The sequence below is a fragment of the Eubacterium sp. AM46-8 genome (assembly GCF_003466705.1).
Taxonomy (GTDB): Bacteria; Bacillota; Clostridia; order Lachnospirales; family Lachnospiraceae; genus Lachnospira.
In genome coordinates this window covers 115344-173014 of sequence record NZ_QSEU01000005.1, presented here as the reverse complement: position 1 = coordinate 173014, position 57671 = coordinate 115344, and the positions used below count along the sequence as shown (strand labels likewise).

Sequence of the window (57671 nt, the reverse complement as noted above, 5' to 3'; positions counted from 1 at the left end):
AACGATAAATATAATTATCTACCATTCGTTTTGTAGTTGGAAATGGTAACATCGCCACATAAGTTTCAATTACAAGTTCCGGATTCAATATACCATTCTGCTCATAAACTGATGGATAACCGGCCCTGTAACAGTTATAATTTCTTCGGCTTCTTGTTGCCTCAAGATTATTAATCGTGAACCCAAACTCCTCCATTGTAGAAACAATATTCTTTTTTAATTGTTTCTTTCTACTTTCTCCCGGCATACCGGATTCTGCCGTATATGACAAATCAATATCTTCAGAAAATCAATTCAACAGTTGATAACACTTAGTAAGCGATGTACCACCTTTAAACACCAGATCTTTTGTCTTTTCCGCCAAGGCTTTCAGTATAATAGTAACATAATAATCTTTTTCGATTACATTCGTTGGAATAGCCAATTCATTTGCCGCACCAGAAATCAGCTCTGCAAACGCTTCTTTGTCATCATGCAAATTCATATATCATCCCCCATTCGATTAATTTTTTTGCTGTTGCGCCTGTTATAACAGATGTGACTTCGGATAACTGTTCTTTAGTAAAACGCTTCTTCTTCACATAGGAGCGCATTGTATCTATCGTATCTTCCATCGTAAGCTCCGTATATTTCTCAGACTGCCCGATACCGTCCAAAAGCTGTAAAAGTTCCGCATTGTTATCCGATACTTCTACTGCTGCTTTTTTAATTCTAACCTTCTGATTACCCACTGTAACCGTTCTGCCATTAGTTGCTTCTCTGTTTGTAACAATCTCAATTATTGCCGGCATCTGCGTTGTTAAGCCAAGTTGATTAACAAATGATATTCCTGTTACATATCCATATGTTTCAGTTTTACTTCTCACATATTTGCGCATAATAATAAGAAATGGATCCAAATAACTTTTCCCTAATAATCCACCTTGTTTCGGTATATAATAGATTCCATTATCATATCTTTCCAGAAATCCATTTGCCACAAGTCTCTTTACAGACTGACGCACTGCATTTTCAGATAATTCTTCTATTTTTAGATCATTCAAAAAAATTGGTTCGTTATATCCATAATTCTCTAACAAGTAAGATTTCAACATGGCCTCACCTCCATATATATGGTATCATTTTTATATCAGTTTAGTGAATATTTATGTCTATTTATAATATTATATGCAGATATGTTAGAATTGTCTAAAAAAATTTATCAACTCTTGTTTTGAGAGGCCAGGGCGCTCTAACGTCCAATCCGCCACGCCTCACCTCTCATTTCAGCCTCCCACCCCACTAAAAAAGCACCCCAACAGGAAATTCCGCCAGAGTGCCATCTTCAAAATGATTCAATTATTCATTTATTCAATATTCAATTATCTCAATTATCCTTTTCTTTCCACCCTTACCCAAATATACTCATCAGATTAGCCACAACCAGTCCGCCGCCGGTTCCGATGACATAGCCGAGCAGCGCCATCATGATACCAACTGGTACGAGGGCATTTGAGTATGCGCCGGCGAGAACCGGTGCTGTTGCTGTTCCACCGATGTTGGCGAGGGAAGCAACACTGCATGTGAAGATGTCGAGTTTCAATATCTTCGCAAGTGCAATCATTATTGCCACATGGATAAGAAGGATTACGAATCCTGCTAGAAGCCATATTGGGGCATTGCCGACTGCTCCAAGGTCTGCTCTTGAAGCGATTAAGGCAATGACTATATAAAGCATTACATTTGAAATCTCCTCAGTTCCCTTAATCTTGCCAAATGGTGTCAGGGCAAATACGATACCAAGCACTGATACGATAAGGACTGTCCATGTTGTGCTGTCAAAGAATGATAAATGTGCATTAATCATGCTGCCAAGTTCCATTGAAACTGCCGATACTAAGAGTCCTGAACCGAGCAGAAGAATGATGTTCTGCCATACGAGAGGCTTTGTGTTGGCTTTTGCTTCCTCTTCAAGTGCAGCTCCAACGCCGTCGATTATGCTTGTGTCTGCCTTTGTCCATTTGTTGAACTTCTCGTGATTTCCGATTGCCCACAGAAGGAACATTACATAAAGTGTCGCGCAGATTGAATCCATAACAAGGGCGTAAGCCATTGTTGCTTCGTCAACATCAAGTGCTGCCTGGATTGCGAGCATATTGCCGCCGCCACCCATCCAGCTTCCGCACAGCGCGCCGAGTGCTTTCCATGAGCCTGCGCCTAAGAGCTGGTGGAATATCGCATATGAAACGAAGAATCCGAGTCCGATTGACAATGTTGCTGCGAAGAAACCGATAAGCATTTTAGGTCCAAGCTTGATGATTTTCTTCAAATCACAGCGAAGCAGCATTATGAAAAGCATCGCATATAATATCGGGTTCTTGACTGATTTGTACACAGCGCTTGTTGCACTAAGGTCCCACACTTTCATTGTGCAAAGGAGCATAAGCCCCAGGTATATAAGTACAATCGGCGGTGCAAAATTAAAGAACACCTGTGCCTTTTTCCCTTTAAAAATCTTAGGCAGATTTACTAATACTGCGGCTGCAAATATAAGTGCCGCAAGGTATAAAAATCCATCTTTTATCATGTATAAATTCTCCTTATGGTTAATCTATAACATATTCTGCCCATTTTTCTGTAGTATATAACTAAATTTGCGGAAGTAAATGTGATGCAATCTGTCGTCACACACTTACTCCCGCAAATTTAATTATAAACTTTTAAGTATCTCCAGCAGATATTCCCAAGTCCGCTCCACTGAAGCCGCGTCCATACACTCATCAGGCGTATGCACACTTTCAAGTGTCGGTCCAAATGATATCATATCTACTCCCGGCATTTTCCCGGCAAGTATGCCACATTCGAGTCCGGCGTGGATTGAGGTCACTTCCGGTTCGTGGCCGTACACATTTGTAAAGCTATCAACGCATATCTTTCTTAACTGCGAATCACTCTTGTATTCCCACGCAGGATAGTCCGACATTGTGACTACTTTTCCTGACAAATGTTTTACAAATGTAGTGACTCTCTCTAGCAATAATTTCTTTCCAGCCGCTGTATTGCTTCTTATAAGATATTTGTACACAAGCTTGTCTGCGTCGAGGTAAGCAGTTCCCAGATTGAGCGAAGTCTGCACCATGCCCTTAATCTCCTGACTCATTTTGTACACACCATCAGGACTTAACCAGAGGGCATATATTACATTTGCAGTGCTATGAGAATTGAGAACCTTGTCTGCTGCAATGTCTGTCTTTTCAAGCTCAATCTTAGCATGTGGCTCTGTCGCGCTGATTTCCTGCATCCACACAGCCGCACTCTCTTTGATGCTTTGTTCAAATGTTGTGGCATCGTAGCTTCTGACACTTACAACTGCCTTTGCTTCTTTTGGAATTGCATTTTCCTTGCCGCCACCTGAAAGCGACACAAGACGGAAATCTGCTGCCCCGCTGGCATGTGAAAGTAATGAAGCAAGCAATCTTATAGCATTAGTGTGCTGTTTGTGAATCTCAACGCCGGAATGACCGCCGGCAAGCCCGCTTATCTTAACTTCGAAGCATACCGAACCATTCTGCACATCAATTGCACCATCTGTCACCCAGCCCGTAGCATTCTCATATTCAACCGGAATATCGCACTCAACCCTCACACCACCAGCACAGCTTACATACAATATTCCCTCACTTTCAGAATCAATATTGATAAGTCTCTTTGCTGTAAGGTCAGAAGTGTCGAGGTCTCTTGCGCCAAGCATTCCAATCTCCTCATCACTTGTAAGCACTGCCTGTATAGGAGGATGCGCAATCGTATCCGAAGCAAGCACTGCCAGTATAAATGCAATTGCAATTCCATCATCAGCGCCAAGCGTCGTGCCATCAGCCCATACCACCTTACCATCGGTGCAGGTCTTAATGCTCTGTACACTCATGTCAATATCGCAATCCGGCTCTTTCTCACACACCATATCAAGATGTCCCTGCAAAATCACAGGCTCACAGTCCTCATATCCAGAAGTCCCCGCCTTAAATATAACAACATTATCAGACGTATCCTTCCTTGCCTTAAGCCCATGTGCCTTAGCAAACTCCAGACAATAATCCGCAATCATCCCGGTATTCCCAGAACCATGCGGAATCGCACAAATCTCCTGAAAATAAGAGAAAACCTCTGATGGTGATAACTCATTTATATCCATAAAAAGCCTCCTAAACCTACTTTTTCATCAATTTTCACAATCTGATAGGTCTTTTTTACATTGTTAGTTGGTTTATTATGCTTCTTTCCCCATTAAATACCTACTAATTCATCATATTTCACACTTTAGTAGGTCTTTTTCTTATATGTTTACAACATTAGACATCTCTTGTCAGCCAAAAAACCTACTATTCTCGCATAAATCATAAATTTAGTAGGCAATTTTCTTTTTTCTTCTCTATTTTCATCATAATTTCTTCTAAATAAACCTACTAATTCATCACATTTAGCAACATTAGTAGGCTTTTCCCTACTTATGCGCTGATTTCATGTGCTATTTGACACTATCCCAAATGAACAAAGCCCCACAACATACACCAATAGCAGCACCTGCAGTGCAACGCCCAGGTGCGTCCGCACACCACCCCTTGAAGGGCAGTCGCCACATACACCCGCCTGAACTTTCCAGATTAGCCAGACACCCTCTGCTGGTGGGAGTGCGAGGCAGATGCTTGAATAATGACGAGCTGTGTAGAAGTTAATGCCGCCAGATGCAAAAGTTCAGTGTGCGAAAGCTCGTTCAAGCGAAGCGCGTTTGCTTTCGCACATTGTAAAAAACTCTGCAGCTGGCGGCATATACTTCTACTAAGCGAGGAATACTGAAAGCAGATGCCCCGCACTCCCCACCCGCAGAGCAGGCTGTCTACACCCTACACATGTAATATTTCATGCGCCCTATGTGACAACGGTTTCTCAAAATACTCCTCGTAGCACTGCTTAACCGATGGATTCTCATGTGAGAATCTAATATTATCGCGCTTATCAAGCCCGTACAGCACATGACGGCGCTCCTCAACCATCGCAGCGTCTTCCTTGTAAGGCTGTCCGCCACCATTGATACAGCCGCCCGGACAGGACATGATTTCAACGAAATCATAGTGAACCTCTCCCTTCTTAATAGCATTCATAAGGTGTCTTGTGTTGCCAAGTCCGCTGGCAACAGCTACATTTACAGTTGTCCCATTAAGGTCAAATGAAGCTTCCTTCCAGCCCTCAAGACCTCTCACTGACTGGAACGCATCCGCATCAGGATTATTTCCTGTCACAAGATAGTAAGCACTTCTGAGTGCCGCCTCCATAACACCGCCTGTTGCACCGAATATAACGCCAGCACCTGTTCCTTCACCTAAAGGATTGTCGAACTCGTCCTCATCAAGTTCTTCCGGCTTTATGAAAAATGCTTTGAACATTCTTTCAACTTCTCTTGTTGTAAGAACTGCGTCAACATCTTTGCCGCCGTCCCATGTACACTCGTCCTTTTTTGCAAGACAAGGCATGATTGACACACAGAATATCTTCTCCGGGTCAACCCCAAGCTTTTCTGCATAATACGACTTTGTTATTGCACCAAACATCTGCTGTGGTGACTTTGCTGTTGAAAGTCTGCCTGCCATCTCAGGGAACTCGCTCTTTACGAATTTCACCCATCCTGGACAGCATGATGTGAACATTGGAAGTCCTGACTCTTTGATTTCCGGAAGTCTTTCAAGGAACTCGCTCCCCTCCTCCATAATTGTCATGTCTGCTGCAAATGTTGTGTCAAATATATAATCAAATCCTATTCTTCTAAGACCTGCAACAAGTCTTTGTGCTGTCGCATATTCCTTAGACATACCAAAATCTTCGCCCCATGCTGTTCTTACTGCTGGTGCAATCTGTACTACTGTAATGATATCCTCATTTTCAATTGCATCAAGCACGATTCCGACATCGTCTCTTTCTGTAAGTGCACCTACAGGGCAGTTGCTTACACACTGACCACAAAGTGTACATGCAGTCTCCGCAATGTTCTTGTTTGCACGCACATTTACAGTTGTACGCGAACCTGTATTTACAACATCCCATATGTGCATTCCCTGAATATTATCACACACCTGCACACAACGCATACATTTGATACATTTCTGGGCATCTCTGATAAGTGGAAATGTTTTATCCCAATTATCTTTTTCTAATATTGAATCATATGGCATCTCTGATATATTAAGTTCATTTGCAATTGACTGTAACGCACAGTTACCACTTCTTATACATGTACCACATTTGTAATCATGCTGTGAAAGTATGAGCTTTACATTAGTCTTTCTTGTTGTACGCACTTTTCTTGAATTAGTGTAGACAATCATGCCTTCTTCTACGAAGTTATTACATGCTGTAACACATCTGTCAGTACCCTCTACTTCAACAACACATACACGACATGCACCAATTGCGTTGACTTCTTTGAGATAGCAGAGTGTAGGTATTGTCTCTCCTATTGTTTTGGCAGCTTCAAGAATGGTAGTTCCTTCTTTTACTGATACAGCTTTACCGTTAATTGTTAAATTTACCATTGTTTCTCTCTGCCTCCTCTGAATGAACCAAATCCAAAATGATCACATCTTAAGCAGCGTCCAGATTCCTGACATGCTTCCTCGCATGAAAATCCATATTCAATAGGTTCAAAGTCTTTCTTTCTGTCTGCGGCATCACGCAGTGCAACCTCAACTCGTCCGCAAGGTACCTTGTCCTCATATCCGGCATAAGGTATCTCTACATCTGAAGTTATCTCGTGATGGTAGCCAAGATATTCATCAATGTTGGCTGCCGCAACCTTTCCGGCTGCTATAGCCCTGATTACTGTTGCAGGTCCTGTTACGCAGTCTCCTCCTGCAAATATTCCTTTACGTTCTTTAATCTCACTTGTATCAAGTGCCTCAATTGTTCCTCTCTTGACTGTAACGCCATGCTCCTCAAAATATCTTGTTTCGATACCCTGTCCGATGGCAACTACAATAAGGTCGCAAGGAATAAGAACCTCGTCCTTAGCTGCAGTCTTAGGTGATGGTCTGCCACCTTTTATCCTGCTTATCATCTGTGGCTGAACCCATAAACCAACTGCTGCGTCATTTTCATCTTTCTCTATTCTAACTGGTGACATAAGTTCAAGAACATCACAACCCTCTGCCTCTGCACCTTCAACCTCTTCCGGAAGTGCCGTCATATCGGCTTTTCTTCTTCTATATACAATGCTTACTTTCTCAGCACCTAATCTTACAGAAGAACGGGCAACATCCATTGCTACATTTCCACCGCCAATAACAACCACTCGCTTGCCGGTATAGTCAGGCATTTCATCATCACCAATTGCACGAAGCATTTCTACTGCTGATGTTACGCCTGTTGTAGCATCCTCACCATCAATTCCAATCTTCTTGTCTGCATGTGCTCCGATAGAAATGTATACTGCATTATATTCTTTATTAATATCCTCAAGCGTAATGTCTGTTCCTACGCTTATATTTTTCTTAACTTCTATTCCTGTAGACAATATAGCGTTAATCTCCGCATCCAGCTTTTTTCTAGGAAGTCTGTAGTTAGGAATTCCATATCTTAACATTCCACCAAGCTGCTTTCTCTGCTCAAATATAGTAACCTTATGTCCCATAAGAGCCAGATAATATGCGGCACTGAGTCCTCCCGGACCACCACCGATTATTGCAACCTTCTTACCTGTTGGCTCATTACATGCCGGAACCGGAACATCACCGGCATTATCAACTGCCATTTTCTTAAGTCCCCTGATGTTGACTGGCGCGTCAATAAGTGTTCTCTTACATCTGTTTTCACATGGATGCTCACAAATGTATGCGCATGTTGTAGGCATTGGATTGTCTCTTCTTATAAGACGAACCGCGTCTGCATATCTGCCTTCATGCACAAGTGCTATGTATCCCGGTATATCTACTCCTGCCGGACATGACTTCACACATGCAACCGGCTGGTTACTGTTACATGAACAAAATCCTCTCTCAATATGTGACCTGAAATCATCCTCGCAACCATCAATACATTTTAGTACAAGCTTTGCTGCCTCATATCCGATTGCACAGTCAGCGGAATAATAGATTCCCTCTGCTGTAAGCCTGATAACATCAAGAGTTTCCTCTGTTGCGTTACCATCAAGCACATCATCAAAAAGTCTCGCAAGCTGTCTAAGTCCCACACGGCATGGGACACATTTACCACATGACTGTGCAAGACACATTTTTATAAATGACCTCGTAAGGTCGATAGTACACAATCCCGGTGGACTTGCTACTATTCTTCTCTCTAAATCCTGATATAAAGACTCCATTGTAACCTGAGCCTTATCCTTAGTAATAATTGTTAATCTGCTCAATTCCCGCTCCATTTCTGCATATTGCGTATGTCGTATTGCTACTTGCCAGTATACCGCTAGGCAGTTCCATGTAACATTTTACACAATAAATGTTAATTTGAAAAGGAAGGTTATTTTTTTCACACAATAACCTTCCTCTCATCCATTACTTATGGTCGCACTTCATGCACTGGCTCGATTCTTTGTCAGTTTCTTTCTTGTAAAATGCGCATGACCAGTCACATATACTTTGCAATATCGGCATTACAGATAAGCCCTTTTCCGTAAGTGAATATTCAACTCTTGGCGGAATCTCATCATATGATTTTCTTGATACAATATCATCCGCAATCAGTGCTTTTAATGTTGTTGAAAGAACTGCATCTGTAATATTCACCAGTTCTGTCCTTAACTCACTATATCTTAATGTCTTCTTATCCGCCAGAACACATATAACTCTTGATTTCCATTTGCCTCCAAAGACTTCCAGGCCGTATTCCAATGGACATCTGATATCTGAATCTAATTTCTTGTGGTACATAAATTCTCCTTATTTCACTTTTTGAATCTGCCACTGGGCATTTCATTATAATATCACGATATCAAGATTTTTCAAAGCTGCTATTGATTTTGTTAGTGACTTATTAAATTAATCTTCTTTCCATACTTCCTTAGCCATGTTGAATACAGCCCATGCCTTTGGCCATCCCGCATAAAATGCTACATGAGTGATAACAGCAGCAATCTCCTTTGCTGTAACACCGTTATTCTTAGCATTTTCAAGATGATACTTAAGTGATGAATCTGTCACTCCTGATGACATCAGCGCAACTACTGTGATTATGCATCTTGTCTTTAAATCAATATCTTCGTTGTTCCAGTTCTCCCCGAAAAGCACATCATCGTTAAAATGTGCAAACTCCGGCGCAAACTCTCCCAACGCATTTTTTCCTGCTGTCTGTACAATCTTAGCCATTGTAATTCTCCATTCATGCCATATAAGACATTATCCTAATCTGTTATATTCTTCATCAGTTACAGGCTCACACCATTCATTACTTGTATTCTCGCCCGGAATCTCTGCAGCAATATGTGAAAACCAGCTGTCCTTCTTAGCTCCATGCCAGTGCTTAACTTCTGGTGGAATTGCGATTACAGTTCCCGGCACAAGGCTTACAGGCTCCTTGCCCTCTTCCTGATACCAGCCCTCTCCAGCTGTACATATAAGCATCTGTCCGCCGCCCTTTGTTGCATGATGGATATGCCAGTTATTACGGCATCCCGGCTCAAAAGTCACATTTGCAAGAAAAAGCCCGCACTTAGGATCTGTCAGCGGATTCAGGAAAGAATCACCAATAAAATACTTAGCATATGCTGTATTTGCCTGACCTGTTCCGAAAACATTCTGCTTTTCAAAATCATCCTTATCCATAAATTTCATGATAATAACACCTCTTCTTTCATAAAAATGTAAATTATTTGATACCTGTATGATACGACTTGAAGTTAGCTTTAGGGCAAGAGGTTTATGGGATTTTATATAAATTTTTGCACAAATGTGATGTCTGGCCTTACGCTCTTGTGCGCCGACTTGCGTTTTGGACTTCCTCGTGCCTCTCCTCCGCTTCAAGGTCCAATTCTCCTCTCCTTCTCACTCCTTTTGGACTTCCGCGTGCCTCCCCTCCGCCTCAAGGTCCAATCCGCCACGCTCCCGCTCCCCTCCACGCAAAAAAGGCGGATTGCAAAGCAATCCGCCAGTCGCAATCCGCCAATTCTAATTCGCCAGTCTCAATCAACCAGTCCAATCCTCCATCAGCCAATTCCACCAAGTAAAGCACCTGCAATAAGTGCAACAAGTGAAAGTGGGACAAGAACATATTTGCCAAGTGGTACAAACCACTTTCCTATAGGCTTATCTGCACCTGCATTAACTGCATCAACAGCAAACTTCTTTCCTGCAACCCAGAAGAACATAATTGCTGCGAGCATTGCGCCAAGTGGGCAGATATAGATAGATACTGCATCCATCCAGCCTGATACAATACCCTGTATTACAAGCGACACAACACAGCCAGCCACTGCGATAATTCCAACAGATGCAACACGGTTAAGCTTAAGCTTCTCCTGAATAGTTGCAACCGGAGCTTCATACAGATTAACAAGTGAGCTCATACCTGCAAACAGAACACATACATAGAATACAATTCCTACAATCTTGCCACCCGGCATACCATTAAATACATTTACAAGATAGATAAACATAAGTCCGGGACCACCTGAAGATAACTCGGCACCGCCTGCTGCCATACCCGGAATAATAACAAATGCAGCTAATAAAGCAGCAATAGTATCAAATACTGCAACATTTCTTGCAGAAGAAACAACATTTTCCTTATCACTAAGATATGAACCATAGATAACAGTTCCGTTACCTGCGATAGACAGTGAGAAGAATGCCTGACCAAATGCATATATCCAGAGCTTTATATCAAGAAGTCCCTTAGGATTAAGAGTAAAAATGTATTTATAACCTGCACTTGAACCAGGAAGTGTAAAGATATATATTCCAAGTCCTACAAACATGATGAAAAGCAAAGGCATCATGACCTTGTTTGCTTTCTCAATTCCGCCTGCAATACCAAGTGCCATAATAACAGCAGTTACAACCATTGCGATTATAAGCCACATATTATTGCCAAATGTGCTTGCTGTACTTCCAAACATACCACCAATAGCTGACATATCATTGCTCATTGCTGAAAGCTTTCCAGAAAATGCAAGATAAGTATATTTGAATATCCAGCCAACAACTACAGTGTATCCCATTGCAAGAGCCAGTGAGCCAAGCACAGGAATAAAACCAATTGCCTCACCTGCTTTTCTCTTTCCTGTACGCATCTGCATACAGTCGCCAAATGCTTTAATAGGTCCGCCCTTAGTCGCACGGCCAAGTGCCATCTCCTCGATAACACCTGTTGAACCTATTAATATTACAAATAATACATAAGGTATTAAAAATGTCATACCACCCCATGCAGATACCATATATGGAAAACGCCATATATTTCCCATTCCTACTGCCGAACCGATACAGGCAAGAATAAAACCTGTACGGCTCTTAAAGCCATCTCTTTCCAATTCAATTCCGTTATTTCCCATAGCTTTAGTTCCTTTCTTCCTCATATTGCCAATAGCACATCACTTGTCTGTACCAAAGTTTCTTCATGAACGCTCATACGCAAAAAAGGCAAAGGAGCCAGAAACCCTTCCGGGTCATGGCGCCTTTGCCTTTGATGTCTGTATAATATACCATTGTGTTATTCCTGTAAAATACATGTTGGTTATAAAACCATAACCAAAAATAATAATTAAACTACATAATCCACATCTGTGCCAGATACATCACAACCGGCATTGTAATAATTGAAAACAGCGTCGACAGACAGACCATACATACTGCCCTCTCATAATCCTGCCCGAATTTCTGTGCAAATATTGCCGTACTCGTTCCAACCGGTGTTGCCGCAGCAATTAGTGTAATCATTCCAATCTGACCGTGTCCCGCCGGTATAATATAAAGCACAAGCAGTGTAAGCAGCGGAATTATTATAAGCCTGACAAACGATGCCAGATACAGGGACTGATTAGGCAGTAAGTCACGGATTCTGACACATGACAGATAATATCCCAGTACTATCATGGCTGCAGGTGTATTAAGTGCCGCAACTCCAGCCATCGTGCTGTTTATTACACCTGGCAGTTTAATTCCCGTAATAAAAAGAAACAGTCCTATAACAAGTGATATTGTCACAGGATTGACGAATACCTTTTTTATATTTATCATATCCTTGCGGCGGGTTATTATCACAATTCCGTATGTCCACTGCAACAGATTAAGAATACTTGCAAATGACGCAACATAGAATGCCGCTTCATTTCCAAATACCGCAGTTACAAGTGGAATTCCGATAAATCCTGCGTTACAGAAAGCAGTTCCAAAGTTGTCTATCTGCTTTCGCATTCCATATATTATATATGATACAGCTATCGCCACTGCAAATGCAGCTACAGCCAGTACCGCCGACATAAGAAGTCCATACAGCTTCTCCATCGTGAAATCTGTTATATAGCTTCTTATAATTACACACGGAATAACCGCATACAGCAGAATATTGGCCATATCCTTACTGCCATGTTCTGTAAGCAGACCTGTTTTAGACAGAATCAGTCCCAGAATCATAAGAATAAACATTATAAATGTCTGCGTTAATAATATTTGTGTTATCATAATCGTAAATATCCTGATTTCTATATTATGTTAATTGTAATTTTTATAAAATACTACATACAAGAGAGGTGCGAACATGGAATTATATCAGCTCAGGCAGTTTCAGGCTGCCGCCAGACACAAGAATATGACCCGTGCTGCCAGTGAACTGTGCATAGCACAGCCGGCATTAAGCAAGACAATCCATAAGCTTGAAGAAGAATTTGGCGCACAGCTTTTTATCCGTAATAAAAAAGGGCTCGAATGTACCCGTCAGGGAGAAATTCTGCTTGAATATGCAGACAGAATACTGGCTCTTTCAGAAGATGCTGCGCGTGCTGTCAGTGAAAGTCTTGGCGATGCAGGCGAAATAAGGCTCTGTCTCCGCTCAAGTGCAGTTCTTGTTAGCAATGTACTTAAAGATTTTATCCATGAGCACCCTCATGTCAGCTTTTCAATATCTTCTGAACCAAAAGGGTGTGACCTGCTGATTGACTCTGTCTCATCAGCTTATGATATTCCAGACAATGCACATCTTCTTATGACAGAAGAAATCTGCCTTGCCGTTTCATCATCACATCCACTTGCCCATACCGGACACATATCAGTAGAACAGATGATGGACGAGAAATTCATTGACCTTGCAGATACTCCATCTTATGCCGGAGTGTTCAATTCAATATTCAGTAAATGTAAGAAAACTCCTCAGATAGCCTACTCTTGCAATGATTACATATTACAGGGCAAACTCATAAGTCTCGGTCTTGGAGTATCATTTGTTGCCTCTGTAACATGGACAAGCAGCAGCCTTCCTGAAAACATAAGCCTGCTGCATATAGATGACTGTCCACATTTCAGAAGCATTTATTATCAGCCGCTTGGCTCATTCTGCTCAGAAAATCAGCGAATCTTCGAGCACCAGCTTGAAGAATATTTCAAAAATTTGAATAATTAATGCACCTCTAATGGTGTGTCTTCACCGGCTGCAAACTGCACAACACTCTTAACTGAAGACTCAACCATATCAGACACAGCCTGATCTGTGAAAAATGCAACATGAGGTGTGACAATAGTATTCTGGAAAGACTTAAGTATGATGTAATCGTGATTAACAACAAGGTCATCATACTTACGGTCTGTACGGATAAATTCATCCTCACCCTCACAGCAGTCAGTTCCAACTGAACCAATCTTGCCACTCTCAATAGCCTCAATCAGATCCTTTGTATCAACAAGCGCACCCCTTGCCGCATTTATAAGGATAACGCCATCCTTCATCTTTGCAATTGAATCCTTATTAATCATATGATATGTCTCATCACTTAAAAAAGTATGAAGCGAGATAATATCTGCTCTGGCATACAATTCATCAAGAGTTACATACTCAACATTTTCAAGGCCTTTGCAGGATATGGGTCATACGCAATAATCTTACATCCAAATCCTGAAAGATTCTTAATTACTGCCTTTCCAATTCTTCCTGTTCCGATAATACCTACTGTCATATTCTGCATTTCACGTCCACATATAGGACCAAGTGAATAATCTGCTGTGTGTGAACGCATCATTACATACAAAGCCTTACGGATACACATAAGCATAAGCATTACTGTATAATTGGCAACTGAATATGGCGAATATCCGCTGTGTGCAACACGGATTCCAAGGCGCTTTGCTGCCTCAAGGTCAACACTGTTATATCCGATTGTCCTGAAACCGATGTACTTTACACCCTCTGCTGCAAGCTTTTCAAGAACAGGTGCTGACAAGTCACACATGCCATCGCACACCGACATAGCCTCACAGCCTTTGACACTTTCTATATCATCTGCTGTAAATCCGCTCCTATTAATCTGTAATTCCACCTTGTATACATTTTCAAATGTATCAAAATACTGTTTTTCATCTTGACGAACACTGAATGCTGCTATCTTCATAACTTTTCACTCCTCCTACTTAATCCACTCATATGTAAGTTTTCCAAGAATTTCGATTCCCTTAACAATCTGCTCATCAGAAGGTGTCGAATAATTAAGTCTGAATCCATTAGACTTCTGGCTCTCATCTGCTAAGAACGCTGCTCCCGGAACTGAGAGAACACCTCTGTTAATAGCCTCCCTTACAAATGGTGCAGAATCCATTCCCTCTGGCAGGAATGCCATTACGAAAAGTCCGCCCTCAGGGTGACCGAAGGTTACTGAAGGATGGAATTCCTTCTTCATGCACTCCATCATGAGATTACATTTGTGCTCATACACCTTTCTTGAATCCTCAAGATGTTTGTCGAAATCATAGTTATTAATATATTCATTACAAATGTACTGGAAAAGGACAGTTGAATGTACATCTGTGCACTGTTTTGCAACTGTAAGCGGTCCTGTGAGCGACTTGTTAAACACAAGAAAACCAAGACGGAATGCAGGTGCCATTACCTTTGAGAAGCTTCCTGCATATATAACCCTGCCCTCTGTATCCATTGATTTGATAGTTGGCACATTTTCACCTGCAAATCTTAATTCGCCGTAAGGATTATCCTCTAATATTGCGATATCATATTTGCAGCAAAGCTCATATACTTTTTTTCTCTTCTCAAGAGAAGTTGTAATTCCTGTAGGATTCTGGAAAGATGGAATTGTGTATAAAAGCTTTGCATCAAGATTAGCCTTTAAAGCCTCCTCAAGCGCATTTATATTCATTCCGTCCTGCTCCATTGGGATTCCTACAAGCTTTGCACCGTAAGAACGGAATGTATTAAGGCAGCCTACAAATGCAGGCTCTTCAGTAAGCACAACGTCTCCTTCATTAACAAGTGCCTTAGTTGTAAGGTCCGCACACTGCTGTCCGCCTGACACTATGAAAAGCTCATTATTCTCGAAATCAAAGCCTTCCTTCTTCTCAAGATATTTCTTCATAGTATCACGCAGAGGTGTATAACCTTCACTCAATCCATACTGTAATAAAGAAACAGGATTCTTGCTGAGACCCTTTGCTGCTATCTCTTCTATTTCCTTGCATGGGAATGTCTCTGCTGACGGATTGCCACCACCAAAAGATATAATATCCTTGCTTGCTCCTAACTTAAAAAGTTCTCGTATCATCGAACCATGTACACCTGATAAACGATTAGAAATCTCGTATTCCATATATATTTCCTCCTTCAAATACTTGCTAATGCAAAAAAAGAGCCAGAATCCCCTAAAGACTTCCGGCTCCTTTGCCCTTGATAAATGTATCATACCCCCATGTGTCATTCCTGTAAAATACATGTTAGTTATAAAATCATAAATCATAGCAATAGTTATTATTCGTATTTTTTATATACTTGTTTATTATATATTGCTATGATATAATTCCTAGTGCTACCCCTGCCAGAACGGAATAGAAAACCCCACGAGCCCGAACTCGTGGGGTTTTCGTAGATTGCTTGAATGCACTACTTATATCCAATGACATTGTATCACATGCCATCAGACATTACAAGTATATTGTTTTTCTTTTCAAATATTATAAAATTATCAGACAACTTTTCACTTATCCCCACACAGTCTCACCATTAATATAATCAGTCATAAAATATACAATCTTATTCCAAAGCTCATACTCTACAATATGTCTTGTTTCTTTAATTATCCTGAGACATTTTTTAATTACATCGGATGAATCATCCTCTGTAAGTTCTAACAACTTTTTATATGTCTTATACCCCTCATTTTTCTCTTTCTCTGTCCATCTTGATTCCTCGGTATCCTCTATTTTATTAAGAAAAATATACATAAATACCGGCATGTCTTTTTCCTGTCTCCATTCCATACATTTATCCTCCATAAAATATGTCATCCTTCCACTGCCATCATAATAAGTATCAATCCAAAAAAAGTAATGCAAAAATACATTAGCACTACATACATATGATCACCTCTTTGTTAAATACACTATCATATTCACTTTAAACCAACTTTAAATTGTATTTTAAGTCTCTCTGTGCTACTATTTAAGCATAAGAGTTAAACCTAACTTTAGGTCAACCCAATAATAGTGAACATTTTGTGAATTTTATTATCACATTTGTAAAAAACTAATATCAGGTAAGCATAGCTTACAGAAAGCAGGTGTATTATGTACACAATAGGACAGGTTTCAGAAATGTTTAATCTTCCCGTTTCAACATTAAGATATTATGATAAAGAAGGATTATTCCCTTTTATGCAGCGTGCTTCTGGAATAAGACAGTTCTCTGACACTGAAATTGCTGCTCTTAAGCTTATTGAATGTCTCAAAAAATCAGGTCTTGAAATCCGCGACATCAAGCAGTTTATGGAATGGTGTCAGGAAGGCAGCAGAACTTACGAACTCAGAAAACAGCTTTTTGAGAGACAGAAGGCGGCTGTTGAGAAAGAGATGGAGAAGATGCAGGAAACTCTTGATATGCTTACTTTCAAATGTTTCTATTACGAGCAGGCAATCAAAGACGGCAATGAGGACGGAATACATTCAATGCTTCCAAACAAGCTCCCCGCTGATATTCAGGCTGCCTACGACAACTCACACAAATAATTATTAATTGCTTATTATATTTAACACAGAATATGGAGGCTTATATATGTTCAAATCTTTAGAAGTTAAATATCCTAAGTTTTATCAGGTATTCAGATTCATTATAGTTATAATTGCTTCAGTACTGTATGCATGGAATTTAAGATGCTTTGCCAAAGTCGCAGACCTGCTGCCAGGAGGCTTTTCAGGAGTCTCCCTGTTATTTCAGGCAATCGGACTGCGCTTCTTTAAGATTAGCATCCCATTTACAATATTCAATGTGGCTCTGAATATTTTCCCCGCTTACATTGCATACCGCTACATCGGCAGGAAGTTTACCATCTACTCAATCGTGGTAATTATACTTTCCAGTGTGCTTGTTGATATCCTTCCTCCATACATTTTTACAGAAGATATCCTGCTTATAAGCGTGTTTGGTGGCATTATCAACGGATTTGCAATAAGTCTGTGCCTCAATGTCGGCACAACCACAGGCGGTACTGATTTCATAAGCATCTATTTCTCTCATGTTAAGGGAATCGACGCATGGAACTATATTCTTCTTGGTAATGTTGTGATTCTGCTTATCGCAGGCGGACTGTTTGGCTGGTCAATCGCGCTCTATTCAATAATATACCAGTTCTGCAGCACTCAGGTAATCCAGTTCATGTACAAACGCTACCAGAAGATGACATTATTCATCATTTCTGACAAATCCGAAGAAATCTACCACGCCATCAAGAACACAACCAACCACGACGCCACGCTTTTCAAGGGAATCGGCTGCTACGAGGAAAAAGAGCGCACGCTCATATACTCCGTAATCAACTCCGAAGCGAAACGTGGGCTTATCACATTGATACGCTCAATTGACAAGCATGCGTTTATAAATGTGGTAAAAACCGAAGAGCTTGACGGCAGATTTAACGATATTCCGCATGATTAATCAGTACACAGAATATTCGCACTCGTACCATATTTTAGTCAAATTTCTCCAATAAACTATAGATAATCAATTAACATACACTAAAGAAATGGAGAGGTGACTATGATTAAATTAAATAAAATCAAGAGCAATTGCGTGGCTGCAGTTATTCTTACAATGTGTCTTATGACTGCAGGCTGTGACAGAAATTCAACTTCAACTACTACTGCATCAGGCAGCCAGACTACCATCACTTCAGACATTACTAAAGAAGACACAGATGTAACACACGCAGATGATGAGGACGAAGTTACTATCGTATTAAACGGAACATCTGGCACTTGCTCAACCGGTTCACCCATATATGTTAAAAATGCTTCCAAAGTCAAGATTAAATCAGAAGAGAACTCATTTACGATAACTTAAACATTTATACAGATACTTACTCTGAATATAGTGAAGAAGTTACTTCGCCAGGCAGTTCTTCTGGTACATCTGCCAGTCATGGCAGCTCTGGTAGAAATAAGACCGGCGGCGACCGTCCAGGAATGCCTGGTGACTTTAATGAATCCGGTAATTCTTCTGGACAGTCCTACTCAACTAAAGGTATTAAAGCAAAAAGCGAAATAAATATTTCAGGCTTTACAATTAACATAAGTTCGACAGATGATGGTATCAACGCCTGCACAGGTAATGGAAAGACTTCTCCAATTGTCAATGTAACAGGCGGATATATAGATGTCACAACTGCGTCTGGTGATACTGATGGTATTGATTCTAATGGAAATTACGTACAGACTGGTGGAACATGCATTGCACTCGGTGGTGTATGCGAAACGCCTGTAAACTCTGCTAATGCTTATGTATTAAGTTCCGTATCATTCAGTTCTGAAAGCTATTCACTTAAAGATTCTTCTGGCAACGGCTGGATATGTTCTGACACTCTTTCAACCGGCTCAGGCTACACACTCTACAGAGGTTCTGACTCTATTGCAGACTGGACTCAGGAATCTGGAACAATGGGAGCTTCTGCACTGGCGGCTTCAGCGGCAGACGATAATAAGATAATTCATATTTACCATCCTCATTTTCCCCTTGCTAATATCTCCCCAGTATGATACAATCCATTTATATTTGCTTCATTGATTTAAAGCGTTACACTTTAAACTTATGAAGTAAGGGTTAATACATTTAATATGGGGGTTTTTATGTTAAAACTGGTTATTCTTATTATCTACTTTGCGGTGCTGATAGGCATTGGCTTATACTGCCGCAAGCATGCAACTGATGTTAATGGTTTCGTTCTCGGTGGAAGAAGCGTTGGTCCGTGGCTCACCGCATTTGCATATGGAACATCTTATTTCTCGGCTGTTGTATTCGTTGGATACGCAGGTCAGTTTGGCTGGAAATACGGCATTGCCGCAACCTGGGCTGGTATTGGCAACGCAATTATAGGTTCACTTCTTGCATGGGTCGTACTTGGCAGAAGAACAAGAATTATGAGCCAGCACCTTGATTCAGCAACCATGCCACAGTATTTCGGAAAGAGATTCGGCAGCAATCCATTAAAAATCGGTGCTTCCGTTATCATATTCATTTTCCTGATTCCATACACAGCTTCGCTCTACAATGGACTTTCAAGACTTTTCGGTATGGCCTTCAACATTGATTACAGCGTCTGTATCATAATCATGGCAACACTTACCGCAATTTATGTAATTGCAGGTGGTTACATGGCTACTGCAATCAATGATTTCATTCAGGGAATTATCATGTTATTCGGTATTGTTGCAGTTATTGCTGCCGTAATCCACTCTAAGGGCGGCTTCATGTCAGCACTGCAGGGCCTTGCAAATGTGACTGACCCGGCTGTAAGCGATACTCCCGGTATATTTGCTTCATTTTTCGGGCCTGACCCATTCAACCTTTTATGTGTTGTAATCCTTACATCACTTGGAACATGGGGACTTCCTCAGATGGTTCAGAAATTCTATGCCATCGATAATGAAGCGTCTATCCAGAAGGGTACTGTAATATCAACAATATTTGCACTTATAGTTTCAGGCGGATGTTATTTTCTCGGAGGTTTTGGAAGATTATTCTCTGACCAGATAGATGTCAAGGCTAATGGATTCGACTCAATAATTCCAACTATGCTTTCTAACTTAAGTCCTGCGCTTATTGCATTGGTTGTAATTCTTGTGTTGTCAGCTTCAATGTCTACACTTTCATCACTTGTAATAGCTTCAAGCTCAACACTTACTATTGACTTCTTAAAAGATAACTTCATCAAGAACATGAGTGAAAAGAAACAGGTATTATACATAAGAATTCTTGTTGTTGTATTTATTGCGATATCTGCAATACTTGCACTTATCCAGTACAAGAGTTCAGTAACATTTATTGCACAGCTTATGGGAATATCCTGGGGTGCACTTGCAGGTTCATTCCTTGCACCATTTATGTTCTCGCTTTACTCTAAGAAGGTTTCCAAAGCATCATGCTGGGCATGCTTTTTATTCAGCTCAGTACTTATGCTTGCCAACATCTTCTTCAGAGCAGGCTTCCCAACATGGCTCCAGTCACCTATCAACTGCGGTGCATTTGCAATGTTTGCCGGAATGATTATCGTTCCTGTAGTCAGCCTGTTTACACCGAAGCCAGATAAAGAACTTGTCGACAGCGCATTTGCATGCTACGAAAAAGAAACAGAAGTGCCACAGAAGACAGCACTTGGAAAATAATTAATATGTTGTGTTACCAGCCAGCCGTAGGATTATCTGGCAGCAGCTATGTCCGATTTAAGGCGAACCGTGTGGGAGTTATGCAGCTATATACTAAAGATTGCTGCAAGAAAACTCGTTCAAGCGAAGCGCGTTTGTTTTCGCGCAGCATAATAAACTCTGTATATAGCTGCATTTACTCCCGCTAGGTGTAGCCGCCATGAGGACATAGCTGCTGCCAGATAATCCTACGGCATATGGTAATTCACAACATATCTAATATTTATATACCCTTTACAACAAAACCTCCTTGTGCTATAACAACCAAAGTTATAAAACACAAGGAGGTTATTTATGGCATCAAAGCTTCACAATGCCCTCGCTAAGAAGCTTCCGGATATACAGATGTCCGAAGCCTTCATAAACTGCGTATTCCTTGCCATGTCCGGTGGACTTCAGGATGCATATACATATTTTACAAGAAATGAAGTATTCTCCAACGCACAGACCGGTAATGTGGTTCTTATGAGTACACATTTTATGATGGGTGAATGGTATCAGGGATTAAAATATCTTCTGCCATTCTTAGCATTTGGTCTTGGCGTATTCGTAACAGAGCGGATTCAGGGCAAATATAAAAATGCCACCAGACTTCACTGGCGGCAGGCAATATTACTTATTGAAATTGTTATCTTAATTGCAGTTGGCTTCATGCCCCACTCAATGGACATGTTTGCAACAATAATCGTATCATTCTCATGTGCGATGCAGGTACAGGCATTCAGAAAAGTCAATGGTTATTCTTATGCGAGCACCATGTGCATCGGCAATTTAAGAAGCGGTACAGACGCACTTTCAGTATTTGTGCGTACTGGCAATAAAACATCTCTTAAGAAAGCCGGATATTATTTTGGCATAATATTATTCTTTGCAATCGGCGCAGGTATTGGTGGAAACCTTTCAATGCTGTTCGGAATACACACAATCTGGATTTCAAGTGCTCTGCTTTCAATCAGTGTACTTCTTATGTTTGCGGAGAAGCTTAAAATATAATGTCCGATTTATTCAATCGTATCTTTATTCCATTTCCTTAAGGAGCTGGTTTCTTCTGCCACCCTTTAAGTACATGGCACTATAAGACTTGTATCTGTCACACGGATTTACAAGAAGGAATGATGATGACTCCTTTCCTGTTGTGAGTTCTGTGACAAATATAAGCATTTCCTGATCCAGCTTTCCGATATCTTCCCTTGAAATCTCCTGTTTAGAACCTTCTAAGAAGTCAAATGCATTTTCTAACTTTGCAAGTGTCTGTTCCTCAACACTTTCCAACCTTTCAGCCTGTGCAGCAAATTCTGCTTTCTCCTTATCAATAGCAGCTGCATCCTCTCCTGCTTTAATCTTATCTTTGATAGATTTATACCAGTTGTCAGTATCCGCCTTTAAAGCAGCTGAATATTTAAAATGCTTATTCAGAGTGTCAAGCAGCAGATTTACCACAGTTAGTCTCTCATCATAATCAGCTTCTACCATTCGTCTGTATATATCCGGCGCAGCATTACCCATAAGAATATTGTTAATTCCATAATCATCCCTGTACTTATTGTATAGGTCATAATATGCTCCAAAATCCTCCGCAACATCCTCATTATGAAGAAATTCCCCAACAACCCCGGCATTAATGCTGATTCCAAGCTCCTCATACACATACATAAGACTGCTCATATCCTCCCAGCCTCGTGCCGTAATGAATTTAAGCCCGTCAACATCTGCCTCTACCCTGTAGAAATTCTGTGGTCTTATATCAAGATATGAAAGAATTGCATTGTGAATCTCACGTTCTCTTGCATATTCACGCCATACTTCAAGGTCCGCATCAATATTAATTACTCTCAGACGGTCATATGTAACCATATCAAACTCACGTACTGAACGGTTAAATTCAGGCGGATTGCCAGCTGCGACAATTATCCAGCCCTCCGGCACCTTCTGATTGCCAAATGTTTTGCACTGTAAGAACTGCAGCATAGTTGGAATGAGAGTCTCAGAAACACAGTTAATCTCATCAATAAAAAGAATTCCTTCCCTGTGCCCATGCTCCTTAACAGCCTTGTACACTCCGGCAATTATCTCGCTCATCGTATACTCTGTTACAGAGTATTCCTTCCCTTCAAACTCCTCTGTCTTAATCATCGGAAGTCCGACAGCACTCTGTCTTGTGTGGTGCGTAATAGTATATGAAACAAGACCGATTCCACACTCTTCTGCAATCTGCTCCATAATCTGTGTCTTTCCAATTCCCGGAGGTCCCATAAGAAGCACAGGACGCTGACGTATCGCCGGAATCCTGTATTCTCCCTCTGCATTTTTACAAAGATATGCTTTTACTGTATTAACAATCTCCTGTTTTGCCTCTTTAATATTCATAGTCATGTCCTTTCTATCTGTCTGACTTGTCCAGTCTTATTCTCATCGCCCACGCAGGCACTTTCGTCTCATCGTAATCTTTCATGAATACAAATGCGGTTCTGTAACCTGGCTTTTTCTTCGGATAAGTTCCTTCTCCATCTGTGAAATACAACATTCCACCGGGATTCTTAATCTTTCCTTCTTCAATCAGTCTGTCTATATATTTGAACGGAGGTCTGAAGTCAGTATTACCGCCTCCCTTTATCTCAAATGTATTGAAAAATCCTTCAAGCTGCATCCTGTCTTTAATCACATCATCACTCTGTATTACATCATCACACTGTATAATATGAATGCAGCTCACCTTGAAAAATGCCCTGTCGTCCATAATTATGTCAAATGTTTCCTGTAGGAATCTTCTCACAAGCTCCCCACTCGTTGAATAGCTCGTATCGACAACTACCACTAGTTCCCTTATCTTGTCAATTTCTCTTGTCTCAAGAGGCTCAATAAGCGGCATATTCTTATATACTGACAATCCATAAGCATAATATCCAAGATCAAATTCATCATCATTAATCTTTAACTCTTCATGATACTCAGCAAATTTCTTAAGAAAATCCCTGTAGCTACGCCGGCGTTTCTGTACACGCATAAGCTCATTTAATGAATTTTCATCCTTACCACTCTCACCATCGCTTTTCTGCTTCTCCATAGTCATCTGACGCGCCCGCTGCTCCCACTGCTGCTGCACCTTATGTGGCTGCTGTATCATGTTCTTTCTGTCATTCTTATACTGCCATATTGTATGGTCATCTGTATAGAATTCCAGCCACAGCTTATTAAGTTCTTCCTTATTAATATTCAGCAGATATTCATATATCTGTGCTGACGAAACACATTTATCATCATCCAGCTTTTTATATATATCCTGTCTTCTCCATGTCAGAATCCTTTTCACGCACGGCTTATCAAGTCTGTCAATTATTCTCTCAACAGCAATATCGCACGCAAGATTCCACATATTCTCATCTCTTCCGTCACACAGCCATATGTGGCTGTACACACAATGAAGCACTGAATGTAGATACACCCTCACCAGAAAATTCTCATTCTTTCTGAACACATCTATCGTATGTCTTGTATTCATATACAGATATACTCCGTCTGTTGCAAATGTGGACAATCCCATGTTAGCCCTTGGCACAAGCACATTAAGCACGGGCTCCATAAATCTCATATCAATATATATTTCCCCTGCAAGATAATCTATTATCTTGCCACACATCTCAAGTTCCCATTCGCTCTCTGTCTGAATATGTGCCATGCCATCATCTCCTTTCATGTCCGATTTTTTCAACTTCAAAATTCATATCTGCTTTTTTTTAACTTTGGTGCAAATCTGCTGCCAAGTTCAATAATTGCTGTGCTTCCCATTGTCCAGTCACATTTCCCAGCAAGTTTGAGTGCGGCATCAAGTCTACTCTCATCAAGTATATTATTATCAGCCATGAACTCAATAATATCAATTCTTCGCTCAGCAACTACCCATTCCAGCACATCTGCAGTATTGTCCTTAATGAATTCCATATACATATCTCTTGCACTATCTGTCAGTTTAACTGGATACTGCAGTCTTCCAACCGCCATCTTCGATAAAGTATATGTACTTTCCAGAGCCTTCGCTGCTTCAAATATTGTATCGTATCCAGCAGCATCTACAACCCCATTGTCAAAAAGCTGCCTTGCCCTGTAGCCTTCCCCCTGCAGATCCATGTGGAATATATGTGCAGGTCCGATTTCTTCATAGCTTTCAGTATACTCTGAATAATAGAAACTTCCACATGTATTTCCATCATCAACATATTTAAGTTCAATTCCCTTATTAAGCTGTTTCAGGAAATACTGTGCTCCAGTCGGCTCTTCCGCCCTGCTTCTTACCATAAGCACGGACAGTCCCATGCAATTCATAAATGCATCATTATTAACCACATTTAAACTGCTCCCAAATTCTATACGCTTAAGCTTTCTACAATTATAAAATGCGTAACTGCATAATTCCTGCACACTGTCTGGCAATATAACCTGTTCAATATAATCTCCGCTAAGCTCATTCATTCCTCTGTCTCTGGCAGTCTTTTCCATCTTCTCCCAGTCATTATCTGATGTCCGATTCTTACAATTATTTCTGGCAGAAAAACAATATTCACCTATCACCTTAACCTCATATCCATCTATCATCTGCGGAACATACACCACAGATGTCTGACCCATGAGCCTCAATATATGTAAACCATCTTTTTCCTCTTCACATAACGCAGCATAATTAACTTCCACTCCCTGCTGCCACACACTATACTCTGCGACCATTATCCATCTCCTTGTTGTCTGTCTTGTTTCATTCTAACATAAAATGTCCTGCTCTGGCATAGATTGTATAAATGAATCCTGCGGAGTCCCCACATGCGAGACTATATAGAAGAACGTGCCATACAACTGGCATATTACATAATTGAACATAAGGCTACTGTAAGACAGACTGCTAAAGCATTTAACGTAAGTAAAAGCACTGCACATAAAGATGTTACCACCAGACTTATGGAAATCAATCCTGAGCTTGCTAAAGAAGCCCGCAAAATACTTGATGTCAATAAACAGGAACGTCATATTCGCGGTGGAATGGCAACTAAAGAAAAATATCTGCACTCATGTACCAGATAAAACAGCTACTAAAAAATTTATATAAAAATCTTAATTTACTCTTGACGAATGTCATTATATTGTGTACTATCTTATGCGGTAATATTAATTGAATATTTTATATCCCTTATTAAGAGTGGTGGAGATACATAGGATCTATGAAGCCCGGCAACCCCTTTTGTATTGAGGAAGGTGCCAACCTGAGCGATATTAGTCGAACAATAAGAGGATTTCGATACAGTCTATCGGGTCCCCTTGTCGGGGACCTTTTTTTGTGCGAGTAGCGATAGCAATGTAATTCTGGCGTCTAAGCTACGAGCGCAAGTAGCGATGAGAATCTAACTCGAATAGCGATGAAAAATCATGGGATAGACATATTCACGATAAAATCAAAAGGAGATAACATGGAAAGAAGATTATTTACTTCAGAATCAGTAACAGAAGGACATCCTGACAAAATCTGCGACCAGATTTCAGATGCAGTACTTGACGCTCTCTACGAGCAGGATCCATACTCAAGAGTAGCATGCGAAACTCTTACTAACACAGGTTTTATTATGGTAATGGGCGAGGTTACAACTAAGGCTAACATAGATATTCCTTCTATCGTAAGAAAGACAGTTACAGATATTGGTTATGACAGCTCTGATAAGGGATTTGATGGTAACACCTGTGCTGTTATGGTTGCATTAGACAAGCAGTCAGCTGATATTGCTATGGGTGTTGACAAGGCTCTTGAAGCTAAAGATGGCGAGATTGATGATTCAGAATGTGGTGCCGGCGATCAGGGTATGATGTTTGGTTACGCAACTAACGAAACTCCTGAATTCATGCCTTACTCTTCTGCACTTGCACAGAAGCTTTCTAAGCAGCTTACAAAAGTTCGTAAAGATGGCACTCTTTCATACTTAAGACCAGACGGAAAGACACAGGTAACAGTTGAATATGATGAAAACAAAAAGCCAGTAAGACTTGATGCTATCGTTGTTTCATCACAGCATGCTCCTGAAGTATCTCAGGAACAGATTCATGATGATATTAAAAAATATGTTATTGACGCAATCGTTGATCCAGCTATGATTGACGCTGACACTAAGATATACATCAATCCAACTGGACGTTTTGTAATTGGTGGACCTAACGGAGATTCAGGTCTTACAGGACGTAAGATTATCGTTGATACTTATGGTGGTGCTGCTAGACATGGTGGTGGTGCTTTCTCTGGTAAGGACTGCACTAAGGTTGACCGTTCTGCTGCATATGCTGCAAGATATGTTGCTAAAAATATTGTTGCTGCGGGACTTGCTGACAGATGTGAGATTCAGCTTTCATATGCAATCGGTGTTGCAAGACCAACATCTATCATGGTTGATACATTTGGCACAGGAAAGCTTGATGAAGAAAAAATCGTTGAAATCATCCGTGAGAACTTTGATTTAAGACCTAACGGAATCATTAAGATGCTTGACTTAAGAAGACCTATCTACAAGCAGACAGCCGCTTATGGTCACTTTGGACGTACAGACCTTAATCTCCCTTGGGAGAAGCTTGACAAGGTAGATGCACTTGCTAAGTATCTTGGTTAATTAACTTAAATCAAACAGACATTCAATATAAAGAGCACTAATTAAGGGCGTTCAGATAACCAGACGATTTGCTGGTTATCTGAACGCCCCTTATAATCATTCTTTTTCCGTAATCACACCTTCTTCAGCCACTTCTTCCGCTCCATGCGTACAAGGAATATTGCACCTCTGAAGCAAAGCTCTGCCGCCATCGCTATCCACACACCAACAAGTCCGTAACTTCCAACAAGAAGGAATGAAAGAACAACACGAACAGCCCAGAGACTGAAGAAATTCATAAGGCTTGAAACAAGAGTATCTCCTGCTCCACGAAGTACACCTGTTACTACAATTGACGCGCCATACAGTGGCTCCGCAAATGCCTCAATTCTAAGTATAGTTACGCCAAGCTCTCTTACTACCAGGTCAGGTGTAAGAATTCCAATCATGAACGGTGCAAATATAAACATCAGAAGTCCGGTGAACGCCATGATTCCCATTCCGAAAGCAACTGAAATTCTTCCAAAAGACAATGCAAGCTTTCCTCTGCCTGCACCTATACTCTGGCCAACAAGTGCCGTTGCCGCTTCCTCAATTCCGTAAGCTGGCATATAGCACAGACTTTCTGCAGTTATTGCAAATGAATTGGCAGCCACAGCCACAACTCCTAATGGTGCAACAATTCTTGTTATCGTAATCATAGCCCCGAACATAACTACATTTTCAAATGTAACAGGAAGAGATAAAACAAATGACTTCTTTATTGTCGCAAGACCTGCCTTCTCATCAGAATCTGTTCCATAACCCTTAGAAAGCATCGGTGTTCTGAACATCAATACATAAAACATAATAATTGTGGTGACAATCTCTGCCGCCGTTGTTCCAAGTGCTGCACCCATAACTCCAAGACCAAAGCCAAAACCATGCCAACTGAATATGAATATAAAATTGAATATAACATCAAGTAAACAATTCATGGAATTAAGAATTCCTGGTGTTCTCGTATTACCACAGCTCTGCAGCATTCTCGTACCAAGACGGTTAAAACCAAGTGCCGGCATAGACAATGATGTTATAAGAAAATACATTGTCGCATCCTTCTGTATCGACTCTTCTCCACCGAGCCATGCTGGAAGTCCCCAGCTTATCATGGCTCCGGCAGCACCAATAATAATTGATATAAGAAGAACAATTCCAAATGACTGTAAGAACACTCTTCTTGCCCTGTTAAACTTCTTTGCCCCGACAAGCTGTGCCACCTGAATTGAAAATCCAAGTGATGGTGCAGAAGCAAGGCTTCCAAGCAGCCATGTCGTTGTCGATACAAGACCTATTGAAGCCGAACAGCCTGCCCCCAGTCTTCCGACCATAGACGCATCAATATATTGCATTATAATTGATGACACCTGTGCCAGAATCGTAGGCAGACTCAGCATAATTACAAGTCTTATCTTCTGTTCAAATGTAATTTCTTTATTATCTCTTATATAGGAAAGTGTATCTTCCTTCATTTAGCATTACCCTTCTACAATATTTTTAGCATGCTCAAGAGCTGCATCAATATTGGCACAGAAATTATCTCTTCCAATCTCATCCGCAAAGCCAGCATGCTCCATAACTGACATAGGCTGTTCATTTACATGTGAAAGAATCATAACAGAACCATGTCTTTTACATACCGCATGAATATTTCTTAAAGATCTGAGGGCAGTAACATCCATTGCTGGAACGCCTCTCATTCTTACAATAACTGCCTTAGAACCTGATACAGTCTGGATATCAAGGAATTTGTCTGCAGCTGCAAAGAACATAGGTCCGTTAATCTCATATACAAGTGTATCCTTAGGAACCTGCTTAAGATTAATACTGTCAGGATCATTATTCTCATCTATATTATCGCCAATATATTTCCAGCTCTTAACCTCAGTAACATCAGCCATTCTCTTAAGGAATAAAAGTGCAGTAAGCACAACGCCAACTTCAATTGCAACAACAAGATCAAATACAATAGTAAGCACTGCTGTTGTAAGAAGTACAAGAATATCACTCTTTGGTGAAGTCTTACAAAGAGAAATCATTTCTCTCCAGCCACTCATGTTATAAGCTACCATGAAAAGAATCGCTGCAATTGCCGGCATTGGAATCCATGCTGCATATGGCATAAGCACAACAAGGATAAGAAGAAGTGTTACAGAATGAACCATACCAGCGATTGGTGTACGTCCACCATTCTTAACATTAGCTGCTGTTCTCGCAATAGCACCTGTTGCTGGAATTCCACCGAATAAAGCAGACACAAGGTTACCTGCACCCTGCGCAACGAGTTCCATATTAGGCTTATGTCTGCTTCCAATCATACCATCAGAAACAACGCATGATAAAAGTGACTCAATACCTGCAAGTACCGCAATTGTAAATGCATCTGGCAAAAGATTCTTAGCCATTGTTATATTAACATGTGGTATGCTGATACCCGGCAGCTTGCTTGAAATTGTATATAAATCTCCGATAGTCTTAGCCTGCATTCCAAGTTTAACCATAATTACAGAAACTATAACAGCAATTAAAGATGCTGGAATCTTCTCTAACTTCTTGAATCTAGGCCATATTATAAGAATTGCAAGTGATACACCACCTACAACAAGAGCCTGCCAGTTAAATGTGTTAATACATTTAAACACTGCATTTAACTTATCAAGTGTCTCAATAGTTGGTCCTGTATACGCAGAAGTATCAAGACCTAAGAAATCCTTAATCTGTCCTACAAGAATAGTAACTGCTATACCAAATGTAAATCCAGTTGTAATTGTATAAGGAATAAATCTGATAAGATTACCAAATTTAAGAAATCCCATGATAATAAGAATGATACCAGCCATAATTGTTGCAACAATAAGGCATCCATTCCGTTCTGTGCCACAATTCCTGCAACAATAGTTGCAAATGCGGCTGTTGGTCCGGCAATCTGAACCCTGCTTCCGCCAAGGAATGAAATAACAAAACCAGCAAATATAGCTGTGTAGATACCCTGCTCAGGACCTACTCCTGATGCAAGCGCAAGTGCGATAGATAATGGTAACGCTATGATTGCAACGATAATACCTGCAATAACATCATTAACAAACTGCTTCTTAGAATAGCCTTTCATAACATCAAAAAGCTTTGGTACAAATTGATTCATTGTTTTCCCCTTAAGTGGTTTTACCACATTTCTCATATTATTAATAGTACAGAACCTGCCTGCTCATATATGTAAATCCCGTTTTAATGCGGAAATAATAAGAATAAATAAGGCTGCACACCCATTAATAGCTGTGCAACCTTAGTCCTGTCAAACATTAAATATTAACTTAATCACGAATTACTCTGCTGTATCTGTTGTATCATTAACCGTAACATTCTCACACACAAAATCAACTATCTTCTGATAAAGAACCTGATATCCAATCTCTGAATTCATAGTCTTGCCATAAGTATCAAGAATATCATTATAGTCATCATAACCATAATATGAAGCAAGCTCCTCACCTGTTGAATTAATATCATCTGCAGTAACAGTGATATTGTTATCAGCAGCTATCATAGTTACAATCATCTTCTGTAAAAGATACTGCTTTGCATAATTATCTGCATACTCGTTAAATGCATCGAGTGAATCAAAGTTATATGCACTCTTAATATACGCCTCCTTAGAAGAGTATGATGAGCTATATGACTGATATTCTGCATCTACGTTACTGTTAAGAGTATTTAATAAATCTGTAAGTTCTTCACTTGGATAATCTGAAACGTCAAGTCCATCAGACATCTGTTTATAAGCAGCATCAAATATAGCACTTGAACGGCTTGATGAAGCCTGTGTCTCAAGGTAAGACCTTACATATGTTCTTAACTGCTCAACTGTTGTAACTGAACTATCCTCAATTCCTAATGAAGCAGCATTAGCTGCAACCCACTCATCTGTAAGTTCTGGAACAACTGATTCGTCAATTTCATTAACAGTTACTGTGAATACTGTTGTCTTTCCTGCAAGATCTGAATTGTAATAGCTCTCTGGGAATACACATGTAATATCAGTCTCCTTACCTACTGTAAGTCCCACAAGGCCCTTATCAAGATCATCAATGAACTTTCCTGAACCTATTGTGTAAGTAGCATCTGTAGCAGTTCCCCCTGAAAATGCTGTTCCATCAAGCTTACCACTGTAATCAAGCTTAATAACATCTCCTGCCTTAGTTGTTCCCTCTGTTATAACATTAGTTGTAGCCTTTGATTCAAGCATGCTCTTGATATAATCCTCAACATCTGAATCAAGAACAACATAATCTGACTCCTTAAGATCAACAGACATTCCTTTCCAGTCTGAAAGATTAACAAATGTCTTATATACTCCTGCATTAGATGTAATTGTTCCTGCATACTCTTCTGCATTTATCTCTGTGTTAGCTGTAGAAGCTTTAGCTTCTTTCTTTTCTGTTTTACCACATGCTACTAATGATGCTGCAAGTGCACCTACAAGTAACACACTGAATAACTTCTTTTTCATATACTTCCTCATTTCTACATACATAAACATTCCTGCCTAACAGCAAGCCTTATATTTATAGCACATTTATCAAAAAAATAAAAGTAATTTCACACTAATTTCACTTTTTTATACAGCGTTAAACTGTTATAATCTCAATGTGTTAAAAATTTTTGGAGGATGCCGGTTTATTCCGGTAATTATTCTATGAAGAAATTTAATAAAATAAAATGCTTTTCATATGTGTTTACTGTTATTCTGGCTCTGGGCTTTGTGCTTACCGCCTGCGAAAAACCTGCAGTTACACTGACTACCCCGGAGTCTGTGAACGGCTTTAAGTTAAACACATTTGTGCAGATTGACTCATACACAAGTGTTTCTAAGAATACTCTTACGGAAGCTCTTAATCTGTGTGACTACTACGAAAACATTTTTTCAAGGACTAAGGAAGATAGCGAGTTATCAAAGGTTAATTCTAACCAGACAACAAGCATATCTAAGGAAATGTATGAATTAGTAAGTGCCGGACTTGAATATGCTGCTTTGAGTAATGGAGCATTTGACATAACAATAGGAAGCGTTTCCAGACTGTGGGATTTCACTGCGGAATCTCCGAAAGTTCCTGACAGCGGACGTATTGCTGAAGCTTTGACACATGTCGATTACACCAGGGTCAGTGTGTCCGATAACGGTGATGGTACTTATTCAATCAGCAAGCCTGATGATGTCATCCTTGACCTCGGAGCTGTTGCTAAAGGCTATATTGCCGACAAAATCAAAGATTTTCTTGAAGAAAATGGTGTAAAACGTGCTATAATCAATCTTGGTGGCAATGTTTTATGTATAGGTAAGAAAACTAACACGGATAACTTTGGAATTGGCGTAAGGAAGCCATTTGCAGCCAATAATGAAGTGCTTGTTGCTCTTTCTGTTGATGATTCCTCTGTTGTATCATCCGGCAACTATGAGCGTTATTTCTATGCTGATGATGGAACATTTTATCATCATATACTTAACCCGGCTACAGGTTATTCTTATGACAACGACCTGTCCGATGTTACTATTCTATCAAAGGATTCGCTCACCGGAGACTGCTTGAGCACTACCTGCTTCTGCCTTGGGCTTGAAGACGGCATGAAACTTATTGAAAGCCTTGATGGAATTGAAGCTGTATTTGTGACTAATGAAGGTGAAATTCACTATTCTAGTGGAGCGAAGGCCTATGTAAAGAGCTGAGATATCTCGCGCTACCAGGCTTAACTTAATATCAAAAATGAAATGGAGAACATACAATGATAAGACTCATATTAATCGTTATATTTGCTATAATAATATTCTTTGCCAGCCTTATAATGCTTCCTGTATTCTGGCTTATTGGCAAGTTCAATCAGGATGCTAAGGATCGCGGAAGTCTCCGCTTTGTGCAGGGTGTTTTTAAGGTTGTTCTTTTTCTGTCTGGTGTTACAACAACTGTAAAAGGACTTGAAAACCTCCCTAAAGACGGAGAAGCTGTACTTTTTGTAGGCAATCACCATGGTTTCTTCGACACAATTATTTCTTACACATACATGAAACCCAGAACTGGCTTTGTTGCCAAGAAAGAGATTGAAAAAGTCCCTCTTCTTAATATATGGATGAAATATCTTTACTGCCTCTTCCTTGACAGAAAGAATATGAAAGAAGGTTTAAAGACTATCCTTACCGGTATTGATTACTTGAAAGCTGGAACTTCAATTGTTATATTCCCTGAAGGAACAAGAAATAAAAGCATTGATGGTGTTCTCCCTTTCCATGCAGGAAGCTTTAAGCTTGCTGAAAAATCAGGCTGCAGGATTATTCCTATGGTACAGAACAACACAGCTGCTGCATTAGAAGACCACCTTCCATTCTTTAAAAAGACTCACACTGTCCTTGAATTTGGCAAGCCAATCGATGTCGCCAGCATGGACCGCGAGCAGAAAAAAACTCTTGCCAAGGATGTGCAGGATCTTATTGAGAAGATGTACGAGGAAAACAAGGCACTTGTGTAGATTGGTTTAAAGTGGGCGGTCATGATGGAGGTATGTTGTAGTTTCAGACACGCTCCCGCTCGTGAAAAGACGTAGCGGTACTAGGCGCACTGCCTCACTTCGTGAGGTGCGTTTGCCAAGTGCCGACGCCTTTCCAACGGTCTGAAACTACAACATACCTCCATCCTGACCTTACACTTCGCTTAATCTACGGGCGCTTGTTTCCTGCGGAAACTTTGCGGGAGCGGGGCGGCAACGCTGGTAATTGATTTTCTACCGGAAGTAGTGGGCTGTGGCTGGGGTGTATGTCGTTTCCAGACCGTTTAAAATGCGTCGGTACTTAGCAAACGTACCTCACGCAGTGAGGAAGTGCGCTTAGTATCCGCTACGCATTTTAACGAGCGGGAGCGTGTCTGAAAACGACATACACCCCAGCCACAGCCCTCCCTCACGGCAGAAAAAAAAGACTACACCAGCATATTCGCTGATGTAGCCTCTCATCCTTACTTATTCTTCTTAAAAAATCCCTTCTTTTTCTTTTCAGGAACTACAATCTTTCCACCTCTTACAGACTTTATACCTACAATATAGATACCACTTACTTCTGCCTTGACTTCTGCCTTAATTGGAATCTGGTCAAATACCTTAGGATCACACATAAGTGACATAACTCTTGGTCCAATCTTTGCCTTAACTATTGGCATCTTACGCCCTCTGAATGCCTTAGGTGTCTGGTCTAAGACCATCTTTGGAAGTCCTGCATCTTTCATCTTCATCATCTTCTTATCAATGACAAGCATTGACATAACCTGCTTTGCAGCCTCTAACTGTGCATTATTAGCTTCCTGCTTCTTCTGAAGCTTTCTACCCACAATAGTAAGTGCAACAAGTGCTGCTATAAGTACAGCAATAACTATCAATAAAACAATACTCCAAACTGGCATATTTACTACTCCTTCGTTAACTTTTCATATACTAGTTAATTATATCAAAACAATCAGTAATTGCAAGTGTTTTGTGTTGGACTCTGGGGCGGATTGTGTGGGTATATGTCATTTCCAGACACGCTCCCGCTCGTGAAAGTGCGTAGCGGACACTAAGTTCACTGCCTCACTTCGTGAGGTGTGTTCACTAAGTGCCGACGCACTTCCAACGGTCTGAAAATAACATATACCCACACACTCCGCCCACCTCCCCACAAAAACTTGCTTGGTGCCTTTGGCACCATCGCTCTCTGCGGGATTCACTCTCGCCAGACCCGCCTCCGCCAAAGGCGGACAGGGGAAGTGACATCGTAAGGGGGCAGGGTGTGCATATGCTGTAGCGTAAGACCGTTGGAAAGGCGTCGGCACTTGGCAAACGCACCTCACGAAGTGAGGCAGTGCGCCTAGTACCGCTACGCCTTTCCACGAGCGGGAGCGTGTCTTACGATGCAGCATATACACACCCTGCCCCCGTCCGTCTGCCACTTTCCTCTAGTCAGTCAACTTATGAAGAAGTGACATCTTCATATCATAATATGCCGGGCTCATGTCAAGATAATGGTTATGAGGATTCTCAAATCTCTGCTCCTCTTCCCATATATTGTCACTGAGCTGTTCCTGAACATACTTCTTGATTTCATCTATTGAAACCCTATCCACTACACGCTTGCCGTTCTTTACAACAAGCTGCTGTAACTCTACTGCTGTGCAGTTTTCAAAGTATCTGTTCTTCCAAGGCTTTACAGGGTCTACATAGCGGTAAGGCTTTGAAAGGTCAACAACCTCATCAGCACCTGCTATAAGGTCTGCTATTGCCTTTTTATTCTCGTCATATATTCTGTAAACCTTCTTAAGACCCGGGTTTGTTATCTTCTCGACATTTTCAGAAATCTTAATTCTTGGCTGGAATACTCCATTCTCCTCTACTGCTGCAATCTTGTATACAGCTCCAAATACTGGATCTGACTTTGCTGTTATAAGTCTCTCACCTACACCAAAGCTGTCAATGCAGCCGCCCTGCTCTAATATTGACATAATAGTCCATTCATCAAGACTGTTGGAAACAACTATCTTACAGTCAGTAAGACCAGCATCATCAAGCATTTTCCTTACCCTCTTAGATAGATATGCAAGGTCACCACTGTCAAGACGGATGCCCTTAAGACGCTTGCCCATTGGCTCAAGTACTTCCTTGGCACACCTGATTGCATTAGGAATACCCGATTTAACAACATCATAAGTATCTACGAGAAGCACAGTTGCATCCGGGTAATTCTCCGCATAATGCTTAAATGCTTCAAATTCATCACGATAAAACATTACCCAGCTGTGTGCCATTGTTCCACTGATTGGAATATTAAACATCTGACCGGCAAGAACAGTAGCTGTTCCAACTGCACCACCTATATAAGCTGCCCTTGCACCATATACTGCTGCATCCATGTTATGTGCACGTCTTGCACCGAAATCTGATACAGCACGTCCCTTAGCTGAACGCACTATTCTTCTTGTCTTGGTTGCAATAAGTGACTGGTGGTTAACCTGAAGAAGAATTGCAGTTTCAACAAGCTGTGCATCAAGTAACGGTGCAACAACAGTGATTACAGGTTCATTAGGATACATAATAGTTCCTTCCGGGAATGAATAAATATCTCCTCTGAACTTAAAGTTGGCAAGGTATGTAAGGAATTCTTCCCCAAAAAGCCCCTGACCTCTTAAGTATTCAATATCATCTTCGTCAAAATGCAGATTCTCAATATATTCAATAATCTGTTCAAGTCCTGCAAATATAGCATATCCGGCATTATCAGGGTTCTTTCTGTAGAACACATCAAATGCAACCTTTCTTTCCTTGTCCTCATCCTTAAAATAACCATTAGCCATTGTAAGTTCATAAAAATCCATTACCATTGTAAGATTTCTCTCATCAAACTGTTTCTTCATAACTACTCCTTTTTCAAAGAAAAATGTACTATTCATCAATTCTAAGTTCTCTGGTTGTTATTGTTATCTGCATATCACAATCTGAAAGATGTTCACAATTTACTTCCATTCCATACACAAGATATATACTTATTGTATCCTCAGTTCGTTCAATTTCAAGACTTTTTGTGATAATCCCCAGGCTCATATTTCCATAAGGTGTCTGGTAATAAGTCATATTTTTACTACCCATTGTAAACCTCATCTTAGTAGATACAACGCCCTTCTTTGTCACCTCTACGCTGTCACCATCAATCTTTATTATGCTGCTTGACCGTTCCTGTGAATCATCATATACTTCCTCATACCGTATATATTCTTTGCCGTTAACAACTGAATACGTTCCAACATTAATAACTTCAATTTCATCGTCCTGAGTCTCAATTTCATCTATATTTTCCCCGTCACTCTGAAATCCTTCTTCCATCGTTCCGGTATATAAACCTTTTATCTTAATAAAGACCTTATCCTTATTATTCAATCGTCCTTCCTCCACTGACTGCTTATAACCCAAGCAGTTCATTTATAAATGTTAAATATTTAAATCTGACTTTACAGCCCCTGTCAGTTACTGTCTTATATTCTTCATCTGTAAGAACTCCTGCAAGCTTTTCCTTAGAATCCTCTGGAACTACGCCATACACTGCATCTACAAAACATAATGGTGGATACAGTACGCACCACCAGTTCTTTCCTTCTGCCTCTCCTATGTCAACTCTGAATGCCTCATAGTATCCTGCTGGAAATGTAACATCACCATATGATTTAACCGGAAAATAACTTTTCTCAAAATACACGCTTACATCTTCCATAAATCCATTATCTCTTAAAGTCTTAATTGCAACATTTCTTATGTTATCACTTTCTGACTCTAATATAGCTCTTGACTCTGAAAGAGAATCTGACTCTGAAAGAGCCGGTCTTATGTAATCAACTACTGCTTCCTTAACCTTAAGCTTAACCTCCTGGTCTTCCTGAGAATCACTGTTGGCCCTCACATGGAATCTTATAATACTCTCAGATATGCCTTCTGTAACTGCCTCTAAATTTCCTGCATAAAACACTCTGTAATAACCAACCAGTCCACTGACAACTATTATAACAATAAGCAGAATTCCAAGTTTCTTTTTAATGTTCATATGATATTTACCCCCTGATATATCTTCATATCTGGGATTATATCCATATATTTGCATAATAAACAGAAATTTACAAACTAACAAAGGCTGGCATATACAGCCAGCCTCCGTGTAATCTAAAGATTATTTGTTAAGAAGTCTGATAATACCCTTTTCCTGATTAGTAATATGCTGTCTTATGACAATCTTAGTATTTTCTTCATCTTTCTTAGAAAGCTTATCAATGATGTCATTATGTTCGCTTATAAGAATAGAATGTGCTCTTGCATCCTTAACATATTCCAGCCTGTATCTGTACATCTGCTCTCTTAGATTGTTAATAATCTGAATAAGTCTCTGATTATCTGTCATTGCATATATACTATCATGGAAATTCACATCAGCATCTACAATTGCAACCACATCCTTAGATATAATTGCTGCTTCAAATCTCTTATTAGCCATCTTAAGCTCTTCAATTCGCTCCGGAGTAACATTGCGGCATGCAAGTGTTGCTGCAAGCTCCTCAAGTGCTGCTCTTACCTCAAGAACATCTCTCATGTCCTTCTCTGTTATATGGGCAACCTCAGCACCCTTTCTTGGAATCATAATAACAAGGCCTTCAAGTTCAAGCTTTCTGATTGCCTCTCTTATAGGAGTTCTGCTCACTCCAAGCTTATCGGCGAGTTGAATTTCCATAAGCCTTTCACCTGGCTCCATCTCACCACGAAGAATCGCCTGTCTTAAAGTATTAAAAACCACATCTCTTAATGGGAGATAGTCATTAACATCCATCTTAAGTTCACCTTTCATATAAAACCTTGCCTTTCTCTATTACTCTGAATGTGTGTTGTTTTCATATATATTATGGAGTAAATGTTTCCGTTGTATACACCTGCCTTGCTTCGCCCTTCTGTCTTAAGAACTGCTGGCACGCTATCATCGACTGTTCATCAGGGAATATTCCAAATACTGTCGGACCACTTCCGCTCATCATTGCATTAATGGCTCCATGTTCTATCATATCCCTCTTAATACTGTCAATAACCGGATACAATGGCACTGTAACCGACTCTAATACATTACCCATTCTTGAAGCAACAAGTGCAACATTCTTTAACTTAATAGCCTCAATTATTCCATCTATATCAGGATGTGACTTGATTTGTGTACTGTCAAGATTCTCATAGACAAGCTTTGTCGATACATTAACCGGTGGCTTTGCTATAAGAATATGACAGAATGGCATATCCGGAAGCCTTGTAAGCTTCTCGCCAATTCCCTCAGCTAACGCTGTGCCTCTCATAATACAATAAGGGACATCTGCTCCTATCTCAACACCTATATTCATAAGTTCCCCCATAGGAAGATTAAGCTCATAAAGTCTGTTCATTCCGAAAAGTGCACTTGCTGCGTCACTTGAACCTCCAGCCATTCCAGCAGCAACAGGAATGAATTTATTAAGATCAACCTCTATTCCTCCATCAAGCTTATACTTACTCTTCATAAGCATAATTGCCTTATAAACAAGATTATTCTCATTCACAGGTAGAAATCCTATATTAGTCTTAATTCTTATCTCTTCCTCCGAAATCCTTGTCATTATAATACGGTCATACAAACCAACAGTCTGCATTACCATTCTTACATCATGATATCCGTTCTCGCGTCTTCCAATAACATCAAGTCCAAGATTAATCTTAGCTCTTGCCTTTAATCTGATACTTTCCATATATCACCTAACCTTGTATACAAAATCCATTTTTCAAGACTATTATATTAAAGAAATTGTACAAAATCAAGTACAATCTTATAATTACAATTCTAAAATGTTTCATTCTTACGATACTTATGGGGCGAAATTCCCTTTGCCTTCCTGAATGCATCACCAAAATAATTACTGTCATTAAATCCACATTCAAATGCAATGTCAGTAATAGACCTGTTTGTCTCAAGCAGAAGTCTGCAGGCATTCTGAATTCTGACATTAATAATATATTCTTTAAATCCAAATCCAGTAGCTGTCTTAAATTTCTTAGAAAGATATGACCTGCTTAAGTTAAATTTTTCTGCAACATTTTCAAGTGACAGATTATCGGCATAGTGTTCATATATATATGTGGCAACTTCCTGAATTATTCGATTATCTACATCAATTTCTTTAATAACATTTTCCTCATAATTCTTACAGCGGATAATAAAAAGCAGCAGTTCTATAAGCCCCACCTTTATGAATGCCGGCGACAGTTCATCAGGAGAATCATTTTCAAATAACAGTTTATCAAGCAGGGCAACAACATAGTCTCTTCTTTTTTCAGGAATATTAATAACTCCCGGCTTCATACAGTTTTCCATAAGCTCTTTACCAGTCTGGTTCTGAATCCATTCAGTTGCTTCATTTCTGAAGCTTATAACAATTCTTTCGTGCATTCCTTTTCCATTATAAGTTGTCCTGTGAAGACAGCCACTTGGAACAATAACAAGATCACCCTTTCCGAACTTATAAATGTTGTGGTCAATAAAACTTGTACACTCTCCGCTCGAAAGATAGAATATCTCATTAAACGGATGCACATGTGCCCCTACTCCTGTAGAACAACTGGTATTACTTCTTTTTATTCTTTTAATATCAAAATCCTTCGACATATCCTGAAACATATATTCCACCCTCTCATTCCAGCTTTTTACGACTATTATAATAACATTTCTGTATTATTTTAATCTTTCATCGGTTTAATTGTAGAAATCACTGTTTTTTATGCTTATATTATGTATAAATGATTTTGAAATGTCAACCAAAAATCAGTATTTTGAAATTTTTTCTGTAAAGCAAAGTATTTTAATAAATCTATATTATGAAAGAAGGTCTATTATGGCGAAACCAATAAGTGAAGACAAGAGAGATATTATTCTTAATGGTAATCTTTTCCATGCAATTCTCATGCTGGCAATTCCTGTTATGATTAACAGTTTTATACAGTCAATGTACAATCTGACAGATACTTTCTGGCTTGGAAAGATAGGAACTGAGAACCAGTCTGCAATTACGCTCGTGTCTCCATTCCAGAATATTCTGATTAATTTTGGTAACGGAATCACAACAGCCGGTGCGATTCTTATATCACAGTATCTTGGTGCAAGAGAAGATAAACAGGCCAACTCTATGGCAAACCACATCTGTCTCACTTCACTTGCATTTTCAGTATTATGCGCACTTATATGCTGGCTTGTCTCTCCGGGACTTGTGAAGTGGCTCGGTGCAGAAGGCAGCATCTACACATATGGACTTACATACATAAGAATTGTTGTTCTTGACCTGCCGTTCCTGTTCACAATTAACCTGTTTACATCTGTAAAACAGTCACAGGGCGACACAGTAAAACCAATGCTTCTTAATATGTTTGGCGTTGTTATTAATCTTATATTAGACCCGTTATTTCTTATGGTTTTCAAATGGGGTATCGGTGGTGCTGCCCTTGCAACTCTGATTGCCAAGATTCCATGTGCAGTGATTGCACTTATTGTACTTACAAGACCAGAACAGCTTATCAGAATAGATTTCAGGGGATTTAAGTTTGATAAAAGCAAGATGGGTTCGATTGTAAAAATCGGACTTCCTACAGCAATCGGTGGAAGCACTATGCAGCTTGGTTTCCTTCTTATGACTAAAAATGTTAATGCTTACGGATTCATTGCAACAAGTGCTTATGGTATAGGAAACAAAATTAACAGTATCATTACAATGCCTGCAAATGGTATCGGCTCCGCCATATCAACTATCGTTGGTCAGAATATAGGTGCCGGACAACAGGAAAGAGCAGACAAAGCTTACCATTATGCTCTTCGCATGGGAGCACTGTTCCTGTTATTCTTCGGCTTGATTCTATCAAGAAGATTTATTTCACATGCTATGGTAACATTTTTCTCAGCAGACGAAAGAGTTATCCCGCTTGCAACAGATTTTCTCTCACTCATGGCTTTCTGGTGCTGGAGCAATGCATTCTACAATGTTACGCAGGGGCTTTTTCAGGGAAGTGGTCACACCATGATTACAATGATTGTAGATGCTTCAAGAATATGGATATTCCGTCTGCTAACCCTCTGGGTATGTGCCAATGTGCTTAATATGGGGGTTGAATCTATATGGTATGCTGTCGTAATCAGTAATGGAACATCCGCTGCCATACTTTATGCACTGTACTGGACAGGAATATGGAAAAAATCTACAATCAAGATTGAAAAGGCAGAAAGCTAATTCTGATAATTATTATTTAACAAGTTAAGTGGTACATGTGTTTTCCACATGTACCCCTTGATTATTTACATTCCAGACTTTTATTCATTCGAATTCTTCTTTCTCTCAAGCTTTCATAAGCTTCTGGCTTTATTTTCCCTATGCCTTAACTAAAAGAAGTTTTGTCTTTCTCGGTATAACTACCGACTCTGACAATCCATCAGCACACTCAGGATTACTTGCCTTTATTGAATCTGCTGTTGTGTGATACATTTTAGCAACGTCCCATAATGTCTTAGTACCATCTGCAATATATCCGGTCATTGACGGCATCTGGGAAAGATCACATTTTTCTTCTGAAATATATGCACTCTTGATTCCACAATATTCAAAATTCTTAAAAACAATTACATCCAATGAAACTGACGCTTTTACCTCTATTACACCCGCACTGTTTATTGTCGCCGAAAGCTGCTGTATTGAAGGTTTTATATTATATTCAAGTTCATCAGCACTTATCTGGGCAATCTTAACTGTACCTGCAAATGGAATTATCGTATGCACACTTCCAAGTGGCTGGCTGTCGCTTGACGTTATGTAAAACACATTTGCACTGACAACTCCCTCCACTACAAGCTCTCCTGCCGAATATGTAACATCATCCAGCTGCACTGTCGCTGTACAATTACATATCTGCATAAGGTCTGCATAGTTTTCAAGCTGCAGATTACCTGATACGCGGCTTGACACATTGTTACGCACAACAAGACACCGAAGCTGTGTATCAGAAGTCTCTATCTCCATATCATATGACGGTGAATATATATCCGCTATCACATCTTTCTTCCGCTCCTCGTATGCCTTGACGTCCATATCAAGCACCACTTCAACTGCGATATCGCGGTTTTCGCCATCAAGGTCGGGTCTTTCTTCTATTGTCTTTCCGATAATCTGGAAATTAACATATGGTATCATATCTGCATTACATCCGCTTATATCCAGTCGTCCCTCAAATGAAGCTGTTGTCTCATACCACTGAACATTGCCTGCATCACCGTTTCCGATATACATTACAAATATGTCTAACTCCCCAGTCAGTGAAAGACCGTCATCTGCGAGTCTTGTATTCAAATTTCTCACATCAACATCATCCCAGATTATTTCCTGTATCTCAGTTTTACCTGCAGGAAGTGATACATTTTCCCTGATTCGGAAATTGTCACGCTGGTTAACAGCAAGCTGCACGAACTCAAGTTCCTTTCCTAACTGCTGTATATCTGTATTTTCAGTCTCTTCCACACCTGTTATCATCTGGATATCCTGAAGCTTCTCACATATAAGCTTAAGCGTTACAATAGCTTTAACACTTATTTTTCTTGAATTAATTGCCTTAATGCTAAGGTCCTCTATTGACGCCTGGCATGTTATATAATCACCAGTGCAGTCACTCGAAAGATTAACATTTTCACTGAAATTCATTCTGCCATCCATCTTAACAGGATGCATGCGTTCTATGCTGGAAGTAGCACCGATATACAACAGTGCAAATCTTAACTCTCCATCCACTGTTGCTTTATCCTTATTGACTTTAACGCTGTCCGTCTGGACATTGCCCCATTCCTTTACAATCAGTTCAATATCATCTTTCGTGTCTGGCACATTAAAATCATCATCTAGTGTAATCTGTGCCACAGTATTACATTTTAATCTGTATTCATGAATATTTTCTGTTCTGAGTCTCACAGACTGACCTCCCATACATTCTACATTTTAAATACGACGCTTTCTTCCCGCCGCTCCATCTTAAGCACTATTACCGGATATGTCTCCACTTCATTAACAGCTTCACCTGCTGCCGGACCTATCAGGTTAATGTCAATATAAAGTGCATTATCGCCTGTATAGACATTATTAACCTTAATTGAATATCCGCTGGTTTCCCTTGTTCCATAACCGGCCACAACATATGTATAATCCTTAGTCGTATATGTAAGCCTCATCACTTTATCTTTTTTGCTTTCAATAAGCTTCTTAAGTTCATCCGGCAAATCCGCATTTTCAACCACTGTATAATCAACACTGGTCTTATTATCCGGTTCTTTGCTGCCAGAACACCCCGTCATGGCGCACACAGGCATAATTATCAACAATGCAAGCATGACAACCACAACTTTTCCCCATATTTTTCTACACATAAAAAACACCCCCACAATAAGACCTAATTAATCTTATGTGGAGGTACTTAAAATATTCATATAAAGTTTTGATTTGTGTATATAGTGTCAAATGCCCCCTCTTGGCATAACTTTCCGCTAAAAATGCTGATGTTTGTTTATGTACCTTTGGAAGATGGCAGCCAGCTCCCAGTGTCCGTCTATGGCTTATGCTTGAATTATGACGAGCTGTGTAGGAGTTAATGCCGCTATATACATAAGTTCAGTGTGTGAAAGCTCGTTCAAACGAAGTGCGTTTGCTTTCACACACTGTAATAAACTCTGTAGATAGCGGCATTTACTCCTGCTAAGCGCAGGAATACTGAAAGCGTAAGCCATAGACAGACACTTGGAGCGTGCGTGTTCACCTTACAAATGGACACAAACCTTACACAGCGTATCCCTTGCTCTTTATGACATCTATAACCTGGTCGACATATTTTTCACACTCTTCTGTGCTTCCAGCCTCAACCATTACACGCACAACCGGCTCTGTTCCGCTTTCGCGTACGAGGATTCGTCCGTCTGTACCGAGTGCATTGGCAACTGCCTCAACGGCAGCTTTAACATCTGCATCATCCTGTGCCTGTGTCTTATCTGTAACCCTGATGTTCTTAAGGACCTGTGGATAGATAGCAAGTGATGCTGCAAGTTCTGATAATGTCTTCTTCTTGGCAAGCATAACTTCCATCATCTTAAGAGCTGTGATAATTCCATCACCTGTTGTTGCATATTTAGAGAATATGATATGTCCTGACTGCTCACCACCTATGCGGTAGCCGTTCTCTGACATACATTCATATACATACTTATCACCAACTTTAGTCTTCTCGTACTCAATTCCAACTGCATCAAATGCTTTATAAAGTCCGAAGTTAGACATAACAGTTGTTACAACCTTGTTGCCTGCAAGCTTATCTCTGTCCTTCATGTAGCATCCATAGATGTAGAGAATATGGTCACCTGTTATAACATTACCTTTTTCATCTACACAGAGACATCTGTCTGCATCACCGTCAAATGCAAATCCAACATCAAGATGTTCTCTTCTTACTAAATCCTGAAGACCTTCAATATGTGTAGAACCGCAGTTCTCGTTAATATTAGTTCCGTCCGGAGCTGCATTTATAACATATGTCTTAGCTCCAAGTGCATCAAATACAGCCTTGGCAAGTGTCCATGCACTACCATTAGAAGCATCAAGACCTACTCTGATTCCCTTGAATGAATAGATTGCGAGACTCATTAGATATCCCATATATCTGTTACGACCTGCTGTATAATCTACTGTGCATCCAATCTTTTCTCTTGTTGCGTATGGAATCTCTCCCATCTCACCATCAAGGTATTTCTCGATTTCAGAGATTACATCCTCCTTCATCTTCTCACCAGCTGCATTAATAAGCTTAATTCCATTGTCATAGAAAGGATTGTGGCTTGCAGAAATCATAATTCCGCAGTCAAAATCTTCTGTTCTTGCTACATAAGAAACACTTGGTGTAGTTGTTACATGAAGCAGGTATGCATCTGCTCCTGATGCTGTAAGACCTGCTACCAAAGAATACTCAAACATATAACTGCTTCTTCTTGTATCCTTACCAATAACAATCTTAGCTTTACCGTCCTCATGATTCTTGCCATAATACCATCCTAAGAATCTTCCTACTTTAAATGCATGGTCAACAGTAAGAGTCACATTAGCTTCTCCTCTGAACCCATCAGTTCCAAAATACTTACCCATAATATTATCCTCTTCCAAACATACGCACAATTATTATGCCATCATTCTCTCGGTTGACCATACTTCAACTTCATACTTATTGCTCTTGTTGTATCTCTTTCTAAGATTCTTGAGCTGTTTTAAGTACTCTAATGTAACCTTTCCAGAAAGCTTTGACTCACCTTCAGTTCTCTGCTGGAACTTATAAGGAATCTCAACTACCTTGCTGTATGTTCCCATAGCAAGAACTTCAACCATAATCTTCCATCCGATTGGCTGAAGATCGGCATTCTCAATAACTTCTCTTCTGAACATAAATAATCCGCTTGTTGGGTCAGATATCTTTCTAAGGCATGGTAACATTACCTGTCCTATCTTTCTGGCTGTTCCAGATACAAACTTTCTATACCAGTTAAGTCCGCCATCATCACCACCTGGAATAAGACGGCTAGGTATACAGAAATCTGCACCGCTTTCCATAGCCTTATACATATATTTAAGAACAATTGGTGGGTGCTGTAAATCTGCATCCATACATGCCATATACTCGCCCTTTGCAAGCTTAAATCCATCAAGAACAGCTGTTGCCAAGCCTGTTCCATTCTTTCTATGTTCCATTCTTACCTGTGGATATTCTTTAGCAACTTCCATAATTACATCAGGTGTATTGTCCTTACTATCATCAACAAAGACAATTTCATAATCAACACCTTTCAAAGCAACATCAATCTGTGCAACCAAATTTCTGATATTCTTGCTTTCATTAAATGTTGGTATTACTACTGATAACATGTTTTTATCTCCTTTTAATAAAGAATTCTCTGGTCATTATACATCAAAATCCGTCAAGCGCAAACATTTTTTATACTCTGGTAACAATCATTGTCGCCTGACCCTTAACAATTATGCCTCTCTGACCTGCACTTATAAAGAAACTTTCTCCTGCCTTGAATGGCATTACTTTCTCATAATCATCTGTTTCGATAGTTCCTTTTCCACTGATAAACAGTACAGATACAAATGATGCTTCATCTACAGCTATCTTAACTTCATCTGTAACTTCATACTTGAATACTTCAAAATATTTACACTGTACAAGCCTTTGTTCTGTAAAATGTTCATTCCTTGCCAGAACTATCTCTGTCTTATTATCTTTGACATACTTATGATTATCTACAACATCAAGTGCCTTCTTGACATGAAGCTCTCTTGGGTTACCGAACTTATCCCTTCTGTCATAGTCATACATACGATATGTACAGTTAGAATTCTGCTGTATCTCGCATATAAATACTCCGGCACCAATCGCATGAATTGTTCCTGCTTTAACCATAACAACATCACCGGCTTTAACCTCTATCTTGTTAAGTATATCAGTTATTGTATTGTTATTGATTCTTTCCAGAATCTCTTCCTTGGAAGCATCTCTTGAAAGACCACAATAGAGGTATGAACCGGGCTCACTGTCCACTACATACCACATCTCGTTCTTTCCATACTCATTCTCATTCTCAAGTGCATATTCATCGTCCGGATGAATCTGTATAGAAAGTGCCTGTTTTGCATCAATGAACTTAATAAGAATAGGAAATCTGTCCTGTGCCTGACATTTCCAGCCAAGTGCATCTTTTCCTATAATATTAAGATACTCATTAAAGAGCATTCCCTTGTATCTTCCTTCTGCTATACGGCTCTGTCCGTCAGGATGCGCTGAAAGCTCCCAGCTTTCACCTATAACATCATAATCGCATTTTTTGCCATATACATCACGTATCTTGGTTCCGCCCCACAGATTATCTTTAAATGCAGGCTCGAGCTTTATAATAGGGCTCTTATCAAGTCTTACATAACTAGATACCTGCTGATTATCCTGATTATATATCTTTACAAGGTCATTATCGGAAATATTGTCTCCTATACCAACCTCGATAACAACAACATTCTTATCCGTCTTATTAGCTATCTTATGCTTTGCTCCAACTGGTATGAATACACTTTCGTATTTATTATAATCCGCTGTCTCATTACCAACTGTAATTGTTGCAACACCCTCGACTATCGACCAGTGTTCCGTTCTTTTCTCATGCTGGTGAAGAGTCATTGACATTCCAGGAAATATCGTAAGTTTTCTTACTTTATACCCTTGGGAATAATTAAGTATCTCCTGCATTCCCCACTCTTTATAAGTAGTTCTGTTATAATCGAAAAATGCTTCATATGTCTCCATGTTATCTTTCATAATCTGCTTAATATTATCGGCAGACTTCTTAGATGAAACATATGTTGCATCATCTGTGTTAACAACAACTAGATCTCTTAAATCATTAGCCACTACCAGTCTTCTCGGTGCATTATTGATAATATTAACATTATCACAGTCGTATTTAATAACACATTCTGACTTGATATTATTGCCAAATTCAGCCAAATCACTGGCATTACCTACATCAAGCCACTCAAACTTTGCTTCTACTACTTTGATTGAATCACATTTTTCAAGGAGAAGCGTTTCAATGCTTCCATGTGGCATAGGCTGCATTATACTCTCAGAAAAACGAACTGACCTTCTGATTGCAGGTACTTTTCTCTTGGCAGTCTTACATGTTGTATAAAGCTCATGCGACAATTTTCTTGCTGCATTAGTCATATCTCCCGCTGTGAATACAAGTATTCCGCTGTTCCAGAGATATCCTTCATCATAACCATAACCTAACAGACCCTCTGTCTCATTCTCATCAAAATCAATTCTTGCAATGAATTTCTTTACATTCTCTTTATCACGTAATATGTATCCGTAAGTTGATGACTGCGATTCTGGTTTAATTCCAAGTACCGCAAGATAGCCTTCTTTTGCATATTCTTTAGCAGCAATAACTGCTTCTTTGTATCCTTCGCCTTCAATCAGGTTGTCCGAATTAACAACCAGAACCAATTCTGATGGATTGGCAAACATAGTTCCTAACAGTACAGCTGCTCCTGTTCCCTTCGGTGTGCCCTCAAGAATAACTCTGTACTTAAGACTCTGAAATGCCTTCATCTGTCCATTAACAATATTCTTATAGCTCTCATTGGTAACTATTATGAATTCCTCACAGAACGGCATATTTCTTACTACAGTTTCCTGTAACAATGACCGGCCCTCTTTTATTTTCATAAACTGCTTTGGAAACTGCCTTCTGGATAATGGCCATAAACTGTCACCACTACCTCCAGCTAATATTACACATTTCATAGCAATCCTTTCTTAAAATATCTGTTATAGATAGTATGTTTTTTAGTTATCTGCTGAAACATTCTCTGCTGATGCCTGTGTAGCCTCAGTTGTTTTTTCTGTAACACTTTCAGATGTTGATTCTGTATCTTCTGGTGGAGCAGTAGTCTCCGGTGCACTTGTCTCTTGTGGTGTGCTAGTCTCTTCTTCAGTTGACTCTTCTTCTGACTCCTGCTGTGTTTCCGCATCTGTTCTTCTTGTAGAAGCTTCCGTTGCTCTCTGTGTAGCAGCCTGTGTCGTCTCCTGCTGTGTGCTTGTACTTTCGGTTGTCATCTCTGTACTTGATTCCGCAACACCTGAACTTTCCTTATTCACAACGGTCTCAGATGGTGCCTTGGTTGTATATTCAGTAGATGACACTTTATTATCTGACTTATTACCGCCTCCTGACATTGCAATTATTGAAATAATAATAACAATAACAGCCGGAACCATAATCATAATAGAATATATTATATTACGTCTTGCTCCTCTTGAAGTATCTGGAAATATTCTTCCTGTCATATCGACAAGTCTGTCTATAATGTTACGTTTTCTTCCAGCTCTTTCATAATACATAGGGGCATCATTATAATCATCTTCTTCATACTCTAATGTAACGCCCTCTTCTTCATCGTCCGATTCTTCAACACCAATGTCAGATGCCTCTTCAACTGGACGTTCTTCCGTACTCACAGATTGAGGCTCATCCTCAATTTCATCATGAGGCTCTTCCTCAGATTCAGAATCTGTAATGTTCTCTGGGATTATGATATCCTCCGGTGCTATGGCTACAATTTCATCACCTTCATCTGTCTCAGCTTCAGCCTCAACATTTCTCTCATCAAAAGCTTCATATTCAAGTACGTCCTCATCCTCAGAGGTTATACCTAACATATTATTCTTCATCATTCCAATAATCTTAGAAATTGTATCTCTGTCAGTGTTAAGCAATGACTTGATTTCATCAATGGAATGCATCTCATATCCATAAAGTTCCATCATTATAGTCTGTACTCTTGATAAAGACTTAATATTGTCTGAAACTGAATCGTATGCCTTGAAATCCTTGAACATCTTGGAATTATCCCTGATAATACCAAATAATTCTTCATCTTCCTTAATACGGTTGTACTCATATACACAATTATCATCTATTCTTATAGTAGAATCATCTATAAGACCGAACATATACACCGATACTCTTGTTGCAATCTGCCGCATAATATTCTTATCAACATTAATGCTGTCAAGATTCATGCATATATCAATTATTGCCCTAGGCGAAATTCTCTTGTAATCCTCCCCAAACACAGGATATATAAGATTATTAACATCTTTCTGAATTGCTTTACATAAAGTCTCTTTATCACTCTGACCAGACCTTATGGCTTCAATCAATTCCTTCATCTGTTCCTGATTCTTACTCATACTTTATCTCCTCGTGAATATACACTCCGATTGATTATACCACTCTGTTAAAGAAATGTCACGTTTTTCAGTTGTTTTATATAGTCACTTATATAGTCATTTAATGTTTCCATACACTCATATCAACATATCCTGATATTCCATTAACTCTTGCTTTATCAGTAAACTGCCACATTGAAAAAGGACCTGTGTAAGTACACTGGCTTCTGTACTGTGCAAGCCATACGCTGCAGCTTATATTACCAGCATACATACGGTTATTCATCCAGTCTTTATTCGCATATACAACCGCTGAATATCCACAATTATTCACAGTCTGTGCAAATGCATTAACAACTGCTGTTCTCTGTGATGATGATATCTTATCTCCTCGTCCACTTCCATTACCTGCGCTTTCTACATCTATAGCAAGCGGAAGTGATATGTTATATCCACTGCAGGCTGATACAATAAAGCTGGCCTCTTCAACTGCCTCAGTAGTATTCACCGCCTGGGTAACAATATATGCACCTACTTTAACTCCTGCTGCGATTGCCTGGCTCATGTTCTCATGAAATCTGTTGTCTAGGACAAGATTAGCTGTCTCATATCCCCTGTAGCCAACTCTTATCATTGCATAATTAATACCGGAAGCCTTAACACTATCCCAGTCAATACTGCCATTATATCTTGAAACATCAATTACAAGTGATGAACCAAGTGAACCATCCTCATTGAAATAGTACTGTACTCCGTCGATATTCTTCCATCCTGTTACAGCATTAGAGTCTTCAAAGTAATAATTTTTTCCTTTGATATTCTGCCATCCGTCAGCATATATATATTCTATCTGTGCTTCAACTTCCATAACTATATACGAAACTTTCTTACTTTCGGTTGAACTTTCTGATCCCAATTGTGAAGTTTCTTCTATATTGGATAAAGTCCTTATATTTTCTGATGTTTCCTTTGTCTCATCATTCTTAGAATCATTCTTCATAAGAAATGTTGTGACAACCTTTTCGCTTCCACCAGTAACTTCTACCATTCCAGTCTCATATATATAGCCTGTATATTTATTTTCCTGCTCATTCTCCTGTACAAGAACATAACCTTTAACACATCCTGCAATCTGTTTCTCTGTGAAATCCTTTGCTTTCCTGCTCTTCACAGTATACACAATATCATCGCCAGATTTCTTAACAGATGATACGCTTACGCTTCCAGAAACAGCATTATCAACATAGGAAACTGGCTTTATAACTTCGCCTGAAGATTCATTATTCCTGTTCTTAATCGGATCTTCCTTTTGCGTAACAGTGCTATCCTTAACAACCTTAGTCATGATATTCTCTATCACCTGATAAGTCTCTTCCTCTGTTGATTCTTCTTCTGTCTCTGTCTCTTCGGTTGTTTCTTCCTGTGTCTTAGTCTCTGGTTGAGTTTCTGTCTCAGTCTCTGCTGCTTCAACTATTTCCGGCTGATGCTTCTTAAGTGTTTTATTGATATTAACTCCTACTACAATTGCAACAATTGCCACTATTAAAGCTACTGATGTCAGCACTGCAGTCATAATAACATGCTTCCTGACTTTGAAGAAGGCTGCCATCTTTTCCTTATAACTCTCAGGTACTTTATCTACCTCTAGCACCTCATACTTTTCTTTTTCTTCTATCTCTTTGCCTTCTGGCTCAGTCTCATTTGTATCTGTTGTATTAATCTCTGTATCGTCCATATCTGCTTCTCACTAAACCTCTTCCTTTGTTTCCTGCTGTGTTGATTCCTTTTCACCTGACATAACAATAATTTCCAGTCTCGCAGTATTTTTTATCCAGCCTGATTTCGGATCTTTAAACCTGTATTCAACCGTATATGTTATCTTATAATCTTTAGTAAGGTTAATACGATAACTTGCCTCATCAGATGCAACAGCTCCTGATTAATCATAATAGTGTCTGAAATAAACTCTCCCGAATATTGCCCATGTATCGCAGAATGCCTGCCATATATCTTTCATTCCTATACGCTTTACACCGGAATCCCTGACATATACAACCTCCACAGGCATCTGTGCTATCGAAAATCCTCTTCTGTGAATTGCCACTAAAAGTTCTATATCATATGCAAAACCTGATGTTCTTATAAGATGTGCAACTGGCTTGATTGCCTCAACCCTGAATACCTTGAGCCCGGTCTGCGTATCCTTAACATTAAGATGGAACAAGACTAGAAGCATTATATAATAACCCATGCTTATCACTTTCCTCTTAAACGGATAATCAAGCTTGGAATCCTTAAGGAACTTACAGCCTATAACAACATCTTTATTATCATCAAGCATTTTCTTAAGATAACCTTCTAACTGTGATGGATTAAGTTCAAGGTCTGCATCAACAAATGCGACATACTTTCCTTCAACCTGCGACACTCCGGCAATTATTGCATTACCCTTGCCTCTGTTCTTTTCAGAACTTACCATACGCACACGGCTATCCTGCTTGATAGCTCTTTCTATCTCAGCTTTGGTATTATCCTTACTGCCATCATTAACCGCAATAATCTCCAATTCAGGAACAAACTTTTCAACAATTCTCAAGGTTTCCATGATACTGTGATATATAAGTTTTTCCTCATTGTAAGCCGGCATAACAATAGACAGCATACCATTTAGATTTAACATTTATACTCTCCCTCTGATGTTTACACACCCTTTAATATTACAATGCTATGCCATGTTTTTCAAGTATAGACAGGGAATTAATGCAGATAATATCTTATATAAAAATATCTTATATATTATAATGAGGTGAATTTATGAATAACTCAGAAAATCTTCCAACAGACAACAACAATAAATCTATCGTAAAAGGGAAAACTATGTATAATTGGGAAACTCACGATAATCAGGACAAAGTGATTGTCGACAGCATTAATGCAATCGAAAGAAGACGTGAGCATATGACTGACGAACAGTTAAGAAAAGCCTACACAGAATTACAGACAGGACTTGGTCCTGATATATATAGTCAGTTATGTGACCGCAAGGCAAGTGACAATTTTCAGGGGTGACTTTATTATGGGTCACCCCCACCACCTGCAATTATATATTATTTGCGGCACAGTCAAGTGCTGCTGCCACAACAGCATCCATGTCATAATATTTGTACTCACCAAGACGTCCGCCGAATATAACTTTGCTTTCAGCGTCAGCAAGTTCCTTATACTGTGCATATAAAGCGCCGTTCTTCTCATCATTTACAGGATAATATGGCTCATCACCCGGCTTCCACTCAGAGCTGTATTCACGGCTGATAACAGTCTTAGGAATGTCGTCGCCATTCTCATCCTTACCGAACTCAAACCATTTGTGTTCAATAATTCTTGTCCATGGAGTTTCGGCATCAGTATAATTAACTGCTGCATTACCCTGAAAATTAGGAGTATCCAGAGTCTCTGTTTCAAACCTTACTGAACGGTATTCAAGATTACCAAGCTTATAATCAAAGTATGCGTCTATCGCACCTGTATATACAACCTTTTCAGCCTGACTGTCTAATTCTTCCTTAGCATCAGCAGATGCAAGATAATCAACGCCAAGTCTTACCTCAATGCTTCCGGAAAGCTCGCTATCATTAAGCATATTGGCGACCATCTTAGTATATCCGCCCTCAGGGATTCCCTGATAAAGCGCGTTAAAATAATTATTATCAAATGTAAGTCTTACAGGAAGTCTCTTGATAATAAATGATGGAAGCTCATTACATGGTCTGCCCCACTGCTTCTGTGTATATCCCTTAATAAGCTTCTCGTATATATCAGTTCCGACAAGACTTATAGCCTGCTCCTCAAGGTTCTTAGGCTCTGTGATTCCTGCTTCCTTTCTCTGCTGCTCAATTCTTTCTGCAGCCTCCTGTGGTGTCACAACGCCCCACATCTTATTGAAGGTATACATATTAAATGGCAGTGAATACAGTTCCCCCTTATAATTAGCAACAGGTGAATTAGTGAATCTGTTAAATGTAGTAAACTGTGAAAGATACTCCCACACCTTCTTATTATTGGTATGAAAAATGTGCGCACCATATACATGCACATTAATACCTTCCATCTTCTCTGTATATACATTACCGGCAATATTATTTCTCTTATCTATTACAAGAACCTTCTTTCCTGCTCTTGCTGCCTCATGTGCAAACACTGAACCGAAAAGTCCGGCTCCTACTATTAAATAATCATACATAATCCTGTTCCTTTTCTATCTTAAATAATGGGATGATGTCGACGCACCATCCCATTAATTATACTTATTATATTACATTATTTCAACACAAAAAGTAATTAATAATCAATATCAGATATATAATCTTCTGTCCTTGTATAACCATCTAACTGTATAATAGCATCTGCCAGAACAGATTTACCGTTGTCAGGATTATACTTTTCATAATTCAATACAATACAAGGATTATCTGCATTTATATTTTTATTAAAATTCTTCTTGTCAAGGGACTCTATAAGCCCATTTAATACTTTTTGTGCTCTTTCTTCATCTTTTCTTACATACGAATCCAGGTCAATATATGTTCTGGTATCATTATATACAAGAACTGCTGAAAGAGTTTCATATCCACTAGTATATTTATCCCATGTTCTGGAACTGTCATTTAAATACTGCTTTAAAATGTCGCTCATTGTCCCAAGCTCTTTTTCATTATTCTTAATGGCATATTCATTCCGTATACTAATATACTTATTATAAGATTGTGGCATATTCTTACTGATTGGAAGAACCATATCATAAGTAACGCCATTTTTTGAAAACCGTACTGACATCAAGAAAGTATCAGCATCTGAAGTAACTATCTGATACCATTTCTCAAAACCAATCTGTTTAATTTCACTTTTAATTGTTTCATATATATCCTTACAGTCAGAATCCTCCATATTACCTGTTATATAATTAACAGAAATCTTGTCACTATCCGGAAGTTCCATATAAGCCTTAACAAAATTCTCATCCTTCTTTAACAGACTTGCAAGTTTATTGGCATCACTGTCTGTAAGCTGAATCCTTCTGTAATGTGTAACACCGTTCTGTCTGAAACCAACCTTATAATTAGTCACTGAACCTCTGCCGTTATAAATATAATTATGAACACCATTTGATATACATTTATCTTTATATGCCCCAAATTTCTCCGATACATATTTGAGAATCTCTTCATCTGTAAACTGAACCTTCGATGATATAGAGCTGAAATATCCGTTATCTGAAGCATAATACATATCCATTGGCTGGATTGATACATACGCAAGTTTTGAAGCATCCGGTTCGTATGATGCCTCATATTTGCCAAATGAATTAGCTCCTGTTCCAATTACCACTGCAAGAACATATCCAAGAAGAATTGATGGAATACACTGCTTTATAACATTCATCTTCTTACTTACTATACATTCATAAACAAACACAACCAATGCACTTACAATAAACAGCACAACAACTGCTATTGTCTCATCATTGTCTATACTTGTATATGCTATCATTACACCTATAAACGCAATTGAAAAGCCGATAAGTGTTCTGATAATCATTGGCAGAACCTTTCCATTAGCTGCTTTTCCTGCTGTCTCACTTTTTCTCTTTACAAAGAGAAGTGCGCCAAGCGCTATATATATAAGTGCAAGCACGAGTGTATATAAGTTACTTGTAAGGCTGAGAACCATATCTGCAATTCCTGATGAACCATTGTACATATCAAATACAGAAAATACCCAGCCAACAATCATATTGTTGGAAGAATCAAGTAACCCCACACCACTGTTACTTATCATGTAAGTTTCTCCATGAAACACAGTCAGTTCTGTAACCATTAACGCAATAAATCTTGGAAGAAACATTATAAGTCCTGTAACACATATATTGCTTAATATGTTTCCTGTAATGGATATTGATACATTTATAATTGCCATGCATAAAAGGCTGCATATAAATATTGAAAGATACATACAGAACATTGTTGCATAATCAACATTAAAATACTGCCTGTTAGCCATGAATAAAACTGCCTGTGATACATATGACACAACAAGTATTCCGGCAATCCATGTAAGTATTGCTGCCGTCTTGCTAAGATATATGCACAATCTTGTATATGGAATTGAATGATAAAAATCACTGCTGCTTCTCTTATTAAGAAAACTCCATACTATCAATGATATAACAGGTACAACAATTATGAATACTAATACCAGAAAATAATTCCCCGAAATTCCACCTACATTATTAACCTGTTTATATTCTTTAATATAGCTTAATGATGAAATAATCGGTACAACTGATATAAGTGTAATTACCGCCATCATTATAAAGCCTGCAAGCCTTGTCTGCTTCAATGTCTGTAAAAACATATGAAAGCTGAATACTTTCTTATTATTCATGCGTCTTATCCCCCTTCACATCAAATGTATAACCGAGCGCTTCCATCTCATAAGTAAATACCTCTTCAAGCGTAAGCGGGAGGACATCAAATACTACCGGATTCATGGCATTTATAATGTCCATGGTCTGTTCCCTGTCGCCACTTACTATCATGTTGGCAACTGAACCCTCCTGACGGTATCTTGTAATCCTAATGCCCTCAAACTTACTCTCATCAAAATCATCCTTAAAAGCTACCTGTACCTTGAACTGACTCGTCTTTAGTTCAAATACATCGCTGTCAAGCACCAG

Annotated in this window: 51 protein-coding genes, 2 pseudogenes and 1 riboswitch (2 of these 54 cut by a window edge); of the genes and pseudogenes, 13 read left to right on the top strand and 40 right to left on the bottom strand. The window is 39.5% G+C overall.

Annotated elements, in window-relative coordinates; all coding sequences use genetic code 11:
* The 12 genes and pseudogenes from DW963_RS05280 to DW963_RS05230 form a co-directional block, all read right to left on the bottom strand.
* On the bottom strand, positions 1–277 hold the 5' portion of the coding sequence (locus DW963_RS05280; RefSeq protein ID WP_353652777.1) for a nucleotidyl transferase AbiEii/AbiGii toxin family protein. 149 nt of this gene lie to the left of the window's left edge; the window shows 277 of its 426 coding nt (coding positions 1–277); the start codon lies at positions 275–277; its stop codon lies beyond the left edge, outside the window.
* A gap of 12 nt (positions 278–289) precedes the next feature.
* A complete protein-coding gene (locus tag DW963_RS13950; protein WP_353652773.1) occupies positions 290–484 on the bottom strand; it encodes a nucleotidyl transferase AbiEii/AbiGii toxin family protein in 195 nt (64 codons plus the stop codon).
* Entirely contained in the window at positions 471–1094 is a 624-nt protein-coding gene (locus tag DW963_RS05275; RefSeq protein ID WP_117914137.1) for a DUF6088 family protein, read from the bottom strand. The genes DW963_RS13950 and DW963_RS05275 overlap by 14 nt, the downstream gene beginning before the upstream one ends.
* A 296-nt stretch (positions 1095–1390) precedes the next feature.
* Positions 1391–2566: a DUF819 family protein gene (locus DW963_RS05270; RefSeq protein ID WP_117914136.1), complete on the bottom strand. Its 1176-nt coding sequence runs from the start codon at positions 2564–2566 to the stop codon at positions 1391–1393.
* A 123-nt stretch (positions 2567–2689) separates the two neighbouring features.
* The gene (locus DW963_RS05265; RefSeq protein WP_117914135.1) at positions 2690–4171 is read right to left on the bottom strand and encodes an aminoacyl-histidine dipeptidase; all 1482 of its coding nucleotides are present in this window, start codon (positions 4169–4171) and stop codon (positions 2690–2692) included.
* Positions 4172–4880: 709 nt separating this feature from the next.
* A complete protein-coding gene (locus DW963_RS05260; RefSeq protein WP_117914134.1) occupies positions 4881–6563 on the bottom strand; it encodes an NADH-dependent [FeFe] hydrogenase, group A6 in 1683 nt (560 codons plus the stop codon).
* Positions 6557–8392, bottom strand: a complete 1836-nt coding sequence (locus DW963_RS05255; RefSeq protein ID WP_117914133.1) for an NAD(P)-binding protein — start codon at positions 8390–8392, stop codon at positions 6557–6559. The genes DW963_RS05260 and DW963_RS05255 overlap by 7 nt, the downstream gene beginning before the upstream one ends.
* Before the next feature lie 145 nt (positions 8393–8537).
* Entirely contained in the window at positions 8538–8912 is a 375-nt protein-coding gene (locus DW963_RS05250; RefSeq protein ID WP_117914132.1) for a winged helix-turn-helix transcriptional regulator, read from the bottom strand.
* 120 nt (positions 8913–9032) lie between these two features.
* A pseudogene (locus DW963_RS05245) lies at positions 9033–9347 on the bottom strand (carboxymuconolactone decarboxylase family protein); the annotation flags it as partial.
* 30 nt (positions 9348–9377) lie between these two features.
* Positions 9378–9812, bottom strand: a complete 435-nt coding sequence (locus DW963_RS05240; protein WP_041687871.1) for a cupin domain-containing protein — start codon at positions 9810–9812, stop codon at positions 9378–9380.
* Positions 9813–10183: 371 nt separating this feature from the next.
* Complete coding sequence (locus DW963_RS05235; RefSeq protein WP_117914131.1) at positions 10184–11530, bottom strand: sodium-dependent transporter; 1347 nt, start codon at positions 11528–11530, stop codon at positions 10184–10186.
* A gap of 214 nt (positions 11531–11744) precedes the next feature.
* On the bottom strand, positions 11745–12659 hold the full coding sequence (locus DW963_RS05230; RefSeq protein WP_117914130.1) for an AEC family transporter: 915 nt from the start codon (positions 12657–12659) through the stop codon (positions 11745–11747).
* 76 nt (positions 12660–12735) lie between these two features.
* Between DW963_RS05230 and DW963_RS05225 the strand changes: the two genes are divergently transcribed.
* Positions 12736–13593 carry a LysR family transcriptional regulator gene (locus DW963_RS05225; protein ID WP_117914129.1) on the top strand — a complete coding sequence of 286 codons (858 nt, stop codon included), beginning with the start codon at positions 12736–12738 and terminating at the stop codon, positions 13591–13593.
* On the opposite strand, the gene DW963_RS13575 is transcribed toward DW963_RS05225, so the two are convergent.
* The 4 genes from DW963_RS13575 to DW963_RS05210 all read right to left on the bottom strand — a co-directional run bounded on the left by DW963_RS13575 (position 13590) and on the right by DW963_RS05210 (position 16448).
* Complete coding sequence (locus DW963_RS13575; RefSeq protein WP_286169050.1) at positions 13590–14003, bottom strand: NAD(P)-dependent oxidoreductase; 414 nt, start codon at positions 14001–14003, stop codon at positions 13590–13592. The genes DW963_RS05225 and DW963_RS13575 overlap by 4 nt on opposite strands.
* 11 nt (positions 14004–14014) lie before the next feature.
* Positions 14015–14575, bottom strand: a complete 561-nt coding sequence (locus DW963_RS13570) for an NAD(P)-dependent oxidoreductase (RefSeq protein WP_286169048.1) — start codon at positions 14573–14575, stop codon at positions 14015–14017.
* A gap of 15 nt (positions 14576–14590) precedes the next feature.
* Positions 14591–15781 carry an aminotransferase-like domain-containing protein gene (locus DW963_RS05215; RefSeq protein ID WP_117914128.1) on the bottom strand — a complete coding sequence of 397 codons (1191 nt, stop codon included), beginning with the start codon at positions 15779–15781 and terminating at the stop codon, positions 14591–14593.
* Between the two features lie 388 nt (positions 15782–16169).
* Positions 16170–16448 (bottom strand): hypothetical protein, encoded by a 279-nt coding sequence (locus DW963_RS05210; protein WP_117914127.1) that lies wholly within the window; start codon positions 16446–16448, stop codon positions 16170–16172.
* A gap of 306 nt (positions 16449–16754) precedes the next feature.
* On the opposite strand from DW963_RS05210, the gene DW963_RS05205 reads away from it, so the two are divergent.
* The 6 genes from DW963_RS05205 (at position 16755) to DW963_RS05180 (ending at position 21872) form a co-directional block, all read left to right on the top strand.
* Positions 16755–17192 carry a MerR family transcriptional regulator gene (locus DW963_RS05205; RefSeq protein ID WP_117914126.1) on the top strand — a complete coding sequence of 146 codons (438 nt, stop codon included), beginning with the start codon at positions 16755–16757 and terminating at the stop codon, positions 17190–17192.
* Between the two features lie 46 nt (positions 17193–17238).
* Complete coding sequence (locus DW963_RS05200) at positions 17239–18117, top strand: YitT family protein (RefSeq protein WP_117914125.1); 879 nt, start codon at positions 17239–17241, stop codon at positions 18115–18117.
* Positions 18118–18219: 102 nt separating this feature from the next.
* Positions 18220–18522 carry a carbohydrate-binding domain-containing protein gene (locus tag DW963_RS05195; protein ID WP_117914124.1) on the top strand — a complete coding sequence of 101 codons (303 nt, stop codon included), beginning with the start codon at positions 18220–18222 and terminating at the stop codon, positions 18520–18522.
* Entirely contained in the window at positions 18492–19214 is a 723-nt protein-coding gene (locus DW963_RS05190; protein ID WP_502694404.1) for a carbohydrate-binding domain-containing protein, read from the top strand. Before DW963_RS05195 ends, DW963_RS05190 begins: the two co-directional genes overlap by 31 nt.
* Positions 19215–19304: 90 nt before the next feature.
* A complete protein-coding gene (locus tag DW963_RS05185; protein WP_286169047.1) occupies positions 19305–20840 on the top strand; it encodes a sodium:solute symporter family protein in 1536 nt (511 codons plus the stop codon).
* Positions 20841–21173: 333 nt separating this feature from the next.
* Positions 21174–21872, top strand: a complete 699-nt coding sequence (locus DW963_RS05180; RefSeq protein WP_181990445.1) for a YoaK family protein — start codon at positions 21174–21176, stop codon at positions 21870–21872.
* Between the two features lie 24 nt (positions 21873–21896).
* Here DW963_RS05180 and DW963_RS05175 read toward each other — a convergent pair whose 3' ends face one another.
* Genes DW963_RS05175 through DW963_RS05165 form a run of 3 tightly spaced genes read right to left on the bottom strand, consistent with a single transcriptional unit; the run spans position 21897 to position 25598 of the window.
* Complete coding sequence (locus tag DW963_RS05175) at positions 21897–23246, bottom strand: ATP-binding protein (RefSeq protein WP_117914121.1); 1350 nt, start codon at positions 23244–23246, stop codon at positions 21897–21899.
* 13 nt (positions 23247–23259) lie between these two features.
* Positions 23260–24555 (bottom strand): vWA domain-containing protein, encoded by a 1296-nt coding sequence (locus DW963_RS05170; RefSeq protein ID WP_117914120.1) that lies wholly within the window; start codon positions 24553–24555, stop codon positions 23260–23262.
* A 35-nt stretch (positions 24556–24590) separates the two neighbouring features.
* Positions 24591–25598, bottom strand: coding sequence for a leucine-rich repeat domain-containing protein (locus DW963_RS05165; RefSeq protein WP_117914119.1), 1008 nt, complete (start codon positions 25596–25598; stop codon positions 24591–24593).
* 93 nt (positions 25599–25691) lie between these two features.
* Between DW963_RS05165 and spoIIID the strand changes: the two genes are divergently transcribed.
* Positions 25692–25949 carry a sporulation transcriptional regulator SpoIIID gene (gene spoIIID / locus DW963_RS05160; RefSeq protein WP_117914118.1) on the top strand — a complete coding sequence of 86 codons (258 nt, stop codon included), beginning with the start codon at positions 25692–25694 and terminating at the stop codon, positions 25947–25949.
* Positions 25950–26052: 103 nt separating this feature from the next.
* Positions 26053–26156: riboswitch (SAM riboswitch) on the top strand.
* A gap of 176 nt (positions 26157–26332) precedes the next feature.
* Complete coding sequence (gene metK, locus DW963_RS05155) at positions 26333–27514, top strand: methionine adenosyltransferase (RefSeq protein ID WP_117914117.1); 1182 nt, start codon at positions 26333–26335, stop codon at positions 27512–27514.
* 113 nt (positions 27515–27627) lie between these two features.
* Here metK and DW963_RS05150 read toward each other — a convergent pair whose 3' ends face one another.
* The 3 genes and pseudogenes from DW963_RS05150 to tig all read right to left on the bottom strand — a co-directional run bounded on the left by DW963_RS05150 (position 27628) and on the right by tig (position 32039).
* Positions 27628–29004 carry an MATE family efflux transporter gene (locus tag DW963_RS05150; protein WP_117914116.1) on the bottom strand — a complete coding sequence of 459 codons (1377 nt, stop codon included), beginning with the start codon at positions 29002–29004 and terminating at the stop codon, positions 27628–27630.
* A gap of 6 nt (positions 29005–29010) precedes the next feature.
* Positions 29011–30674 (bottom strand): annotated as a pseudogene (locus tag DW963_RS05145) (SulP family inorganic anion transporter).
* 180 nt (positions 30675–30854) lie between these two features.
* Positions 30855–32039, bottom strand: a complete 1185-nt coding sequence (gene tig, locus DW963_RS05140; RefSeq protein WP_158568622.1) for a trigger factor — start codon at positions 32037–32039, stop codon at positions 30855–30857.
* Between the two features lie 186 nt (positions 32040–32225).
* Here tig and DW963_RS05135 point away from each other — a divergent pair, with 186 nt between their 5' ends.
* A complete protein-coding gene (locus DW963_RS05135; RefSeq protein WP_117914155.1) occupies positions 32226–33254 on the top strand; it encodes an FAD:protein FMN transferase in 1029 nt (342 codons plus the stop codon).
* Between the two features lie 56 nt (positions 33255–33310).
* Positions 33311–34048 carry a lysophospholipid acyltransferase family protein gene (locus DW963_RS05130; protein ID WP_055287012.1) on the top strand — a complete coding sequence of 246 codons (738 nt, stop codon included), beginning with the start codon at positions 33311–33313 and terminating at the stop codon, positions 34046–34048.
* Between the two features lie 482 nt (positions 34049–34530).
* Here DW963_RS05130 and DW963_RS05125 read toward each other — a convergent pair whose 3' ends face one another.
* From DW963_RS05125 to DW963_RS05090, 7 genes are all read right to left on the bottom strand, one after another.
* Positions 34531–34971, bottom strand: coding sequence for a hypothetical protein (locus DW963_RS05125; RefSeq protein ID WP_055216227.1), 441 nt, complete (start codon positions 34969–34971; stop codon positions 34531–34533).
* 531 nt (positions 34972–35502) lie between these two features.
* A complete protein-coding gene (locus DW963_RS05115) occupies positions 35503–36954 on the bottom strand; it encodes a nicotinate phosphoribosyltransferase (RefSeq protein WP_117914113.1) in 1452 nt (483 codons plus the stop codon).
* A 28-nt stretch (positions 36955–36982) separates the two neighbouring features.
* A complete protein-coding gene (locus DW963_RS05110) occupies positions 36983–37474 on the bottom strand; it encodes a YwiB family protein (RefSeq protein WP_158567481.1) in 492 nt (163 codons plus the stop codon).
* 22 nt (positions 37475–37496) lie between these two features.
* Positions 37497–38132 carry a stage II sporulation protein R gene (gene spoIIR, locus DW963_RS05105; RefSeq protein WP_207740282.1) on the bottom strand — a complete coding sequence of 212 codons (636 nt, stop codon included), beginning with the start codon at positions 38130–38132 and terminating at the stop codon, positions 37497–37499.
* A gap of 123 nt (positions 38133–38255) precedes the next feature.
* On the bottom strand, positions 38256–38924 hold the full coding sequence (locus DW963_RS05100; RefSeq protein ID WP_117914111.1) for a GntR family transcriptional regulator: 669 nt from the start codon (positions 38922–38924) through the stop codon (positions 38256–38258).
* Between the two features lie 52 nt (positions 38925–38976).
* Complete coding sequence (ispE, locus tag DW963_RS05095) at positions 38977–39843, bottom strand: 4-(cytidine 5'-diphospho)-2-C-methyl-D-erythritol kinase (protein ID WP_117914110.1); 867 nt, start codon at positions 39841–39843, stop codon at positions 38977–38979.
* 92 nt (positions 39844–39935) lie between these two features.
* Positions 39936–40769 carry an AraC family transcriptional regulator gene (locus tag DW963_RS05090; protein WP_117914109.1) on the bottom strand — a complete coding sequence of 278 codons (834 nt, stop codon included), beginning with the start codon at positions 40767–40769 and terminating at the stop codon, positions 39936–39938.
* A gap of 214 nt (positions 40770–40983) precedes the next feature.
* On the opposite strand from DW963_RS05090, the gene DW963_RS05085 reads away from it, so the two are divergent.
* Complete coding sequence (locus DW963_RS05085; RefSeq protein ID WP_117914108.1) at positions 40984–42366, top strand: MATE family efflux transporter; 1383 nt, start codon at positions 40984–40986, stop codon at positions 42364–42366.
* Between the two features lie 138 nt (positions 42367–42504).
* On the opposite strand, the gene DW963_RS05080 is transcribed toward DW963_RS05085, so the two are convergent.
* The 8 genes from DW963_RS05080 to DW963_RS05045 form a co-directional block, all read right to left on the bottom strand.
* Positions 42505–44088, bottom strand: coding sequence for a DUF3794 domain-containing protein (locus DW963_RS05080; RefSeq protein WP_158568621.1), 1584 nt, complete (start codon positions 44086–44088; stop codon positions 42505–42507).
* A gap of 20 nt (positions 44089–44108) precedes the next feature.
* On the bottom strand, positions 44109–44540 hold the full coding sequence (locus DW963_RS05075) for a protease complex subunit PrcB family protein (protein WP_117914106.1): 432 nt from the start codon (positions 44538–44540) through the stop codon (positions 44109–44111).
* 406 nt (positions 44541–44946) lie between these two features.
* Positions 44947–46299, bottom strand: coding sequence for a phosphoglucosamine mutase (glmM, locus tag DW963_RS05070; RefSeq protein WP_117914105.1), 1353 nt, complete (start codon positions 46297–46299; stop codon positions 44947–44949).
* A gap of 33 nt (positions 46300–46332) precedes the next feature.
* On the bottom strand, positions 46333–47070 hold the full coding sequence (locus tag DW963_RS05065; protein ID WP_117914104.1) for a polyprenol monophosphomannose synthase: 738 nt from the start codon (positions 47068–47070) through the stop codon (positions 46333–46335).
* A 70-nt stretch (positions 47071–47140) separates the two neighbouring features.
* Complete coding sequence (locus DW963_RS05060; RefSeq protein WP_117914103.1) at positions 47141–49510, bottom strand: type I phosphomannose isomerase catalytic subunit; 2370 nt, start codon at positions 49508–49510, stop codon at positions 47141–47143.
* 42 nt (positions 49511–49552) lie between these two features.
* Positions 49553–50959 (bottom strand): hypothetical protein, encoded by a 1407-nt coding sequence (locus tag DW963_RS05055; protein ID WP_117914102.1) that lies wholly within the window; start codon positions 50957–50959, stop codon positions 49553–49555.
* A gap of 100 nt (positions 50960–51059) precedes the next feature.
* Positions 51060–52673, bottom strand: coding sequence for a GH25 family lysozyme (locus tag DW963_RS05050; RefSeq protein WP_117914101.1), 1614 nt, complete (start codon positions 52671–52673; stop codon positions 51060–51062).
* Positions 52674–52877: 204 nt separating this feature from the next.
* Positions 52878–53618, bottom strand: a complete 741-nt coding sequence (locus DW963_RS05045) for a glycosyltransferase family 2 protein (RefSeq protein ID WP_117914100.1) — start codon at positions 53616–53618, stop codon at positions 52878–52880.
* 134 nt (positions 53619–53752) lie between these two features.
* Between DW963_RS05045 and DW963_RS05040 the strand changes: the two genes are divergently transcribed.
* Entirely contained in the window at positions 53753–54007 is a 255-nt protein-coding gene (locus DW963_RS05040) for a hypothetical protein (protein ID WP_117914099.1), read from the top strand.
* Positions 54008–54038: 31 nt separating this feature from the next.
* Here the strand turns inward: DW963_RS05040 and glf are convergent, their stop codons facing one another.
* The 3 genes from glf to DW963_RS05025 all read right to left on the bottom strand — a co-directional run.
* On the bottom strand, positions 54039–55178 hold the full coding sequence (glf, locus tag DW963_RS05035) for a UDP-galactopyranose mutase (RefSeq protein ID WP_117914098.1): 1140 nt from the start codon (positions 55176–55178) through the stop codon (positions 54039–54041).
* A gap of 98 nt (positions 55179–55276) precedes the next feature.
* Positions 55277–57379 (bottom strand): ABC-2 family transporter permease, encoded by a 2103-nt coding sequence (locus DW963_RS05030; RefSeq protein WP_117914097.1) that lies wholly within the window; start codon positions 57377–57379, stop codon positions 55277–55279.
* Positions 57372–57671, bottom strand: the 3' portion of a protein-coding gene (locus tag DW963_RS05025) for an ABC transporter ATP-binding protein (RefSeq protein ID WP_117914096.1). Its footprint extends 612 nt past the window's final position; 300 of the gene's 912 nt are visible here — the last part of the coding sequence; its start codon lies beyond the right edge, outside the window; it ends in the stop codon at positions 57372–57374. Before DW963_RS05025 ends, DW963_RS05030 begins: the two co-directional genes overlap by 8 nt.

Coding starts and splice junctions, on each gene's coding strand:
- DW963_RS13950 (WP_353652773.1), bottom strand. CDS start 484: ATGAATTTGCATGATGACAAAGAAGCGTTTGCAGAGCTGATTTCTGGT.
- DW963_RS05275 (WP_117914137.1), bottom strand. CDS start 1,094: ATGTTGAAATCTTACTTGTTAGAGAATTATGGATATAACGAACCAATT.
- DW963_RS05270 (WP_117914136.1), bottom strand. CDS start 2,566: ATGATAAAAGATGGATTTTTATACCTTGCGGCACTTATATTTGCAGCC.
- DW963_RS05265 (WP_117914135.1), bottom strand. CDS start 4,171: ATGGATATAAATGAGTTATCACCATCAGAGGTTTTCTCTTATTTTCAG.
- DW963_RS05260 (WP_117914134.1), bottom strand. CDS start 6,563: ATGGTAAATTTAACAATTAACGGTAAAGCTGTATCAGTAAAAGAAGGA.
- DW963_RS05250 (WP_117914132.1), bottom strand. CDS start 8,912: ATGTACCACAAGAAATTAGATTCAGATATCAGATGTCCATTGGAATAC.
- DW963_RS05240 (WP_041687871.1), bottom strand. CDS start 9,812: ATGAAATTTATGGATAAGGATGATTTTGAAAAGCAGAATGTTTTCGGA.
- DW963_RS05235 (WP_117914131.1), bottom strand. CDS start 11,530: ATGGGAAATAACGGAATTGAATTGGAAAGAGATGGCTTTAAGAGCCGT.
- DW963_RS05230 (WP_117914130.1), bottom strand. CDS start 12,659: ATGATAACACAAATATTATTAACGCAGACATTTATAATGTTTATTCTT.
- DW963_RS05225 (WP_117914129.1), top strand. CDS start 12,736: ATGGAATTATATCAGCTCAGGCAGTTTCAGGCTGCCGCCAGACACAAG.
- DW963_RS13570 (WP_286169048.1), bottom strand. CDS start 14,575: ATGAAGATAGCAGCATTCAGTGTTCGTCAAGATGAAAAACAGTATTTT.
- DW963_RS05215 (WP_117914128.1), bottom strand. CDS start 15,781: ATGGAATACGAGATTTCTAATCGTTTATCAGGTGTACATGGTTCGATG.
- DW963_RS05210 (WP_117914127.1), bottom strand. CDS start 16,448: ATGGAATGGAGACAGGAAAAAGACATGCCGGTATTTATGTATATTTTT.
- DW963_RS05205 (WP_117914126.1), top strand. CDS start 16,755: ATGTACACAATAGGACAGGTTTCAGAAATGTTTAATCTTCCCGTTTCA.
- DW963_RS05200 (WP_117914125.1), top strand. CDS start 17,239: ATGTTCAAATCTTTAGAAGTTAAATATCCTAAGTTTTATCAGGTATTC.
- DW963_RS05195 (WP_117914124.1), top strand. CDS start 18,220: ATGATTAAATTAAATAAAATCAAGAGCAATTGCGTGGCTGCAGTTATT.
- DW963_RS05185 (WP_286169047.1), top strand. CDS start 19,305: ATGTTAAAACTGGTTATTCTTATTATCTACTTTGCGGTGCTGATAGGC.
- DW963_RS05180 (WP_181990445.1), top strand. CDS start 21,174: ATGGCATCAAAGCTTCACAATGCCCTCGCTAAGAAGCTTCCGGATATA.
- DW963_RS05175 (WP_117914121.1), bottom strand. CDS start 23,246: ATGAATATTAAAGAGGCAAAACAGGAGATTGTTAATACAGTAAAAGCA.
- DW963_RS05170 (WP_117914120.1), bottom strand. CDS start 24,555: ATGGCACATATTCAGACAGAGAGCGAATGGGAACTTGAGATGTGTGGC.
- DW963_RS05165 (WP_117914119.1), bottom strand. CDS start 25,598: ATGGTCGCAGAGTATAGTGTGTGGCAGCAGGGAGTGGAAGTTAATTAT.
- spoIIID (WP_117914118.1), top strand. CDS start 25,692: ATGCGAGACTATATAGAAGAACGTGCCATACAACTGGCATATTACATA.
- metK (WP_117914117.1), top strand. CDS start 26,333: ATGGAAAGAAGATTATTTACTTCAGAATCAGTAACAGAAGGACATCCT.
- DW963_RS05150 (WP_117914116.1), bottom strand. CDS start 29,004: ATGAAGGAAGATACACTTTCCTATATAAGAGATAATAAAGAAATTACA.
- tig (WP_158568622.1), bottom strand. CDS start 32,039: ATGAAAAAGAAGTTATTCAGTGTGTTACTTGTAGGTGCACTTGCAGCA.
- DW963_RS05135 (WP_117914155.1), top strand. CDS start 32,226: ATGAAGAAATTTAATAAAATAAAATGCTTTTCATATGTGTTTACTGTT.
- DW963_RS05130 (WP_055287012.1), top strand. CDS start 33,311: ATGATAAGACTCATATTAATCGTTATATTTGCTATAATAATATTCTTT.
- DW963_RS05125 (WP_055216227.1), bottom strand. CDS start 34,971: ATGCCAGTTTGGAGTATTGTTTTATTGATAGTTATTGCTGTACTTATA.
- DW963_RS05115 (WP_117914113.1), bottom strand. CDS start 36,954: ATGAAGAAACAGTTTGATGAGAGAAATCTTACAATGGTAATGGATTTT.
- spoIIR (WP_207740282.1), bottom strand. CDS start 38,132: ATGAACATTAAAAAGAAACTTGGAATTCTGCTTATTGTTATAATAGTT.
- DW963_RS05100 (WP_117914111.1), bottom strand. CDS start 38,924: ATGAAAGGTGAACTTAAGATGGATGTTAATGACTATCTCCCATTAAGA.
- ispE (WP_117914110.1), bottom strand. CDS start 39,843: ATGGAAAGTATCAGATTAAAGGCAAGAGCTAAGATTAATCTTGGACTT.
- DW963_RS05090 (WP_117914109.1), bottom strand. CDS start 40,769: ATGTTTCAGGATATGTCGAAGGATTTTGATATTAAAAGAATAAAAAGA.
- DW963_RS05085 (WP_117914108.1), top strand. CDS start 40,984: ATGGCGAAACCAATAAGTGAAGACAAGAGAGATATTATTCTTAATGGT.
- DW963_RS05075 (WP_117914106.1), bottom strand. CDS start 44,540: ATGTGTAGAAAAATATGGGGAAAAGTTGTGGTTGTCATGCTTGCATTG.
- glmM (WP_117914105.1), bottom strand. CDS start 46,299: ATGGGTAAGTATTTTGGAACTGATGGGTTCAGAGGAGAAGCTAATGTG.
- DW963_RS05065 (WP_117914104.1), bottom strand. CDS start 47,070: ATGTTATCAGTAGTAATACCAACATTTAATGAAAGCAAGAATATCAGA.
- DW963_RS05060 (WP_117914103.1), bottom strand. CDS start 49,510: ATGAAATGTGTAATATTAGCTGGAGGTAGTGGTGACAGTTTATGGCCA.
- DW963_RS05055 (WP_117914102.1), bottom strand. CDS start 50,959: ATGAGTAAGAATCAGGAACAGATGAAGGAATTGATTGAAGCCATAAGG.
- DW963_RS05050 (WP_117914101.1), bottom strand. CDS start 52,673: ATGGACGATACAGAGATTAATACAACAGATACAAATGAGACTGAGCCA.
- DW963_RS05045 (WP_117914100.1), bottom strand. CDS start 53,618: ATGTTAAATCTAAATGGTATGCTGTCTATTGTTATGCCGGCTTACAAT.
- DW963_RS05040 (WP_117914099.1), top strand. CDS start 53,753: ATGAATAACTCAGAAAATCTTCCAACAGACAACAACAATAAATCTATC.
- glf (WP_117914098.1), bottom strand. CDS start 55,178: ATGTATGATTATTTAATAGTAGGAGCCGGACTTTTCGGTTCAGTGTTT.
- DW963_RS05030 (WP_117914097.1), bottom strand. CDS start 57,379: ATGAATAATAAGAAAGTATTCAGCTTTCATATGTTTTTACAGACATTG.